The organism is Haliea sp., assembly GCF_040222615.1.
Lineage (GTDB): Bacteria > Pseudomonadota > Gammaproteobacteria > Pseudomonadales > Halieaceae > Haliea.
This window is the reverse complement of record NZ_JAVKCQ010000200.1, coordinates 1-43847: the sequence shown is the minus strand read 5'-3', so window position 1 is coordinate 43847 and position 43847 is coordinate 1. Positions and strand designations below refer to the sequence as shown.

The 43847-nt window shown below is 64.4% G+C and carries 36 protein-coding genes and 2 tRNA genes; 16 read left to right on the top strand and 22 right to left on the bottom strand.

The features are described from left to right. Positions 1-119: 119 nt before the first annotated feature. From RJQ10_RS15935 to RJQ10_RS15910, 6 genes are all read right to left on the bottom strand, one after another. On the bottom strand, positions 120-566 hold the full coding sequence (locus RJQ10_RS15935; RefSeq protein ID WP_350148366.1) for a cupin domain-containing protein: 447 nt from the start codon (positions 564-566) through the stop codon (positions 120-122). Between the two features lie 21 nt (positions 567-587). Continuing rightward, a complete protein-coding gene (locus tag RJQ10_RS15930) occupies positions 588-1958 on the bottom strand; it encodes a Na+/H+ antiporter NhaC family protein (protein ID WP_350148365.1) in 1371 nt (456 codons plus the stop codon). 5 nt (positions 1959-1963) lie between these two features. Further along, a complete protein-coding gene (locus RJQ10_RS15925; protein ID WP_350148364.1) occupies positions 1964-3874 on the bottom strand; it encodes an NAD(P)-binding protein in 1911 nt (636 codons plus the stop codon). Positions 3875-3890: 16 nt separating this feature from the next. Next, entirely contained in the window at positions 3891-6350 is a 2460-nt protein-coding gene (locus RJQ10_RS15920; protein ID WP_350148362.1) for a TonB-dependent receptor, read from the bottom strand. Positions 6351-6650: 300 nt separating this feature from the next. Further along, positions 6651-8210 carry a tetratricopeptide repeat-containing sulfotransferase family protein gene (locus RJQ10_RS15915; protein ID WP_350148360.1) on the bottom strand — a complete coding sequence of 520 codons (1560 nt, stop codon included), beginning with the start codon at positions 8208-8210 and terminating at the stop codon, positions 6651-6653. A 119-nt stretch (positions 8211-8329) separates the two neighbouring features. Next, entirely contained in the window at positions 8330-9316 is a 987-nt protein-coding gene (locus RJQ10_RS15910; protein WP_350148358.1) for a GlxA family transcriptional regulator, read from the bottom strand. Between the two features lie 142 nt (positions 9317-9458). Here RJQ10_RS15910 and RJQ10_RS15905 point away from each other — a divergent pair, with 142 nt between their 5' ends. Further along, on the top strand, positions 9459-11294 hold the full coding sequence (locus RJQ10_RS15905; protein WP_350148357.1) for a beta-ketoacyl synthase: 1836 nt from the start codon (positions 9459-9461) through the stop codon (positions 11292-11294). A gap of 79 nt (positions 11295-11373) precedes the next feature. Here RJQ10_RS15905 and RJQ10_RS15900 read toward each other — a convergent pair whose 3' ends face one another. After that, positions 11374-13650 carry a TonB-dependent receptor gene (locus RJQ10_RS15900; protein ID WP_350148355.1) on the bottom strand — a complete coding sequence of 759 codons (2277 nt, stop codon included), beginning with the start codon at positions 13648-13650 and terminating at the stop codon, positions 11374-11376. Between the two features lie 315 nt (positions 13651-13965). Between RJQ10_RS15900 and RJQ10_RS15895 the strand changes: the two genes are divergently transcribed. Beyond that, entirely contained in the window at positions 13966-14523 is a 558-nt protein-coding gene (locus tag RJQ10_RS15895; RefSeq protein ID WP_350148353.1) for a nitroreductase family protein, read from the top strand. 39 nt (positions 14524-14562) lie between these two features. Continuing rightward, positions 14563-15378: a crotonase/enoyl-CoA hydratase family protein gene (locus RJQ10_RS15890; protein WP_350148351.1), complete on the top strand. Its 816-nt coding sequence runs from the start codon at positions 14563-14565 to the stop codon at positions 15376-15378. Between the two features lie 58 nt (positions 15379-15436). Here the strand turns inward: RJQ10_RS15890 and RJQ10_RS15885 are convergent, their stop codons facing one another. Beyond that, positions 15437-16225, bottom strand: coding sequence for a hypothetical protein (locus RJQ10_RS15885; protein ID WP_350148349.1), 789 nt, complete (start codon positions 16223-16225; stop codon positions 15437-15439). A 63-nt stretch (positions 16226-16288) separates the two neighbouring features. Between RJQ10_RS15885 and RJQ10_RS15880 the strand changes: the two genes are divergently transcribed. Next, a complete protein-coding gene (locus RJQ10_RS15880; RefSeq protein ID WP_350148347.1) occupies positions 16289-17059 on the top strand; it encodes an alpha/beta fold hydrolase in 771 nt (256 codons plus the stop codon). Positions 17060-17084: 25 nt separating this feature from the next. Beyond that, positions 17085-17411: a DUF3301 domain-containing protein gene (locus tag RJQ10_RS15875; protein WP_350148345.1), complete on the top strand. Its 327-nt coding sequence runs from the start codon at positions 17085-17087 to the stop codon at positions 17409-17411. Positions 17412-17426: 15 nt separating this feature from the next. On the opposite strand, the gene RJQ10_RS15870 is transcribed toward RJQ10_RS15875, so the two are convergent. Both RJQ10_RS15870 and queD read right to left on the bottom strand, forming a co-directional pair. Continuing rightward, positions 17427-18059 (bottom strand): LysE family translocator, encoded by a 633-nt coding sequence (locus RJQ10_RS15870; RefSeq protein WP_350148343.1) that lies wholly within the window; start codon positions 18057-18059, stop codon positions 17427-17429. A 432-nt stretch (positions 18060-18491) separates the two neighbouring features. Further along, positions 18492-18851 (bottom strand): 6-carboxytetrahydropterin synthase QueD, encoded by a 360-nt coding sequence (gene queD / locus RJQ10_RS15865; protein ID WP_350148341.1) that lies wholly within the window; start codon positions 18849-18851, stop codon positions 18492-18494. Between the two features lie 169 nt (positions 18852-19020). On the opposite strand from queD, the gene RJQ10_RS15860 reads away from it, so the two are divergent. Together RJQ10_RS15860 and RJQ10_RS15855 are read left to right on the top strand one after the other, a co-directional pair. After that, positions 19021-19096, top strand: a tRNA-Val gene (locus RJQ10_RS15860). Between the two features lie 18 nt (positions 19097-19114). Then, positions 19115-19191 (top strand) — tRNA-Asp (locus RJQ10_RS15855). A gap of 105 nt (positions 19192-19296) precedes the next feature. Here RJQ10_RS15855 and RJQ10_RS15850 read toward each other — a convergent pair. The 5 genes from RJQ10_RS15850 to RJQ10_RS15830 all read right to left on the bottom strand — a co-directional run bounded on the left by RJQ10_RS15850 (position 19297) and on the right by RJQ10_RS15830 (position 23590). Next, positions 19297-20529, bottom strand: a complete 1233-nt coding sequence (locus RJQ10_RS15850; protein ID WP_350148339.1) for an acetyl-CoA C-acetyltransferase — start codon at positions 20527-20529, stop codon at positions 19297-19299. A 52-nt stretch (positions 20530-20581) separates the two neighbouring features. Next, on the bottom strand, positions 20582-21349 hold the full coding sequence (locus RJQ10_RS15845) for a crotonase/enoyl-CoA hydratase family protein (RefSeq protein ID WP_350148337.1): 768 nt from the start codon (positions 21347-21349) through the stop codon (positions 20582-20584). A 135-nt stretch (positions 21350-21484) separates the two neighbouring features. Further along, positions 21485-21889, bottom strand: coding sequence for a Zn-ribbon domain-containing OB-fold protein (locus RJQ10_RS15840; RefSeq protein WP_350148335.1), 405 nt, complete (start codon positions 21887-21889; stop codon positions 21485-21487). After that, positions 21886-23139 (bottom strand): thiolase family protein, encoded by a 1254-nt coding sequence (locus tag RJQ10_RS15835; protein WP_350148333.1) that lies wholly within the window; start codon positions 23137-23139, stop codon positions 21886-21888. The genes RJQ10_RS15840 and RJQ10_RS15835 overlap by 4 nt, the downstream gene beginning before the upstream one ends. Before the next feature lie 13 nt (positions 23140-23152). Next, a complete protein-coding gene (locus RJQ10_RS15830) occupies positions 23153-23590 on the bottom strand; it encodes a PPOX class F420-dependent oxidoreductase (protein WP_350148331.1) in 438 nt (145 codons plus the stop codon). Between the two features lie 259 nt (positions 23591-23849). Here RJQ10_RS15830 and RJQ10_RS15825 point away from each other — a divergent pair, with 259 nt between their 5' ends. After that, positions 23850-24839, top strand: a complete 990-nt coding sequence (locus tag RJQ10_RS15825; protein ID WP_350148329.1) for an aromatic ring-hydroxylating oxygenase subunit alpha — start codon at positions 23850-23852, stop codon at positions 24837-24839. 75 nt (positions 24840-24914) lie between these two features. On the opposite strand, the gene RJQ10_RS15820 is transcribed toward RJQ10_RS15825, so the two are convergent. Then, complete coding sequence (locus RJQ10_RS15820; RefSeq protein ID WP_350148327.1) at positions 24915-26318, bottom strand: MBL fold metallo-hydrolase RNA specificity domain-containing protein; 1404 nt, start codon at positions 26316-26318, stop codon at positions 24915-24917. A gap of 186 nt (positions 26319-26504) precedes the next feature. Between RJQ10_RS15820 and lipA the strand changes: the two genes are divergently transcribed. From lipA to pepN, 7 genes are all read left to right on the top strand, one after another. Beyond that, positions 26505-27494 (top strand): lipoyl synthase, encoded by a 990-nt coding sequence (gene lipA / locus RJQ10_RS15815; protein ID WP_350148325.1) that lies wholly within the window; start codon positions 26505-26507, stop codon positions 27492-27494. Positions 27495-27565: 71 nt separating this feature from the next. After that, positions 27566-28405 carry a 1-aminocyclopropane-1-carboxylate deaminase/D-cysteine desulfhydrase gene (locus RJQ10_RS15810; RefSeq protein WP_350148323.1) on the top strand — a complete coding sequence of 280 codons (840 nt, stop codon included), beginning with the start codon at positions 27566-27568 and terminating at the stop codon, positions 28403-28405. Between the two features lie 76 nt (positions 28406-28481). Further along, complete coding sequence (locus RJQ10_RS15805; RefSeq protein WP_350148321.1) at positions 28482-29366, top strand: NAD(+) kinase; 885 nt, start codon at positions 28482-28484, stop codon at positions 29364-29366. Beyond that, positions 29366-30232, top strand: coding sequence for a rhomboid family intramembrane serine protease (locus RJQ10_RS15800; RefSeq protein WP_350148320.1), 867 nt, complete (start codon positions 29366-29368; stop codon positions 30230-30232). Before RJQ10_RS15805 ends, RJQ10_RS15800 begins: the two co-directional genes overlap by 1 nt. Before the next feature lie 69 nt (positions 30233-30301). After that, a complete protein-coding gene (locus RJQ10_RS15795; protein ID WP_350148318.1) occupies positions 30302-30571 on the top strand; it encodes a YeaC family protein in 270 nt (89 codons plus the stop codon). A 38-nt stretch (positions 30572-30609) separates the two neighbouring features. Beyond that, positions 30610-31407: a DUF2797 domain-containing protein gene (locus tag RJQ10_RS15790; RefSeq protein WP_502880249.1), complete on the top strand. Its 798-nt coding sequence runs from the start codon at positions 30610-30612 to the stop codon at positions 31405-31407. Between the two features lie 8 nt (positions 31408-31415). Beyond that, on the top strand, positions 31416-34076 hold the full coding sequence (gene pepN, locus RJQ10_RS15785) for an aminopeptidase N (protein WP_350148314.1): 2661 nt from the start codon (positions 31416-31418) through the stop codon (positions 34074-34076). Between the two features lie 19 nt (positions 34077-34095). Here the strand turns inward: pepN and RJQ10_RS15780 are convergent, their stop codons facing one another. From RJQ10_RS15780 to RJQ10_RS15755, 6 genes are read right to left on the bottom strand one after another with little or no spacing between them, the layout of a single operon-like run. Then, on the bottom strand, positions 34096-35796 hold the full coding sequence (locus tag RJQ10_RS15780; RefSeq protein WP_350148312.1) for a BatD family protein: 1701 nt from the start codon (positions 35794-35796) through the stop codon (positions 34096-34098). Next, complete coding sequence (locus RJQ10_RS15775) at positions 35780-37585, bottom strand: VWA domain-containing protein (RefSeq protein WP_350148311.1); 1806 nt, start codon at positions 37583-37585, stop codon at positions 35780-35782. The genes RJQ10_RS15780 and RJQ10_RS15775 overlap by 17 nt, the downstream gene beginning before the upstream one ends. Then, positions 37578-38621 (bottom strand): vWA domain-containing protein, encoded by a 1044-nt coding sequence (locus RJQ10_RS15770; RefSeq protein ID WP_350148309.1) that lies wholly within the window; start codon positions 38619-38621, stop codon positions 37578-37580. Before RJQ10_RS15770 ends, RJQ10_RS15775 begins: the two co-directional genes overlap by 8 nt. Further along, complete coding sequence (locus RJQ10_RS15765) at positions 38618-39100, bottom strand: DUF4381 domain-containing protein (RefSeq protein ID WP_350148306.1); 483 nt, start codon at positions 39098-39100, stop codon at positions 38618-38620. The genes RJQ10_RS15770 and RJQ10_RS15765 overlap by 4 nt, the downstream gene beginning before the upstream one ends. Next, on the bottom strand, positions 39097-40035 hold the full coding sequence (locus tag RJQ10_RS15760) for a DUF58 domain-containing protein (RefSeq protein WP_350148304.1): 939 nt from the start codon (positions 40033-40035) through the stop codon (positions 39097-39099). Before RJQ10_RS15760 ends, RJQ10_RS15765 begins: the two co-directional genes overlap by 4 nt. Positions 40036-40044: 9 nt before the next feature. Then, positions 40045-41001 carry an AAA family ATPase gene (locus RJQ10_RS15755; protein WP_350148302.1) on the bottom strand — a complete coding sequence of 319 codons (957 nt, stop codon included), beginning with the start codon at positions 40999-41001 and terminating at the stop codon, positions 40045-40047. A gap of 250 nt (positions 41002-41251) precedes the next feature. Between RJQ10_RS15755 and RJQ10_RS15750 the strand changes: the two genes are divergently transcribed. Continuing rightward, positions 41252-43847, top strand: a 2596-nt coding sequence (locus tag RJQ10_RS15750; RefSeq protein WP_350148300.1) for an NAD-glutamate dehydrogenase domain-containing protein, incomplete at its 3' end; no start/stop codon positions are given.

Sequence of the window (43847 nt, the reverse complement as noted above, 5' to 3'; positions counted from 1 at the left end):
CCAGGCGGCGATTGGCGGACACGCCGTGAACCCATCCTTGGGGGCTTGTATGAAACATCCATGTTTCATACAGTCCGGCAATCCCCGCCTGGCTCCGGCCCCTCCAGCACTGCCGCCGTTTACTCCAGGCCGGAACCGTCTTCGGAGTAGATTACCCAGATCTTGGTGTAGCCGTCGGTTTCCCAGATACCGGTCCACTCCTTCGGCAGCGTCACCGCTTCGCCGGCCTTGACCTCCATCACGCTGCCGTCGGCAGAGGTCAGGGTGACACCGCCCTCGAGGAAATACATGAACTCATCCACCCCGTAGGGCTCGCTGATCTCCCAGCGCGAGGGGCCGGCGCGATACAGCCCGGAACCGAATTTACCGTCGCTGCTGAGCAGGGAGGTGACGTCCAGGACCGGGTGGCCATTGCGTTCGGTGCGGGTGGTGTCCGGCCGCTCGAACATGCTGCCGCTCATGTCCTCGGCGGTCATCTTCGCGGGCAGAGCAGCGTCAGCGGCCGCAGCCTGGGTGCCAGTCAGGGAGACGGCGATGGCGATGCAGGTAAGGGTGAACAATTTCATGATGATTCTCCGGTTGGGGGACTACAGGAACCCTATGGCGAGGTAGCCGACTACGGTAATGGCAGCGGCGACAAGCACATAGGGAAGTTGGGTCAGGGCGTGCTGCAGCGGTGTGCAGCCAGTGGCCTGGGCGGTGAGCACGGTGGCGTCCGAATAGAAGCAGGCGTGGCTGCCAAAGGTACTGGCCGACAGTGTGGCACCGATGACCAGGGTCATGTCTGCACCCAGGTTGTTGGCGAGGGCGGTGACGATCGGCAGGATGATCACGAACACGCCCCAGTTGGAGCCGGTCATGAATGACACCAGGCCCATGCTGACAAAAATGATCGCCGGCAGCAGCTCGGGGGTGAGCAGCGGCTGCACCGAGGCCACCACCAGCGCCGGCAGGCCGAGGGCGTCGTTTACATCCTTGAGGATGAACGCGGCCACCAGCACCGCAAGTGGTTCCAGCATGGTCTTGAAGCCGTCGATCACGGTGTCGAAGGTATCGTGCAGGTCCAGTATCCGCAGCCCCAGAATGGCGACAATGGTGACACCGAGGGTCAGGTAGATGCCGACCAGGAAGTCGTTGTCGAAATACATGGTGGCGAAAACCAGGGTCAGCATTGGCAGCACGAACAGCGCCAGCCCGGGATTGGTGTCTTCCCGGGGAACAATCGCGTTGTTCGCCGCTTCGATCTTTGCCGCCTCGGGTGGCACCGTGACTCCAGTTTCAAACGCGCGCTTCTCCGCGGCCCGCATTGATCCCAGCGCCGGCAGGAAGCCGGCAATGACCACTGGTACCAGCAACACCGCGATCCAGGCGTAGAGCATGTAGGGAATAGACTGGATGTAGACGGTCAGGCCCTGGCCTTCTTCCGCCACTCCGTTAGCCACCAGCAGGCCGCCGAAAAACGCTCCCCAGGTGGAGTAGGGGATGATCACGCTGATGGGCGCCGCGGTGGAATCCACGACATAGGCGAGTTTCTCCCGCGAAATACGGAACTTGTCGGAAATATTGCGCATCGCGGCGCCCACCGCCAGGGAGTTCAGGTAGTCGTCGACGAACATGAAGATACCCAGGCCCCAGGTGGTATAGAGCGCGGACTTCTGGCTGTGGACCAGCCGGGTCAGGCGGGCGGTGAAAGCCCGGGTAGCGCCGGTGCGAATGAGCAGCCCGATAAGGCTGCCCATGAAGCCGCAGACGAGAATGACCCAGGCGACATCCTCGTCGGTCATCACCCGCAGGGAGGTTTCCGCAAGTCCGCCGACAAAGCCGGCGCCGTGCAGCATCAGCAACCCGAGCAGGGAGCCGCTGACCAGGGATTCAATGGGCCTGCGACTCCAGATGGCGAGCGCGAATACCAGCAGGGTGGGGACGGCTGCGAGGGCGCCCAGAGAGGGGGCTTCCATGTTCTCTACCCCGCTGCCGACCCGGTCTGTTCCTGTACCGCGCGCCAGGCCGCGTCAATGGCGCCATTGACATAGGCGTAGGCCGAGGCGTCCGAATTGGCGATGGAGATCCGTCCGATCTGGCGCGCGCCGAGCAAGTGCGGGCCGTTCCCCGGTCCGTACTCCAGTGGATCGAAAAGCTCGTTGTATTCGTAGGCATAGCCGTGCGGCCAGCGGTTCACGGTGATGCCGGTGATATCCCGGGCCGCGTCAAAGCCTCCCGGCTCCAGTGCACCCTGCAACTGGCTGACGATGCCCTGTTCGAACTGGTCGAAGGACATTTCGTACAGCGCCCGGCGGCCACGGCGGTGCTGCTCTCTTGCGCTCAGCCCCTGGTCGGGCACGGTAGGGACGAAACTGCCGTGCAGGATGGTGGGCCGGTCGGGGTCGCGCACGGTCTGGTAGCCGCCCATGGCGACCGGGAAATCCAGCCCGAAGCTGTGCATCAACTCCGGCTGGGGCACGCTGATGTTGCTGAAACCCAGCTCGGCCAGCGGGCGCCAGTTGCGCACCGCGACGCTGATGTAAACCAGTGGCACCTTGCTGGCATAGGCAATCGCCTCCGCCTGCTCGTCGGGCAGTTCGGGAACAATGTGCGGCAGTATGTTGTTGTAGCAGGCCATGACGGCGTGCCTGCCGCGAACCCGGTAGACCTTGCCGGCAGTAACGTAGCTCACATCCACGGACTTGCCGTCGCTGCTGTGGCGCGCCTGCACCGCGGTGCTGTTGAGGCGCAGACGGGTGCGATTGTCGCTGCGATCCAGTGCCGCGTAGTCCACTTTCGGCAACACCAGGTCCTCCATGCCGCTGCCCGCAAGCGCGGCTGGAATGAGCTGCCTGACCAGAGCCCGGGCGACGCCGGCATTGCCATCGGGGAAATGGAAGATGTAGGGCTCAGACTGATGGTCATCCTGTTCTTCCGTGAGGTCGCCAATGCCGAGGTTCAGGGTGCCGGGGGCGCCGTAGCGGAAGCCCTCCAGTGCCGACAGCGCGTCGTAGCCCACGCCCCAGAGGCCACGCATGGTGTCGCGCAGCAACAGGTATACCGCCTCGGGTACCTGTGCGGTCTGCAGCAGGAAATCCCGGTAGCTGGTGCTGCGCAGAAAGGCGATTTTCTCTTCCCTGCTCAAACCCGGCAGGTAATCGCGCGGCTGGGTAAGCAGGGCAATCAGCGCGGTGCGAACGTCTTCAGGCAGCGGGTAGTTGCCGATAGTGGCGCCCAGTGTCTTGTCATCGACGGCTTTGCCGGTCTGCCAGCGCGGTGGGTTGAAATGCGCTTGCGTTGTTGCCTTCCCGTACCGGCTGGCACTGAAGTAGAGACCGGTACCGAGGCCCTGGCTGGCAAAATAGTCCTGGTCGAAATAGTCGTAGAAGCGCTCGGTGTGGATGCCCACGTCCCGCAGCAGCTGCGCGGCAACCGGGGAGTAGCTGGAGGGGGTGTCAATGGACTGGCTGCCGCCGTAGCCGATAAGGCGTTCGCCGTTGACCTGGAACTCGTTGCGCTTGGCATGGCCGCCAAAATCATCGTGATTGTCGAGAATCAGGATGCGTGCCTCCGGCCCCGCCTGTTGGCGATAGAACCAGGCCGCGGCCAGCCCCGAGATGCCGCCGCCCACGACCACGAGGTCGTAAGTGGTATCGGTCTGCTCCCCGGGCACTGGGTAGCGCACCCCCTGCCAGGAGACGGCGTGGGCAACCTCGAAGGCGCCGGGATGGCTGCCGCGCATCCCGCTCAGCAGCGGAGGGTATTGGCTGCCTGCAACGTTGCCGCCGTTGGCGCGGGCCGACAGTTCCAGCGGAGACAGCGCCATGGCGCCGGCGCCGAGTGCCAGGCCACCGAGGAAGTCCCGGCGGGTAATGCTTGGGCGATCAGCCATGGCGCAGGCTCCCTGGCTAGAACGAGTAGCTGAAGCGCAGCCCGGCTGTGGGAGGACGGCTGGGGCTGATATCCGTTTGCACGTTGGGGTTGTTGGGGTTGCCGCCGCTGCCGCTGGCGTCAAAGTATTCCTCGTCGAGGATATTTTCCACATACAGGGCCAGCGACCAGCCTTCCTGGGAACGGTAACCGACCAGCCCCTGCAGTTCACTCCAGTCACTGCGCAGGCGATTGCCCTCCGGGAAGTTGGTGCTTTCCGGGCGCAGCGGCACGTAGCTGGCGCGGGCTTCGTCTTCCCAACTGAATGCCAGGTTGCCGAACCAGGCGCCGTGACCGACGGGGAACTGGGCGTCCAGCATGGCGTAGAAGGTGTATTCCGGGGTTCCCGGCATCGGTTCGCCCTCGCAGGCGTTGATGTCGCCGAAGATGCGCTCGCCCTCGGAGCAGAACGCCTGGATGCCGGTAGCCTCGCTGTCAAACCAGGAGGCGCCGGCGCCGAATCGCCAGTTCTCGTCGAGGGCAAAGTTCCAGGTTGCCTCGAGGCCGTGTGCGTCCACGGTGCCGACGTTGCAGATCACCACCCCGGGCTGCCCCGGTATGCCGCAGGTGGCCTGCAGGTCTTCATATTCATACACGAAAGCGTTCAGCTGGAGCTGGCTGCGGCCATCGAGGTGGGTGCCTTTGTAGCCGATTTCATAGGAGATCACGGTCTCCTCGTCAAAGGACCCGGGGACATGGGTGCCCGGGCGGGCTTCAATGGTTCCCCAGACCCCGTCAGGGATCACCTTGAAGCTGTTGAATCCCCCTTGTTTGTGGCCTGTGGTGACGGTGCCGTAGAACAGTGTGTCATCGGTGGGCCGGTAGTTGAGTACTGCGCGCCAGGTCGGCTTGGTCCAGTTGCGGGTATCCTCCACAGGCCCGTCCGGCGTGGTAAACCCGGTCTGGACACGGTTGCCAAGCACCGGGCTGGGGTTCAATGCGGTCAGCACTTCCTGGGACATGCGTTTCTTGTCGTCGTTGTAGCGCACGCCCAGGCTGGCGTCGAGTTGCTCGCTGAAACGGAAGCTCAGGTCCAGGTAGGCTGCCCAGCCCTGGAATACGCCCTTGGTGCGGTTCCAGTCGTCCATGCGCCCGGTGGGGCTGGCCTGCCAGTCGTAAGTGCCGAAATAATCGTACAGCACATAGGCATAGGCGCCGTCGTAGGCATTGTTGTAGTAGTCGAAAACCCCCTCGCAGCTGTCACCCCAGTAGACATTGCAGTACAGGTCCTCGTCCTGCTGGCCCAGGAACAGGGTGTCGATTTCCTCGCGGTAATAGGAAACCCCGGTGTACCAGTTGAACATGCCGTCGTTCTGCGACGTCAGCCTTACCTCCTGCTCGAAATAATCGCCGGACTGGATCTGCTCGTAGTTGAAGATGGTCAGCGGGGTGCCGTCAAAATCCTCGGTGTAGTGGTAGTCGTGATCCTTGTAGTTGGTGAGCGAGGTGATCCTCGCCCAACCCATGTCATAGTTTGCTTCCAGACCGATACTGAAGATTTCGCCGTTCTCGAACACCCCGTTGTCGGGTTCATCAATGTTGATTCGGCGGGGATCGGAGGGCACTTCGATCTCGCCGAAGAGTTCCTCCAGCAGGGCGAAGGAGCCCGCGTTGCCAGTGGCGCGGTAGATCGTGCCGGATTGCTTGCGGTCCTCGTATTCCAGGAACACGGTCGCATCCAGGGCGCCACCGTTGTCGTAGACGCCGGTTATCCGCAGCGCATCCTTGTTGTGCTTGATGAACTTGTTGCCCGTGGCGATGTTGGTGACGTAGCCGTCTTCCTCCGAGTGGTAACCCGCGATTCGCACCGCGAAGGAATCGCCGATATCGATGTTGCCGCCGGCCTCGCCGGTGAAGACTCCTCGCTCGCCCACCCGGACATCCACATAGGCATCGCTATCGCCGCGAACGGGCTTGGTGGTGAATATGCTGAAGGCGCCCGAGATCGCGTTGCGCCCGAACAGGAAGCCCTGAGGCCCGCGCAGGATCTCGGCGCGGTCGAGGTCAAAAAGGCTGGTTACCGCAGAGCCGTTGCGCCCCTGGTAGAAACCGTTCTTGTAGACGCCCAGCGATGGGTCGCCACCGTTACCGAAATCGTTGGTGACAATCCCCCGCACCCGTATGGTGTCGAGGAAGCTGTCCTTGGAATTGCCGGTGACTCCCGGGGTGAACGAGACCAGGTCCTTGATATCATCGAGATTGACCTCGCGCAGGAAATCACCGGACAGGGCCTGCACAGCCAGTGGCACGTCCATCACCGACTCCGCTCGCTTGGTTGCGGTGACGATGATTTCTTCGAGCTGGGCGCGCGCAGGACTGGCTATGGGGCCCGCCAGCAGGGCGGCCGACACTGCTGCGGCGAGTGCGGAACGGGACAGCCCCGGGCAGTTGGCAAAGGACGAGCGGGTGTGGAGCTTGCGGCTTGGCGATTTGGTCATGACGTACCCCCTGTGATGTCATGTGGCACTGCGAGCGCCGGCCCCGTCGGGCCGGACTGCAGATGACGTTTTTGCGGGCGTCACTGTGTCACCTGAACCACTGTCTTCGTTATTGTGGATGGTTCGTTCGGGAAAACTCTATCCGCCGACGGGGCCAACAGGCCGCAGTCCTGCGTCGGTCATCTCCAAACAGACTTGCTTGACGTTACGAGATTCATACCGGCTTTGCAATCGTGGCGAGGGAGTTTCCGCTACCACTTTAGGGGTAGGTGCAATAGCAGGTGGGCTCGGCACAGGTGGTCAGCTCGTGCTTATGCCCGCGTCCTCCAGCGCGCGACGCAGAGGCTGCAGCTCCGCCTCGAAGCGTCGCCACCGGCCGACGGAGCGGGTGTGGGCGGCCTCCCTGACCTGCACCACGCTGGCGGTTGTTACGGCGGCCTGCTGCCGGTGGAACTCCAGGCAGGCGGGTTCCCAGGGCAAGTCGAGGAAATCAATCAATGCTCGCGCGTTGGGTTCCAGGTCGGAGGCCACGTCCTCGTAGCGGACTTCGTGGAATCGATCTCCAAAGCGCTCGCGCCAGCAATCCATCAGGCGCAGGTAGCGCGCGTGGTGCCTGGCGAGCTCTTCTTGCTGGTAGGAGTGGGGATAGGCCTCGGCGAACAGCTGTTTGAAACTGGCAAAGCAGGCGTCCATGGGGTCGCGCCGCAGGTGAATGATTTTTGCCTGCGGCAGGGCGGCCAGAATTAATGGCAGATAGCGGTAGTTGGTGGGCAACTTGTCCACGAACCGCGGCAGGGTGCCCTGGAATTTGCGGCTGGTGCTCAGGTAGGCCTCGCCGAGCCGGCGCAGGTCCATGCTCGCGGCGGCGTTGACCAGCTGTGCCGAGTGGCGCTCGCGTCCCCGATAGTTCAGCAGTCGGCGCAGCGCGCTGTCGAACTGGCGCAACTCGCCAGCGGAGTGGACCATGGAGTGGCTGGTGATGATTCGCTCTACCAGGGTGGTGCCGGTACGGGGTTGGCCAATGATGAATATGGGCGCGGGGTCTTCGCAGCCCCCAGCCTGCCGTTGCAGCCAATCCTGGTCAAAGGTGTTCTCCAGTGCCTGAAACATGGCCTGCTCGGCCTGCTCGTTGTAGCTTAGCGAGAGGCGCCGGGCGCTCGCGCCCGTGGCGTAGGCGGCGAACGCCTGCGGCCATTGCTCCAGGTCCTCAAGCTCCTTGCCCAGGGCATAACCGAGATAGGCCTGGTCGCGCGGGTTGCCCCGGGCCCGTTGCAGGAGCTCTTGCAACTGCCGTACATGGCTGTCGTCGGTGGCGCGGCCCAAGCCGCTCAGCAGCCAGTGGGCATTGGCGTTTTCCGGTTGCTCAGCCAGCGCACGCTGGAGACTCATCCGGGCAGCGTCAAAGTTGCCGGTGAACATCTGGTTGTTGGCCTGATTGATACGGAAGGCGACGTTGCGTGGCTGTTGCTCGACCGCGCGCTGCAACCACTCCGCTGCCGCTGCCGTATCCCCAAGCAGGGTAAAAACGGTGGCGATCGTGTCCTGCACCACCGCGTTGCCATCCTGGTGACGCACTGCCCGCGCCAGGGCTTCGTCCGCGCGGTTGACATGGCCCAGGCGCATGAACAGGCGCGCCAGCTGGGCCCAGGCGGCGCCGTGTTCGGGGTTGAGTTTGGTGACTGAGCCAAAGGCCTGTACCGCTGTTGACATCTCGTTGCTCTCGGCAGCAACGAGTCCTACCAGGAAGTGTCCCTCGGGGAGGTCGGGCCTCACGCCAAGCACCTTGCGACAGCAGTCCGCCGCGCCGGGCCGGTCGCCACGGGCGAGCTTCACATACCCATCGCGAAGGGTCTCCTGCATCCAGGGTTCGGGCGGGCCAGGCGGCTGGGGCATAGGACAATACTTCTAATGTCTGGAGAGTGCGGAAGCGTACCAGAGCATTGCCTGCATGGCACCCGGGATTGCCAGGGACGCGCGTTTCAGCCCGGGTCGAACAGCTTGCCCCGCACCGCGGCGCGGTACTGTCCGGGGGTCATGCCATTGTGGCGCCGGAACTGCCGTGAAAAATGGCTGGCATCCTGCAGTCCGAGTTGCCAGGCGATCTCGCCGATGCTCAGGTTACTGCGCCGCAGCAGGTCGCGGGCACCATTGTTGCGCAGTGTATTCAGGTAGTGCTGTGGCGTCATCCCGGTGGCCTGGCGGAAGCGGCGGTGCAGGGTGCGCTCGCTCACCCCCAGGGCCGGCGCCATGTCCCCGAGGGCTACGGGCTGGTGCAACCGGTTTTGCAGCCACTGCTGTGCCTGCAGCACGGTTTCATCGTGATGGCTGCTGCGCGGCGGATCCTGCCAGGCGGCGGCGCGGAAGGGTTGGCGGATTTCCGGTGAAAACTGGTGCTCCACGGCCCTGGCGACACGGCTGCCGTACCAGTCCTCGGCGATATGCACGCACAGGTCAGCGATGGAATTGACGCTGCCCACGCAGTAGATGTTGTCGCTCTGGGTGATCAGATGCCGGGTTTTCAGATTCACATCGGGATAGCGCCTGGCGAAACGCTCGAACCAGTTCCAGTGGGTGGTCGCCGGGCGTCCGGCGAGCAGTCCCGCTTCGGCCAGGATGCAGCTGGCGGTCCCAACGCTGCAGATGCGCGTGCCGGTGGCTGCGATTCGGCACAGTTCCGGCAGCCACTCGCCGCACGCCCTGAGCGTAGGCAGAGGGGTCCGCCAGATGGCCGGGAGAATGAGCAGGTCCAGTGGCGGCAGGCCGGCACGGGAGTCCGTTGCGTGCAGGGTCAGCCCGCTGGCCAGGGTGACCGGCCCGGGTGTTTCGGCGGCGAGCAGGAAGGAAAGGGGGCGGGCGCGGCGGTTGTCGCCCAACGCGGTCTGGCTGGCGGCGCCCAGTATTTCCATGGGCAGGGTCAGGCTGCTGGCGAGCGCATCCGGATAGACGAGAGCGGCAACGGTGTACATGGGGTGGTATCCGTTCATTTCGGCGGAAAATGCATAACAACTGGCAAAAATAGCATGTTAATACGCAGTCTGTCCCAGTACACTGCCGCTTTATTGGTGCAGTTTGTAAAGAGAGGGATGAATGGGTCAGGCGCGGTTACCGGTGATTGTAGGATTTGGCGGGGTCAACGGGGCGGGGCGGGCCTCGGGTCACCACGCGTACCGGCGTCTGGTCGAGGATGCACTTCCCGCCGCATCTCGCCAGCGGTTGCTTGCGGCGCTGGCACAGCTGATGGGTGTCAAGGACGCCGATTCCAGCGCTGCCTATATTCTCGAGCACACCCTGATTCGCCGGGTGGAGGCCAATCACTTCGATCCGGACGCGGTCAGCTGGAATCAGCGCCTGGTCGCCCGCGGAGAAGAGGGTCCCCTGCAACTGACTCTGCGCAAACAGCAGTTGCCCGCCATTATCCCCGCCAACTGGACTGTGAGCCCTCTGGGCGAGACCCAGGTTGCCGTGCGTATCGACGGCGCCCTGGACATGCTCCTGCCCAGCCTGCGTGAATTCGAGATCAAGGCCGCCGGACAGCTGCCGACGGGCTTCGATCCGGGCAAACTCTACCAGTCCCGCAACCATCCGCGGGGCCTGCAAATGATGATCTATGCGGCCTCCGATGCCCTGGGCAGCCTGGGTATTTCCTGGGAGCAGATCCAGCGGCGAGTGGCGGCTGACCAGATCAGCGTCTACGCCGGCAGTGCCATGGGCCAGCTGGACAACGCCGGCGCCGGTGGCATGCTCAAGGCCCGCTACAACGGCCAGCGCGTCACTTCCAAATTCTGCCCGCTTTCGCTGGCGGAAATGCCGGCGGACTTTGTCAACGCCTATGTGCTGGGTAGCCTCGGCGCCACCGGCGCAACCCTGGGGGCCTGTGCCTCGTTCCTGTACAACCTGCGCCTCGGCATCGAGGATATCCGCACCGGCAGGGCGCGGGTCGCCTTCATCGGTTCTTCGGAAGCGCCGGTCAACCCGGAGGTGATGGAGGGCTACGGCGCCATGGGTGCGCTGGCCTCGGACAAGGGCTTGCGTGAGCTGGACGGCCTGCCGCAGGACGTCGAACCGGATCATCGGCGCGCCTGTCGTCCATTCGCGGAAAACTGCGGCTTTACCATCGCCGAATCGGCGCAGATGGTTGTGCTGTTCGACGACGCCCTGGCCCTGGAGCTGGGCGCGACCGTCTACGGTGCAGCCACGAATGTGTTCGTCAACGCGGACGGCTACAAGAAGTCCATCTCCGGTCCCGGGGTCGGCAACTACATCACCATGGCCAAGTCGGTGGCGGCGGTGCGCGCGATGCTGGGCGAGCAGGCAGTGCGCGAAGGCGGGCTGGTCCAGGCTCACGGCACCGGAACCCCGCAGAACCGGGTAACGGAGTCGCAGATCCTGTCGGCGACCGCGAAGGCCTTCGGGATCGAGGACTGGCCGGTAGCGGCGCTGAAATGCTACCTCGGTCATTCCCTTGGCTCTGCCTCCGGTGACCAGGTCAACGCGACGCTTGGGATCTGGGCCGACGGCATCATTCCCGGCATCAATACCATTGATGCCCTGGCGGACGACGTGTGCTGCGACAGCCTGGCGTTTTCCCTGCGTCATCGGGAAATCGATCGCGACCGGCAGGCCTATGCCATCATCAACTCCAAAGGCTTCGGCGGCAATAATGCCTCGGCGACCCTGTTGAGCCCCACAGTCACCGCCCGCATGTTGCGATCGCGTCACGGTGCCGAGCAGTGGCGGGCATGGGAACGCGCCAACGAAAGCGTTCGCGAGCAGCAGGAGACCTACGACACGGCGATGATCGCGGGGGAGGTCGCGCCGACCTACCGCTTTGATTACGGTGTGCTGGGTGATGCTGACGTCAGTATCGGGGCGCGGGACATGCAGGTGGGCAGCTACCGTATTGATCTCGACCTGGCCAATCCCTACGACGACATGCAGCCCTGAGCCGGCGGCGAAAGCAGCCCGCGGGGCGGAAACAAAAAAGGCAGCCCGAAGGCTGCCTCGAGAGTGAAGCAGGCCTGGCCTACAGGTTGTAGGTGACCTCCAGGCCGACCCTGCGGCCCTTGGACAGAGGCGCGAAAGTGCCGCCCAGCGGAACGCCGGAGAGGGTGTTCGGCAGCTGGGTATCGTTGCCGTTCAGCACTTCATCCAGCAGGTTGCGGCCATAGATTGAAAACACCCAATGGCCGTCGTTGCTGTAGAAGTCCAGGCCGGCATCGACCCGCTTCTGTTCGTTGATGAAGCCCAGATTGTTGTCGGTGTAGGCCGATTCATCCCGGTAGGAGTAGCTGATTCGCGAACCCATATAGCCCCAGCCGCCCAGCTCGAGGTCGTGGTTGAGGCCAATGGTCCAGGTCAGGTCTGCCGCTCGCGGCAAGTCCAGGTCCTTGTCGACACCGTTGATGACACCGTCACCGTTGAGGTCGAACAGCACCTTGTCGTAGCTGGCATCCAGGACGCCGACAGAGGCGATAGCGACCAGGCTATCGGTCAGTCCCCAGGTGGCGTCCACTTCCACCCCCATGATGGTGGCCTCGGCGGTGTTGCGCACCAGCTGGATCACGCCGATCGGGCCGGGCAGGTTGATCTCCCGCTGCATGTCATCGATCTTGTTGTAGAACGCGGCAGCATTCAGGATGCCGCGGCCGCCAAAGGAGGACTTGTAGCCGATCTCAATACTGTCAACGGTCTCCTGGTCGAACGGTCCAGGGGTGTCCGCGGGGTTGAACGAGGTGTTGCGCATGTTGTAGCCGCCCGAGCGGGTACCCTGGCTGTAGACGCCGTAGATAAATGCGTCGTCAGACATGTTGTAGGTCAGGCCAACCTTGGGGGAGAAGCTGTCCCACTTGTCATCGTCGACGAAGTCGTAGGCACAGTCCCCGGCGGTGACGATATTACAGGGGTTGTTGATGTTCTTGCTCAGGGAGGCGACTTCCGTCTCCTTGTCTTCCTCGGAGTAGCGGGCCCCCAGGCTCAGGATCCACTGGTCGTTGAGGTCGATATCAACCGAGGCGAAAATACCCCAGGTCTCGGTCAGCAAGTTGCCGCCGCCGTCAAACTGGGCCGCAGGTGCCACGCCGCCGGTAGCAATACCCAGCAACTCGCGGCGCTCGTGGTAATTGATCTCGCTGTCGAAGTAGAACACACCGGTGGTGACGTTGTAGCGCTCGTTGAACAGGCCGTTGTAGCGCAATTCGTTGCTGACCTGCTCATAGTCCAGCCAGGAGGGTGCGTGGAACAGCCACACGGGCTGCGCGTCGATATCACCCAGGCCCTGTGAGGTGTAGTCCCGCCAGCCGAAGATGTTGGTGATGGTGCCATCGCCAAAGGCGACGTCGTAGTTGACCTGGGCGGTAAAGGCGTTGGTCTCGTTGTCCTGGGACCCTGGCTCGTCGATGGAGACGTCGAACTCCTCCCGGTCAAAATTCACCGGGAACCCCGGCACACCCGAGCCATTGGTGTGGCTCTGGCCGATGGGGCCGTCGCCGGTCACTTCGCTGTACTCGTAGCGCAGGATCAGCTCCAGGGCGTCATTGGGAGTGATCACCGCGACCGGTCGGAACATGGTCTGGCGAATGACGCCGACATCCTCGCCGTCGAACTTGTTTTCGATAAAGCCGTCGTCATCGTTGTGGTAGGCGGTCACGCGGGCGGCCAGCCAGTCATTCACCGGGCCGCCGACGCTGGCCATGACATAGCGACTGGGGCCGCCGTCCGGGCCCTGGTCGATGGCGGCGCGGGCGGTGAACTCGAATTCATCGCCGGGCTTCTTGCTGTTCAGCAGCACCGCGCCCCCGGTCACATTGCGCCCGAACAGGGTACCCTGGGGGCCCCGCAGCACTTCCACGCTTTCCAGGTCAAAAGTGTCGAACAGGATGCCGTTGTTGAGGCCGATGTAAACGCCGTCGACAATCACGCCCACGGTCGGGTCAATGCCCGGGATAGAGCTGTTCACGCCGAGGCCGCGGATCGAGAAATTCGCCGTGCCGCGGGCGGTGCCGACGTCATCCAGGGCCACGTTGGGCAGACGTACGGACAGATTGGTCAGGTCGCGAATCTTCAGTGATTCCAGCTGGTCTGCACCCAGCGCGGAGATGGCCATGGGCACCTCCTGGGAACCCTCCTCGCGCTTCCGGGCGGTGACCACGACTTCCTCCAGCAGCGCGGATGTGCTGCGGCGGGCGTCCTGGGCCTGGCTGCTGGCGGCAAAGGTGGTAGCCATGACGGTCCCCAGCAAGGCGGCGACAGCCGTAGCCAGCGGATTTTTCTTCAGGGATTGCGGTTGGGCGGTGTTTTGCATGGTTGGAGCTCCTTTTAATTATAAAGTTACTGCTGATACCGATGGTCTGCGCCTGTCCCCTGTGCGTGCGCTGCGCTGTAGTTGATCTGCCCCCAAATTGTGGTGTCTTTGACAGGGGTGAACAAGCGTGATTATTACCGCAGATTGGCTTGCGGTCACACCAAGTTGACACTTTAAACATTCCGCGACCCGGATGGTAGGCTCCCGGCGTGTAAAAATTACCGGCCAGGGATCGCTGCCAGCAGGGTTTCGCGGTTTTCCCGACCCGCTGTTATGATGGCGGCCTTTCCCAGCCAAAATGTGTTCCCGGACCCTATGTCTGATGTCCTGAAAAGCCTGCAAACCCGCAACTCGGCGCCGCGACTGGTGGCTCCCGCTCCCTCCCGGGAGCAACTGGACGAACTGCTGCAGGCGGCGCTGCGGGCACCGGACCATGCCTGGCTCAGGCCCTGGCGTTTTATCGCGATTGAGGGCGAGCGGCGGGATGATTTTGGCGAAGTGCTGGAGCGCTGCCTCCTGCGCAGGGATCCGGCGGCCGATCCCTCGGCCAGGGAAAAGGCCCGGCAGGCGCCGTTGCGAGCGCCGCTGGTACTGGTGGTTATCGCCCGTCTGCAGGATCATCCCAAGGTCCCTGCTGACGAACAGCGCCTGTCTGCCGGTTGCGCCGCCCACGCGATATTGCTGGCAGCCGAGACCCTGGGCTATGCCGGGATCTGGCGTACCGGCAACGCGGCGTTCGACCCATTCGTGGGCTCTGCACTTGGCCTGGACAGCAATGAGGAGGTGGTTGCCTTTCTCTACCTGGGTACACGCGATGGCAGCCCGAAGAATCTGCCGGCACTGAATCCTGCTGATTTTCTCAGCCATTGGTGAAGTGCGGCGCAACGATTATCCACTGGAGTAACAGCGAACATGAGCATCCCAGAATTCGAGACCCTGGCCCTGACTATCGACCAGCATGTGGCTATAGTGAGCCTCAACCGCCCGGACAAGGCCAACTCCATGAACGCTGCCATGTGGCCGGAGCTCCAGACTTGCTTCGAGTGGCTGGACGCAGAGCCGGGTGTGCGCGCAGTCGTATTGACCGGCAACGGCAAGCACTTTTGTGCGGGGCTGGATCTCGCCATGTTCAGCGGCCTGAAGGGCCAGTCCAGCGACCCGGCGCGGCAGAGCGAGGAGTTCCGGCGCAATGTGCTGCGGATGCAGGGCAACCTCAGCGCTATAGAAAATTGCCGCAAGCCGGTGCTGGCCGCAATTCACAGCACCTGCATCGGTGGTGGCGTTGACCTGGTGTGTTGTTGCGACATGCGCTATGCCAGCGAGGATGCCTGGTTCGCGATCCGTGAAATCGATATCGGCATGACCGCGGACGTCGGTACCCTGCAGCGCATGCCGAAACTGATCGCTGACGGGGTGGTCAGGGAGCTCGCCTACACCGGCCGCAACATGAATGCGGCGGAGGCCCAGGAAGTGGGCTTCGTGAACCGGGTGTACGAGAATCGCGAAGCCATGCTGCGCGAAGTCACCGAAATCGCTCGCAGTATCGCCCGCAAGTCGCCGCTGGCGGTGCGCGGAACCAAGGAGATGCTGCTCTATGGCCGTGATCACAGTGTCCAGGACGGTCTCAACCATATCGCGACCTGGAATGCCGGCATGCTGAGCCAGGTAGATCTGATGGCGGGCGTCCAGGCCCAGGCCGAGAAGAAAATCGCGTCCTTCGAAGACTGACCACCGAGCCCCTGCGTTGCAGGGGCGCGTGTCATTCAGCGCTGCAGGAAGCCGCTGGCTAGGGGTTGCCGGGCCAGATCTCTGAAACGATGAAGGGGTGGAAGGCGATGGCGATGCCATCGTTGACGAAGCTCTCGTTCTCCAGGATATTGCGGCGGCGTATGAAACGCCCGGCGGATGAGCGCGCATCAATGGCGTCGGTGGCATCGAGGCCGCCAACGCTGGCGAACACGCGCTGCAGATCCATGTCATACACGCTGACCTGGAGGGACGCGACCGAGGCCGCCTGGTTCCAGTCAAAATCCGCGGAGACGCCGGTACCGGGGCCCTGCAGGGAGGGTTTGCGACTCACCCCGTGCCAGCGGGCAATCCGCTGCATGCCGGCGCCGAAGGGTACCTGGGACTCGATCAGGTCGGTGAAGACAAAAGCGTCAACGTCCGTGGTGTCCTGCAACCGATCGCGCACGCTCTGGATGACCTGGGCGAACGTCGCCATGTTTACCCTGCCGGTGGTCGGGTCGAAAGGGTCGCCGAAGGCGCGCACGGCCGTATTCCAGTGCTGGATGAAGTCGCGCTGCGGCAAAACCTTGTAGCCGTGCTGCTTCAGGTAGGTACTGACCATGCCGTCTATGCGGGGAGCTTCTTTTTCGAGATAGGTGCGGGACGGCTGCCCGAGATTGACGTGGGGAATGATGACCGTCTTCACTTTGTTCTGCGCCAGTTTTTCCGTGTCGAGTTCGTAGGGAAAAACGGTGGGGTTGTAGGTCGGTCCCGTGCTGCAGGCGGCCAGCCCCAGCAATGCGGCCAGGGCAACGGCCGCGCGGCCGAGAGTGCGGAAATGACGCATAGTGGCTCCAGTTCGTTTATAGTGCGCGCATGGTAGCAAAATCTCGTGGGGGAGACAGCGACAATGACAGCTGAAGTATTCGACTCGGTGGCTGGAGACGGCCCTGATGTGGTGCTTTTGCACGGTCTGTTCGGCATGGGCAGTAACCTGGGGGGCTTGTCCCGCTCCCTGCAGGACCACTATCGGGTACACAGCCTGGACCTGCCCAACCACGGTCGCTCAGCGTGGACCGATAGCATGGCTCTGCCGGATCTCGCCAGCGCGGTGCAGCGCTGGATGGAGCACCGGGACCTGGAAATGGCGCACTTTGTAGGCCATTCCCTGGGTGGCAAGGTGGCCATGCAGCTGGCCCTGGATGCGCCCTACCGGGTCGATGCCCTGGTGGTCGCGGACATCGCTCCAGTCGCCTACCCCCCGTCCCACGATGCAGTTTTTGCCGCGCTGGCGGCGGTCGATGGCGCCGGTTGCCGCAGCCGCAACGAAGCCGCGAAGCTGATGGCGGAACATTTGCAGGAAGACAGCGTCATCCAGTTCCTGTTGCTCAGCCTGCAGCGCAATGACGCCGGAGAGTACCACTGGCGCTTCAATCACAGGGTCCTGCGCGAACGCTATGCCGAAGTGCGCGAGGAGGTCGCCCTGCAATCACCTTTCAACGGCCGCACCCTGTTTATCAAAGGCGGTGAATCCGGTTATATACAGGACGAGCACCGGCCCGCGATCGAAGCGCGGTTCCCGCAGGCCGAGCTCGAGGTGATACCCGGCTGCGGGCACTGGCTGCATGCGGAGCAGCCCGCATTGTTCAACAGGCTGGTGAGGCGCTTTCTTGACGGCTGATCGCTCACGGCGCGGAGCCTGAACCTTGTATTTCACCCTGGGGGAGGTGCTGGCTTTTCTGGCCTTTGCCGGCCTGGCTGTCTGGTTTCTCGCTTCCATACGGGTTCGGGAGCTGGCGTTGGCGGCAGTCGACCGCGCCGGCAAGCGCGATGATTTCCAGCTTCTGGACCAGACGGTTCAGTTGTCGCGGATCTCTCTCAGCCGGGACGAGCGCGGCAGTTGGCGGGTCTGGCGCCAGTACCGTTTCGACTACAGCTATGACGGGGTAGAGCGCCAGGAAGGCTTTGTGATCATGCTGGGCCAGCGCCTGCAGGCGGTGGTGGTGCGGGAGCCCAACAGCACGCTGCACTGACGCCATCGCCAGCCGCTACACAAGCAGCAGCTTGAGTATCATTGCCGCGCCCAGCGCGACCAGGACTGCGCCGAACAACAGGTCGATTCTTTGTTCCTGACGCTGGAATCGCGCCATCCAGGCTGGCCTGCTGACCAGCAACACGACCAGGGAATACCACAGGGCATCGGTGACTGCGCTGGTGGCGACCAGCAGGGCGTGTACCCGCCAGTCGGGCGCCGTGGGCAGAAACTGGCTGAACAGGGCCAGCATGAACAGGGCCAGTTTGGGGTTGAGAAAAGCGATGAGGAACCCGTTGCGCGCCGCCTTCCCGGCAGTCAGCATGGCCGGGCCGCCGGGGACCGCAGCGGTGGTGGTCCCGCCGCCGCGGGCTCTCAGGGCCGCAGCTCCCAGGTAGATCAGCCAGCCGGCACCGGCGAGCTGCAAGGCGAGGAAGACCTGTGGCGAGCGCGCAATCAGAACCGACAGGCCGCCCACCGTGAACAGCGCATAGCACCCCACTGCCAGGCCATGGGCAGTGGCTGCGGAGAGCCCCGCTGCGCGGCCACCGGCGAGGGCGGAGCGCAGCACAACCGCCAGGCTGGGCCCCGGGGACATTGCCCCCAACAGACAAACTCCGAGCAGGGAGAGCCAGAGTCCGAAGGTCACGGGCAGTGCCTCTCTTGGATTGGTAACACCTCAAAAAACCTCATCATTTTTCCACAGATTCTGTGGATAAGTCGGTGTGTATTTTGTTTAACGGGGCCCCGGGGCCAGTGGCCCGGGGCAGTGTTACAGATTGGTTAAAAAACAATCAATAGCTTTATGTCTTTTAAATACAATAGCTTACGTTGACAATTTAAAGTGCGACATGGCTTTGTTGAGCTAACAGCACCTTATTTCATTGCCGCACCCCATTTGTGCATAACCTTTTTGCCTGAGTTACCTAAAGTAACTCGCCCGGTATCCGGGGAACAGCGGGAGTGTGGTCTGTCGGGGTAACAATTTGAGCAGTTTCCAGAGACCCCTGCAGGCACAGTGTTTTTCTGATCGTCAAGACTTTTTAGCGATGTTACCGGGATGTAACGATACTGTGACAGCTCAGCTCTGGCCACGGTAGATGCAGCCGGAGGTACAGGTCTCCCGAATCTCGACCTGGGCCAGCTGTGGCAGCGAGGGCTGCAACTCGCGCCAGATCCAGCGGGCGATATTCTCGCTGGTGGGGTTTTCCAGGCCGGGAATGTCGTTCAGGTAGTAGTGGTCCAGCCGCTCCAGTACGGGTTTGAAGGCGGCCTTGATGTCACCGAAGTCCATGACCCAGCCGCTGGGCTCCACCGCCGGGCCCGCGACCACCAGGCGTACCTGAAACGAATGTCCGTGCAGACGGGCGCACTTGTGGCCTGCTGGCACATTGGGCAGCCGGTGGGCGGCTTCGAAGTGAAATTCCTTGAAAATTTCCATTACTGATGAACCTGTTGCAACGATTGGAGCTGCAGTCTGCGGCTCCATTCAAGCGGCGAATATTACTACCAAAACCGTTTATTTACAGTGCCGGAAAAAAATCCGGGAAATTCCCTGCGAAGGTTTGACAGCCCTTTTTTTATCTCTATAATGCGCGTTCTCGGTCAGGGGGTGGTTAGCTCAGCTGGGAGAGCATCTGCCTTACAAGCAGAGGGTCGGCGGTTCGATCCCGTCACCACCCACCATTTTGTCCGAGCCCCTTTGGAGCGGTAGTTCAGTTGGTCAGAATACCGGCCTGTCACGCCGGGGGTCGCGGGTTCGAGCCCCGTCCGCTCCGCCAAATACGGAAAAAGCCACCTTCGCGGTGGCTTTTTTCGTTTCTGGATCCAGGTCAGGATCCGCCCCGGGCAAGCATTGCTTGCAACGGGACGGGGCCTGGCTCGGCTCAGATCCGCTCGATGATGATCGCCGGCGCCATGCCGCCCGCGGCGCACATGGTGACCAGGCCAAACTGCTTGTCCTGGCGCTCCAGTTCGTCGAGCAGGGTGCCGATCAGGATGGAGCCGGTGGCGCCAATCGGATGCCCCAGAGCCATGGCGCCGCCATTGACGTTGACCCGGTCGCGGTCGAGCTTCAGGTCGCGGATAAACTTCTCGGCGACCACGGCAAAGGCCTCGTTGATCTCGAACAGGTCGATGTCCGACAGTTGCAGGCCGGCCTTCGCCAGTACCTTCTTCGCCGCCGGCACCGGCGCGTTCAGCATCAGCGTGGGTGAATCGCCCATGTTGCACATGGCGCGGATCCGCGCCCGCGGTTTCATGCCGTGGGCGCGAGCGTAGTCAGGCGAGGCCAGGAGAATCGCCGCGGCGCCGTCGACCACACCGGAGGAGTTGCCCGCGTGGTGCACATGGTTGATCTTGAGATCAGGGTAGACCTGGTTCACCAGCTTGCGGAAGGTCGTGCCGGACTCGGTGAGCGGGTAGTCCGCCAGGGCCTCGAAGGAGGGCTTCAGCTGCGCCAGGGTTTCCAGCGTGGTGCTTGGGCGGGGGAACTCCTCATGGTCCAGGGCCAGGCTGCCGTCGAGCTTGTATACCGGGATCAGGCTGCGGTCGAAATGGCCGTTGGCGATGGCCCGGGCCGCGCGCTGCTGCGAGGTCACCGCGAGGCTGTCAACAGCTTCCCGGTCGATACCCTCCAGGGTGGCGATGGCATCGGCGCAGACACCCTGGTGCGGCTGCGGGTGCTTTTCCCGCAGGCGCAGGTTGTCGCTGTCGATGAAGGGTGACTGGCTGGCATCCTGGCCGAAGGTGGACATCATTTCACAGCCGCCACCAATAACCAGGTCCTCCATCCCCGCCATGATCGAGGCCGCGGCCATGCTCACCGAGGTGATGCCGGAGCCGCAGAAACGGTCCAGGGTCACGCCCGAGGAACGCACGTCGTAGCCGGCGTCGAGGGCCGCCATGCGCGCGAGGTCAGCACCCTGTTGGCCGCGCTGGGTGCTGGTGCCGAATATGATGTCGTCGACCTCGGCGGTATTGAGCTTGTTGCGTTCCGCGATGGCGCGCAGCACCGCTGCGGCGAGGTGTTGCGGGTGCTGGTCGGCAAGGGCGCCCTTGCCTTTTTTGCCGATCCCGCGCGGGGTGCGGCAGGCGTCGATAATCCATGCTTCTGACATAATCTTGCTCCGATTAAAACTGTGGTTGATCAAATCGATGGCGGGCAGCGATTCAGCGGCCTTTCCACTGCGGCGCGCGCTTCTCGGCGAAGGCGGTGGCGCCTTCAATGGCATCCTCACTGGTGAATATGGGCTGGATGATCACGCCCTGCTTGGCGAACATTTCATCGCTGCTCCAATCCTGGGCCTGGTCGACAACCTGCTTGCTGGCGGCGACGGCGAGAGGGCCGTTGGCAGCGATCTTCTGCGCCAGTTCCTTTGCTGCCTGCAGGGCTGTGCCGGAGGGTACCACCTGGTTGATCAGGCCGAGATCGTAGGCGCGCTGGGCGCTGATAAAGTCGCCGGTCAGCGCCAGTTCCTTGGCGATGCGGGAGGGAATCTGCTTGGGCAGCTTGGCCAGCCCGCCAGCGCCCGCGGCCAGGCCGCGCTTGACTTCCGGGATGCCGAATTTCGAGTCGTCGGCGGCCACGATCAGGTCGCAGCTGATAGCAACTTCGAAGCCCCCCGCCAGGGCATAGCCCTCCACCGCGGCAATCAGCGGCTTCTTGCCGCTGTACTCACAGATGCCGGCAAAGCCGCGACCTTCCACCACCGGCAGTTCGCCGGTAACAAAGGCTTTCAGGTCCATCCCCGAGCAAAAGGTGCCGCCGGCGCCGGTGAGAATGGCGACGCGCAGTTCCGGGTTGCTTTCGAGCTCGTCGATGGCGGCTGCCACGCCCTCGGCCAGCGCCTTGTTGGCGGCGTTCCTGGCGGCGGGGCGGTTCAGGGTAATGGTGAGGATGCCATCGGCGATCTCGGTCAGGACGGGTTGTTCAGACATGCGTGTACTCCGTGCGATACGTGTGGACGTTGATATTGTGCCGGCCCTGCTTCCAACCGGGTGCGCTTTCCCGCACCCCCCGATGATACTGCGGTGGACGCAGAATGAGTAATCGTATTTGCCGGGGACGGTCCGTCAGGCTGGGGCGAACACCGGTGCAATGAAGGCTGCACCATCGCGCGGCTGCAGCTCACGGAAGCGTACGGTGACGGCCATGTCGCAGCGCAAATCCGCTGCGCAGCAATCGACCAGCCGGGTGACCAGGCGGATGTAGGGTGCTTCCCTCGGACTCACCAGGCCGGTCAGGTAGGGAGTGTCGAAATCCGGATTGAGCGCAGCGCTCACCTCGCTCCAGGCGATCAGGCTTGCCTCGCCGGACAGGGTTCGCCAGTGCAGTGCGCCATCGCAGATCTCGCAGTGCGCCCGCGGATACCACACCGCGCGATCACAGGCAGCACACCAGCTCACTCGCAACTCTCCCGCGCGGGCGCCCTGCCAGAAGGGCCCGGTCAGCGGGTCCGACAGATCCGGCGGGGTCACCGTTCACCCCGCCTGAGAACCAGGGTCGAGCCTTCGTCGGCGGTAAACCCGGCGTAGGCTGCGATGCGTGCGGATTCCACCTGGTTGACGGCGGTGCCGCGCAGCTGCTTCACCAGCTCTACCACATGGGAGATGCCCAGCAGATAACTGTGGGAGAGCAGGCCGCCATGGGTATTGCAGGGGATGCCGCCCAGCCGCCTCGGCCGCTGGTAAAACAGTCGATCATTCTGGATAAAATCGCCACCTTCGCCCTTGCGGCAGAAACCCATGTCCTCGATCTGCATCAGGGCGGTGCTGGAAAAACAGTCGTAGACCGCGATGACATCGATTTCCGTGACCTCGGTGTCGGCCATGGCGAAGGCCCAGGGCGCGGCGAAGGTCTGCGGGGTCGCGGTGATCACGGGCTGCTGGCTGATATAGGGCGCGCCCTGAACGCGGCCGTGACCAACGCCCTCCACCAGCACCGCTGGATGGGGCATGTCCACCGCCTGTTCCGCCGGACTCATGACCCAGGCCGCGGCGCCGTCGGAAATCAGGCAGCAATCCTCGACCCGCAGGGGGTCTGCCAACGGGCGCCGTGCCAGGTAGCTTGCAAGGGAAAGCTCGCGGTCACGCATCACTGCGTTCGGGTGGCGGTTGGCGTGACGGCGGAAGGTCAGGGGCAGGGCGGCCAGCTGCGCGCTGTCGAGGCCGTATTCGTGCATGTAGCGGCGGGCAAAAGTGGCGAAGTAGACTGGCTGTGGATACCAGCCGAAGGGCAATTCGAAGCGCGCCTTCATGTCCTCACTGGCGTGCCAGTCACCGGGGGTGCCGCTCCCGGCGGCGCGGCGGCTGGCCCAGTCCACGGCAAACACATTGACGATGTGTCTGGCATTCCCGGCGCGCATTGCCAGAGCGGCGCTGTGGGCGCAGGTGGCGGCCCAGATCATGGCGCCTCCAGCGGTGGAAAACCACAGGGGCTGGGAGGTGTTGAAGTGAGCGTGGAAATCCTCCGGCCGCAGCTGGTCCCGGATGCCGGCGGAGACCATCAGGCCGCCGATGTCCTCCGGCCGCAGGCCGGCATCGGCAATTGCGGCCGCCACCGCTTCCAGTGCCATCGTTCTGGGGTCGCGGCCGGAGGGGCCGCTGACCGGGGTTTCGCCGATGCCGGTAATCGCCACCTCGCCGCGCACATCTTCCAGCACCAGCGACTCGCCCCAGTCCGGAACCCGGGCGCGCCGCGCCAACGCGCGCAGGGATTGGGTTGCCATCGACGTGGCCCGGCTACTGGCTGCCAATATGGTCCAGACGGCCGCCGTAGAGGCGGGGCGTGGAGACCTGTTCGGCGATCACGGTCACGATCACCCGTTCTGCGTCCGGCTCGTCCAGGTCGAAATCCCGGCCCATGGTCCTGCGGTAGATTTTCTGGTTCAGGCTGCCCCCCGGGTCGTCCGTCAGCTCCGCGTGGCCCCTCATCTCGACGTAGCGGGTCGGGTTCACCGGGTCCAGGACACAGACCGTGATCCGGGGGTCGGCCTGCAGGTTGCGGTATTTGACCCGGCTCTTGAGCGTGCTGAAGCGAAGGGTTTCGCCGTCCCAGTCGAAACTGACCGGGTTGGTGGAGATCAGCTGGTCGGTTGACCGCAGGGTACTGACAAAGGCGAAGATACCGGTTTCCAGAATCCCCTTGTGACTGTCGGGAACCGTTTTTATTGCGGCCATGCTCTGTACTCCAGTTGAGCTGTTGCTTGCGGCGCCGGCGCAGGCAGTGGTTCCCTGTCCGGCTTGGCCAGACATTGCCAGATTTCCACTGGCTTGTCCTTTACCGGGATCAATCTCCCGCGGCTGCTGCAGGCGATCGGTCCAAGTGCTTGTACCGCGACGCTTAAGACCCGGCCAAAAAGCGTCTATGATGCCTCTCCTGAGCCATGCGCAGTCGCGCTGTCGGTGTGGCCCTGTTCAACCTGTGAGGAGTCCTCTGATGCCCAAACCCCGTCCCCCCATGCCGATACCGTTTGGCTGGTTCGTGATTTCCTACAGCGACGAGCTTGCCGTCGGCGAGTCCCGTGCAGTCGAGTATTTTGGCAAGGAGCTGGTGCTGTTCCGGACCGAGTCGGGCAAGCCGGTACTGCTCGATGCCTACTGCCCACACCTGGGCGCGCATCTCGGCTACGGCATCAACGAGAGCAGTGGCCAGGGCGGTCGCATTGAGGGGGAGACGATCGTCTGCCCCTTCCATGCCTGGAAGTTCAATGCCGAGGGTTACTGCACGGAAGTGCCCTACGCCAAGAATATGCCGCCAAAGGTCCAGGGCAAGCAGTGCCTGCAGACCTACCCGGTGGTGGAGGACAACCAGGTAATCTATGCCTGGTACCATCCTGACGCTGCTGCGCCGCTGTGGGAGGTCGAGTCTTTCCCCGAGGCCAACAGCGATGACTGGGCTCCGCTGCAACGCTTTGAGTGGGTGATCAAAACCGCCTGCCAGGAAATGGCCGAAAACGGTGCCGACTCCGCGCACTTCCGCTATGTGCACCAGACTGCGACCTTCCCCGAGACCGAGCTTACCTACGATCAACACTACTCTCTGGGCGTCCAGCGTGCCGACATGCAAACGCCAAAGGGTATGGTCAAGGGCAGTATTACCTCCAGGGGCATTGGTCCCGGCCAGGGCTTCACCCGCTTCGAGGGTATCGCCAGCACTTTCCTGATGGGCAATGTCACGCCGATAGACGACGAGACAGTGCATGTGCGCTTCGCCTTTACCCAGCCCAAGGTCAATGGCCAGGTGAAAGAGGGCGGGGTCAACGCCGCCATCATTCGCGACATCTGCAAGCAGCTGGATGAGGACAAACCGATCTGGGAGCACAAGATGTTCCGGCCGCAGCCGGCGCTGTGCGACGGCGACGGCCCCATTGCCCGCTTCCGGAAGTGGTACAGCCAGTTTTACACCGAGCCCCTGGCGGCCAGCTGAGGCTCGGCAACCTGCCCCGGGTTTTTGCCCCGGGAGCGGGCGGGGCGGCCCGTGCGTGGCCGTCCCGCTATACGGTCAGAACGCGATGGATTCTCCAGTCGCTGGAATAGCGGCGCGCACCTGCAGTTCATCCCACAGCTTGTCAGCGAGAACGTCCTGCGCTTTGGGCTCCCCATGCACCAAAGCTATCCGCGGTGCCGGCTGGAAGTTGGCAGCCCAGGCCAGCAGCTCCGTCTGGCCCGCGTGGGCCGAGAAGCAGCCCAGGGTTTCCATGCGTGCCTTCACCGCGTACTCCTCGCCGAACAGTTTTACGTTTTTCATCCCGTCCACCAGCAGGCGGCCGAGGGTGCCCCGGGCCTGAAAGCCGACGAAGATAACTGTGTTGCGGGAATCCCAGATGCGCTGTTTGAAATGGTGGCGGATGCGGCCGCCGGTGCACATGCCACTGCCGGCGATAATGATGGCCCCGCTCTTGATGCGGTTGATGGCCATGGATTGCTCCGTGTCTGCCGTGAGCTGCAGGCGCGGTAGAAATTCCGCCAGGGAGTCGCGGTGGACGTCGGACAGCTCGCGCATGTCATCCCCATCCATCAGTTCCAGCCAGCGGTCGTACGTCCTGGTCACCTCAATTGCCATCGGGCTATCCAGGAATACCTGCCATGCGTCCAGCTTGCCCGAGTGATGCAGGCGCCCGAGATGAAACAGGATCTCCTGGGTGCGCCCCACTGCGAACGCGGGAATCATGACGTTGCCGCCCTGCGCCCAGGTCTCGTGCAGTATGGTTTCCAGTTGTTCCATGGACTCGTCTTCACAGCGATGATTGCGGTCGCCGTAGGTGCTTTCCAGCAATAGCAGATCGGCCTTCTCCAGCGTCTGTGGATCATTCATCAACACCGAGCCGCTGCGCCCCAGGTCGCCCGAGAACACCAGGGTTTTGGCGCCGCGACTTTCCTGCAGTGAGACTTCGACGATGGCCGAGCCAAGGATATGACCCGCGTCATGCAGGCAGACCTCACAGTGGTGTCCTATCTTGAAGGTTTTGCCATAGCGGCTGGGCTTGAGCTGGCGCAGCACTTTCTCGACGTCGGCTTCATCGTAGACCGGCTCCCTGGTCTTGCGCCCGCGGCGCTCGGCGCGACGGTTCTCACGCTCCAGGTCGCGCAGGTACAGTCCGACCGCATCCTTGAGCATGATCGGCAGCAGGTCCGCGGTGGCGCGGGTGCAGTGGATGTGGCCGCGAAACCCCTGGTGTACCAGCAGCGGCAGCATGCCGCAGTGGTCGAGGTGGGCGTGGGACAGGATGACAGCGTCGATACTGGAGGGATCGAAGCTGAAGCGCTCGTTGTGGATCCGCTCCACCGCATCGCCGCCCTGGCGCAGGCCGCAATCGAGCAATACCCGGCCGCAGGCGGGAGACTCAAGCAGGTGACAGGACCCGGTAACTTCCTGGGCCGCTCCGTAAAAGGTGATCGTTGCCATGAATACTCCTGATTCCAATAGTCAGCTGTCACTATAACCCGGTTGTCGTGCCCCGCGCAGTATCGCGGCGGCCGGAATGGGAAGGGCAGGCCGGATGCGCTGCTTTGTCAGCGGGGATTGGCTATAATGTCGCCCCTTGGGAAGGCGGGCCACAGCCGGGTGACGCCGTCGTGAAAGGACCGTGCAATGCCAGATAACAAACTGATTCCCACCGTGCAGGTGGCCAGCGGCAACAAGTTCGTCAACGAGCGAGGCATCTCCGCGATCAAGGACGGGATCAAGGCGTCCGCCGCTGCCGGCGAGCGCCTGGCGAAGCCTGACTGGTTGCGCATCCGGGTCCGGGGTGGTGCCAGCTACGAGAAAGTGAAGGGCATAGTCCACTCCCACCGCCTGGCGACAGTCTGTGAGGAAGCCAAGTGCCCGAATATGAGCGAGTGCTGGAGCGCTGGAACTGCGACCATCATGCTGATGGGTGACGTCTGCACCCGGGCCTGCCGCTTCTGTGCGGTCAATACCGGCAATCCCAGGGGCTGGCTGGATCCGGAAGAGCCCGCCAACACCGCGAGGTCGGTGCGGCTTATGGGCCTTAAGTACGTGGTCCTGACCTCCGTCAACCGCGATGATCTGCCCGATGGCGGGGCCGGGCACTACGCGGCCTGCGTGCGGCAGGTCAAAGCGGAAAACCCGGAAACCGCGGTGGAGGCACTGACCCCGGATTTTCTCGGTGTGCTGGCTGATGTGGAGACAGTGCTGGACTCGGGTATCGCGGTGTTTGCCCAGAATGTGGAGACCGTGCGGCGCCTGACCCACCCCGTGCGCGACATTCGCGCCAGCTACGAGCAGACTCTGGCGGTGCTGGCCCACGCCAAACACTATCGCCCCGACGTGCTGACCAAGACCAGCCTGATGCTGGGCCTGGGGGAAACCGATGGCGAAATCCAGCAGGCGATGGACGATCTCCGTGCCGCCGGCGTCGATATCCTCACTCTGGGCCAGTACCTGCAGCCCACCGTCAACCACTACCCGATCGATCGCTACGTCTCGCCGCAGGAATTCGAGCAGTATCGGGACTGGGGCCTTGAGCGCGGTTTCCTCGAGGTGGTTTCCGGCGTGTTCGTGCGTTCGAGTTACCGCGCCGAGCAGGTGCTGGAGAAAAACAATGTGGGGCTGACATAAGCCCCGATGTTCGCTCCAACCTCTGGCAGTCGCTTGCTGGCGAGGTTCTCGACGGGGTTGCCCTCGACAATGTGACCGTGCTGCGGCTGGACCGCAGCGGCGGCCTGGCCCCCGGCAACAAGCAGTTCAAGCTGGCACCGCACCTGGCTGCGATCGCAGCGGCGGGACACCGTCGGGTGCTGTCTTTCGGCGGTGCCTGGTCCAATCACTTGCATGCGCTGGCCGCCGCCGGGCAGCCCGCAGGGCTGCGGACCGTGGGGGTGATTCGCGGGGAGCGGCCAGCGGCGCTGTCCCCCACCCTGGCCGAGGCCTCGGCCTGGGGTATGCAGCTGCACTTTGTCAGTCGCAGCGACTATCGGCGACGCCACGAGCCCGGCTTCATCGCGAGCCTGGCCGGCCAGCTGGAGATTGACTATGTCATACCGGAAGGGGGTGCCGGGCCGCTGGCCGTGGCGGGGTGCCGCCCGCTGGCGGAGATGATTGCTGCCCGCTTTCCCGCCGGTGCGCGGATCGTGGTCGGGGTCGGCACCGGAACCACGCTCGCCGGCCTGGCGGCGGCGCTGCCGGCGTCGTTTTGCGTTGACGGTGTTCTCGCCCTGCGTGGTGCCGGCGCCCTGGCGGACTCGATCGCTGCCTGGGTCGAGGCGGCGGGGACAGGTGGCTCCGCTCGCTGGCGTCTCCACGACAATTTTCACTGCGGGGGTTTCGCGCGTTCCAACGCCCGCCTGCAGACCCTGATGCTGGGCAGTGAACGGGAACTGGGCCTGCCGCTGGAGCCGGTGTATACAGGCAAGGTTCTTTTGGCCCTGCACAGTATGCTGGCTTCCGGCGCCTGGTCGGCGCGCGACCCGGTGGTGCTGGTGCATACGGGCGGCCTGCAGGGGCGTCGCGGCTACCCCTGGCTGGACTGAGGGCCGCGCCCCGCGTATGCCCGCCAGGCACTGTGTGTTTATAATGGCGCTTGCTTGCGGACAGGGCAGTGCGGTTATGCAGACAAACTTTGACAGAATCGGCCTGGTGGGACGCAGCCAGCAGGAGGGTCTGGCGGAGGTGCTGGAGCAGCTGATCGGCCTGTTGCAGGCGCAGGGCAAGGAGCTGGTGCTGGAGGCCCGGCTCGGTGAGCTGGTAGCCGACACCGGCATTCCCCGAGCCAGCCTGGATGAGATTGGCGAAGACAGCGACCTGGTGGTCGTTGTCGGCGGTGACGGCAGCCTGCTGAGCGCTGCCCGCACCCTGGCCAAATATGAGACGCCGGTACTGGGAGTGAATCGTGGCAGGCTCGGCTTCCTGACCGATATTACGCCGGATGACATCGCCACCCAGGTGCCGGCGGTACTCGCCGGCGAGTACACCCGGGAGAGCCGTTTCCTGCTGGACGCGCGCGTGCTGCGCGGCGGCAAGACTGTCGGCCGCGCCGATGCCCTCAACGATGTCGTCGTCAACTCCGGCACCTCCGCCCAGATGATCGAGTTCGAGCTCTATATCAACGGCGTTTTCGTCTATCGTCAGCGCGCCGACGGGCTGATTATCTCCACCCCCACCGGCTCCACCGCCTATTCCCTGTCCGGCGGCGGCCCGATCATGCACCCGACACTCGACGCGGTGGTACTGGTGCCCATGTTCCCCCACGCCCTCAGCAGCCGGCCCATTGTGGTGGACGGCAACAGCGAGATCCGGCTGGATATCCTGGAGCGCAATCGCATCCACCCGCCGGTTACCTGCGATGGCCAGGTCAACATGACTGCGCGCCCGGGCGACTCGGTGTTCATTACCAAGAAGCCACACCGCCTGACCTTGCTGCACCCGCTCGGGCACAGTTTTTACGCCAGCTGCAGGGATAAACTGCGCTGGAACACCGCGCTGGTGAATTAATGGCTCGTGGACATGTAGTTCTGCGGGTGCCGGCGGGCGACGATCTGCTGCCGTTCCTCGTCCTGCTCCAGCACCGGCGGGTTCCGCACCGGGTGTACGAATCCGGTGGCGAGCAGGTGCTGGAAGTGGCAGAAGCGGCCCAGGCGGACCGGGTCATGGCCCTGTACCGCGCCTGGCGCGCGGGGGAGCTGCGGATCGAGATTGCCCCGAGAGAGCAGGCGTCCGCACTGGCGCCAAACGACAGTCCGCGGTCGCGACTCTCCGCGCCGGTCACCGTGGTTCTGATGGCGCTCAGTGTGGCGGGCTTTTTGCTGGTGTATCTGCGGGCGCCGATGTCCTGGCTGTCCCTGTTCACCTTCGCGCCGTTTACCCTGCAGGGGGAAAGCATCGGGTTTGGTCGGATGGGAGCGGAATACTGGCGTCTCATCACCCCCGCCTTCCTGCATTTCGGCTGGCTGCACATCGTCTTCAACAGCCTGTGGCTGTGGGAGCTCGGCAGTAAAGTGGAACGTACTCTCGGCTCGGTGCACATGGCGGGCCTGTTCTTCACTATTGCCCTGGTATCCAACGCCTGCCAGTACCTGTTCGGCGGGCCTTCCATTTTTGGCGGCATGTCCGGGGTGGTCTACGGCCTGTTGGGTTTCAGCTTTGCCGGGGCCCGCCTGCAGCCCCGCTGGGGCTTTGAACCCAGCCGGCCCATCATGTTGCTGATGGTGGGGTGGCTGGTTCTCTGCATGGTGGGCCTGGTCGAGGTGTTGGGCTTTGGTGCCATTGCCAACGCGGCGCACCTTGGCGGTCTGCTGGCCGGCGCGGCGCTCGGCGCCGGTATGGCCCTGCTGTCGCGGGCCCGGCCCCCGGGCAGCTGAGCCCCTGCAGGCGGGACAGGGGCTGGCGCAGACAGTTATAATGCGCGGTTTTTGTGTGCCGGAGCCGCCATGGATTACGAGGATGTCATCAATCAGCTCACCCCGGAAATTTACCGGAGCATGAAACGCTCGGTAGAACTGGGCCGTTGGCCCGACGGACGCCCGGTAACACCCGAACAGCGAGCCAACGCCCTGCAGGCGCTGATTGCCTGGGGCGAGCGTCACTTGCCCCCGGAGCAGCGTGTTGGTTTTATCGACAAAGGCAGCAAGGCCGGAAGCGAGTGCGACGAGCCCCAGCCAGAGCCGCTGCGCTGGCGCGACGGATCGGAGGGCCAGTAACCGTGGCTGTGGAACTGGCCCGAGGGGCCCTGCGCAAAATGAAAACCCGGCTGCAGAGTCCTGTCAGCTACGAGATGGTACTGGGCGAGGCCCGGGTGCCGCTCAACGCGTTGCTGGGGCAGTCCCTGCAGCTGGAATTTCTCGGTGCGATCAACTGCATTCACTGCGACCGCGCCACCAGCAAGAGTTTCAACCAGGGTTATTGCTATCCCTGCTTTCGCCGGCTCGCCCAGTGCGACAGCTGCATAATGAGCCCGGAAAAGTGTCACTACCACCTCGGTACCTGCCGGGAGCCGGAGTGGGGTGAAGCCAACTGCATGATCGACCACTTCGTGTATCTGGCCAACACTTCCGGACTCAAGGTCGGTATAACCCGTCACAGCCAGGTTCCCACCCGCTGGATGGACCAGGGTGCGACCCAGGCGCTGCCCATCTTCCGGGTCGGCAGCCGACTCCAGTCGGGGCTGGTGGAGACTGTGTTCAAGTCACATATTGCCGACAAGACCAACTGGCAGGCGATGCTCAAGGGGCCTTCCGCGCCGGCCGACCTCGAGTCCGAGCGGCAGCGCCTGATGGCCGTCTGCGCGGACGAGATCGCCGCGCTGCAACAGGAGCATGGCCTGCAGGCCCTGGCGGTACTGGAACAGCAGGCGGTGGTCGAGATTGACTATCCGGTGCTGGAGTACCCGCTCAAAGTTACCTCCTTCAACCTGGACAAGAACCCGCTGGTGGCTGGAACCCTGCTGGGGATCAAGGGTCAGTACCTGATTCTGGATACGGGGGTTATCAATCTTCGCAAGTTCGGCGGCTACCAGGTCGCCCTGTCACAACACTGAGGTAAGTCATGCGCGATGCACAGCCGCAAGTCATTCATCGAAATGACTATCAGCCACCCGCGTTCCTGATCGAACGCACCGAGCTGGCGTTCGACCTGCACGAGGACCACGCCCTGGTCAGTGCCTGTCTCCACCTCCGTCGCAACCCCGAGGTCGAACCCGGGGCGGCGCTGGAATTGCACGGGCAGGAACTGGAACTGTTGTCACTGGCGCTGGACGGGCGCGAGCTGGCGCCCGCTGAGTACCAGCTCAGTGCCGAGCGCCTGGTGCTCGCCAACGTGCCCGAGCGCTTCCAGCTGCGCAGCGAAGTTCGCATCCAGCCCCAGGACAACACGTCCCTGGAAGGCCTGTACAAGTCCCGCGCCATGTTCTGCACCCAGTGCGAGGCGGAGGGCTTTCGCAAGATCACCTGGTATCTGGATCGCCCCGATGTGATGGCGGAGTTCCACGTCACCATTGAAGCGGATGAATCCCGTTATCCGGTGTTGCTGAGCAACGGCAATCCCATGGGCGGCCAGTCACTGGGCAATGGCCGCCACCGCGTGAGCTGGCATGACCCATTCCCCAAGCCGGCCTACCTGTTCGCCCTGGTGGCGGGGGATCTGCGCTATATCGAGGAGCGTTTCCGCACCGCCAGCGGCCGCGAAGTCGCCCTGCGTATCTACGTGGAGGAAAAGGATCTGGACAAGTGCGACCACGCGATGCTTTCGCTGCAGCAGTCCATGCGTTGGGACGAGGAGGTGTACGGCCGCGAATACGACCTCGACGTGTTCAATATTGTCGCCGTCGACGATTTCAACATGGGGGCCATGGAAAACAAGGGGCTGAACATCTTCAACAGCTCCTGCGTACTGTGCAGTCCCGACACCACCACCGATGCCGGGTTCCAGAAAGTACAGGCCATTGTCGCCCACGAATACTTCCACAACTGGTCCGGCAACCGGGTTACCTGCAGGGACTGGTTCCAGCTCAGCCTGAAAGAGGGCTTTACCGTGTTCCGGGACGCGGAGTTCTCCGCCGATATGGGCTCGCGAACGGTCAAGCGGGTGGAGGATGTGAACCTGCTGCGCAGCGCCCAGTTCGCCGAGGATGCCGGTCCCATGGCCCACCCGGTGCGGCCCGACTCCTTTATCGAGATATCCAACTTTTATACGGTGACCATCTACGAGAAAGGCGCGGAGGTGGTGAGGATGATCCACACCCTGCTGGGGCCAGAGCGCTTCCGCCAGGGCTCGGACCTGTACTTTGCCCGCCACGATGGCCAGGCGGTCACCTGCGAGGACTTTGTGCGGGCAATGGAGGATGCCTCGGGGGTGGACCTGACCCAGTTCCGGCACTGGTACTCGCAGGCCGGGACGCCCACGCTTGGCGCCCGCGGGGAGTACGACCCCGAGACCCGGCGCTATACCCTGACCCTGAGCCAGAGCACACCCCCCACGCCGGGGCAGCCGGACAAGGCGCCGTTGCTGATTCCAGTCGCCCTGGGGTTGCTGGGCAGTGCGGGCAACCTGCCCCTGCAGCTGGCTGGGAGTGAGGCCGATCCGGAAACCGCCGACAACACCCACCGGGTGCTGGTGCTGACCGCCGAGGAACAGAGTTTCTGTTTCGAGCGAGTGATGGAACCGCCGGTACCGGCGCTGCTGCGCGGCTTTTCGGCGCCGGTGCGCCTGGACTACGCCTACAGCAGCGCGGATCTCTGCGCCCTGATGAGCCGGGAGGAAGATGGGTTCGTGCGCTGGGATGCCGCCCAGCAACTGGCCCTGCGGGTGCTGGACTCGGCTCGGGAGCAGCTGGCAGCGGGGGAGGCGGTGGTGGTAGAGCCGCTGTACCTGCAAGCCTGCGGTGAGCTGCTGGCGAACACCGCCCTGGACCCGGCCATGGTCGCGGAAATGCTGCGCCTGCCGGGCGAGAGTTATCTCGCGGAGCTGGCTGCCAGCCGCGGCGGCGCCGATGTCGATGCCATTCACGCGGCGCGCAATGCCGTGCGTGCGGCACTCGCCCGGAACCACGCCAGCGCCTTCAGGGATTGCTACCAGCGGCTCGCCAGCAATGAGCCCTACGCCCCGGAGTCTGGCCAGATCGGCGCCAGGAGCCTGCGCAACACCAGCCTGGATTACCTGGCGCTGGCGGGAGAGGAGGGCGTGGCCCTGGCTGCGGGCCAGTTTGCCGATGCCAGCAACATGTCCGATCGCCTCGCCGCGTTGCAGGTACTGGCCCATCACGGTAGTCCGGCCCAGCGCGATGCTACCCTGGAGTGGTTCTACCAGGACTGGCAGCACGACACCCTGGTGATGAACCAGTGGCTGCAGGTGCAGGCGATGCTGCCCGCGGTGGATACCCTTGAACGGGTACAGCGGCTGCTGCAGCACCCGGCTTTCGACAGTCGCAACCCGAACAAGCTGCGGGCCCTGATTGGCGCCTTTTGCAGCGCCAACCCGGTGAATTTCCACCGCGCCGACGGCGCCGGCTACCACTTTCTGGCAGACAGGATTGAAGAAATCGATGCCCGGAATCCGCAGATAGCCGCTCGCCTGCTGACGCCGCTGACCAAGTGGCGCAACTATCGCGGGCGGGAGCAACTCATGCGCGCGCAGCTGCAGCGTCTTGCTGCGCTGCCCGCCGTGTCGCGGGACGTGTACGAGGTCCTCGACAAGGCTCTGGCGGACTGATCGCGCCGGTCCGCCGGCCTCAAGTGCTGCGGGGATAGAGGGCCAGGGTGTCGCTGTGCTGGTCACCACCGCGGCCCGGAGCACCGCTGCGCAGGTGCGCTGCGGCGTCGAGGAGGGCGGCTCCATCCCAGCCGCCGCCGTCCCGGTACAGTGCCCGGTCGAGTCCCGCGACCGCATCCTGCAGGGCGGGGTCATTCAGGCTTGCGGCCAATGCCGCCGCGTTTATCCCCGCCCTGCCGGGCAGGCGGGCCCGGCCCCAGGCCAGCAAGGCGCGACGCGCCTGGGGCGCGCTGTTGCTGGTGCAGGCCGCCTGTAACTGCTTGAACGCGCGGGCTTCCCCGGGTGCGGTGCTGCTTCCCGTGTCTTGCGCCAGCGGTGATTCCACGCTGCGCCGGGGGTGGCGCCAGTGCCAGGCCAGGGTGGCGAGCCAGCCCAGGGCAAAGACCCCCGCCAGCAGCTGCCACAGCCTCTGCGGTGCGCGTTCAACGCCGGCCAGGGCAGGGCTGCCACGGGGCGCGAGAGTGCTTCCGGGCACGGTTACCTCGCCGGCATCGGCCGCCGCGCCCGGCGCCGCGGCGATAGCGATCTGCCTGGCCGGCAAAACCGCGTAGCGCAGGCTGTCGCTCTCCGTGTCCCACCAGGGTATGCGCACCTCCGGCAGCGTCCAGCTGCCCGCCCTGCTGGCGACCAGGGCCGCGCTGTCCCGCCGCAGGCCAACCACGCCATTGCCGTCCTCGCGGTCGTCCACCAGCGGCTGGTCGGGGTAGTAGCGCAGGGCGTCCGGCGCTGCAAACTCCACCGGCGGCAATTGCGCACCCTGCACGCCCTCGCCGCGGAGGCGAACCGTCCGGGTAGCGGACTCCCCCGCCTGCAGCTGGTCCGGAGGCGTGGACCAGTCCTCCTCCAGCGTGAGATTGCGTGCCGGCAACCAGGTGCTCCCGGCGGGGAACGCGTCCGGACGCGGTTTCACCGTGATCGTCAGCGGCTCTGTGCGCCGCTGCAGCTGGCGGCCACCGCCACCCAGGTCGAAGACACTGCGCCGACCGCTGCTTTCGCGGGCGGTGAACAGCTGGGCGGGGATTTCCAGTGTGCCGCTCTGCTCCGGGAAGATCGCGTAGCGTACTTCATGTACCAGCCACGGCCGTCCGTTGATGGTGCGTTGAAAGGAGTTTTGCTCCAGCGGTTTGACGAAGGCCTGGTCGAGGTCAAGCTCGCTCACGCTGCGGGAGTCAAGGTTGATCGCCTGTTGTATACGCAGCGTCAACAGGACCTGGCCCTGCACATAAACCTCCTGCCGATCGACCTCGGCTTCGAACAGCACTTCCTGGTCGGCATCGGCCAGGGTGGGCGGAGGGCCTACCTCGATGACCAGCGGCCGCGTCGTCTCCGCACCGGCGCGAAACGCCGGGATTTCCAGGGTGCCTTCCCGTCGCGGGGTGAGGTCCAGCAACAGCTGGCGGGTGCGCGTGGTCTGGCCGTTGATGATGCTGGTGCTGCTGCTCGTGCTGCGTTGTAGAATCTCGAAGTCCGCCAGCAGCTTGCGCAGCTCCAGGCCGTCCAGGTCCTCATCGCCGGTGGCGGCAATCACCAGGCGCAGACTGTCTCCCAGGGCTATTTGCTGGCGATCCACGGCGACTTCCAGCGCCGCCTGCGCTGCGGCGCACCACAGCCAGAGCAGCAGCCCCAGTCCCAGCCATGTCCGGTTACCAGTCACGCTCATTTCCACTCCCGGGTTGTTGTTGCCGCTTGCGGCTCTCGTAGCGAAATTTCTCTCGCAGCAGGCCGGAGGGGTCGTCCGGTACCCGGCGCAGCCACTGCTCCATGGCCTGGTTGCGCTCGGCCTCTTCCAGAGACAGTTCCGGCACCTCGACATTGGTCAGCGGCTCCGCGTCCACCGCCGGTTCCGGTGCAGGTTCCGGTTCGCCGGGGTCTGCATCCTCCTCCGCAGCCGCCGCTTCCTGCGCCTCCGGGGAAGAGTCACTGGAAGAACCCTGGTTCTGGTCGCGTTGGTCCGGTTGTTGCTGGTCTTGCTGTTCGTCCTCCCGGGGCTGTCCCTGCTGCTCGCCCTGGTCGCCCTCGCCCTCGTCCTGTTGTTCGTTTTGCTCGCTGTCCTCGCCTGCCTGCTGCTCCTGTTGCTCCTGCTGCTGTTTCAGGTCTTCCACCAGCGCCAGGTTGGCGGCGGCATCCTCTTGCCCCGGTGCCAGTTCCAGCGAGCGTTGGTAGGCATCGATCGCACCATCGAGGTCTCCTTCGCGAGCGAGAGCGTTACCCCGGTTGTACCAGCCGTCGGCGCTGTCGGTGGCCTGGAATCGTTCGGCAGCGGTGGCATAGTCACCGCTTTCGTAGGCGGCGGCTCCGCCCCAGGCCGGGTCCCGAAACAGCGTTGCGGCGCGCTCCGCATCGCCGGCCTCAAGGGCCCGTCGCGCCTGCTGGTCGGGGGTGAGCCATAGATCCTGCCAGGCCTGGGCCCGAGCAGTTCCCGGCTCCAGCAGCAACAGCAGGGGCAGCAATCCCAGCAGCCAGCCGCGCCTAAAGAGGGCCAGTGCCAGCGGCAGCAGGAGAACGATCAGCCAGTAGCCCTGGTCCTCCCAGGCATCCGCCGCCAAGCCCTCCGCAAGGCTGGTCTCGGTAGCGGTAGCGGCCTGCGACAGCAGGGTCTCGAGATCGCTGTTATCGACCCGCAGGCGCTGATAGCGCCCGCCAGCCGCTTGCGCCAGTGCCTGCAGAGGCCCTTCTTCAAGTCGGGGAATGACGATGGCCCCGGAGTCATCGCGCCGAAAACCACCGCGGGGCAGCGGCATGGGGGCGCCACCGGCGGTACCCAGTCCCAGTACCGACAGGGTGACTCCGGCACTGCGCAACTGCCGTCCCATCCGCGATACCTCGTCCTCATCGACGCCATCGGTCAGTAACAGAATACGACCGCCGCCGACGCCCGCGGACGCCAGCAATTCGAGTGCCAGGCGCAACGCGCCGGCGGTGTCGCTGCCGGGGAGGGGCATCATGTCGGGATTCAGGGCCGGCAACAGGTTGGCGATGGTCGCTGTATCGTCGGTGAGCGGAGTGACCACGTGGGCGTCTCCCGCGTAGGCCACGAGACCGGTCTGGCCTTCGCGCCGGGTTCCCAGCAGGTCCAGCAGTTTTTGCCTGGCCCGGTCCAGGCGCGAGGGCGGCTGGTCGGTGGCTTTCATGGAGTAGCTCAAGTCCAGCACCAGTACCAGGGCGTCCTCCACCTGTTCTACCGGTTGCGGAATTTTTTTCCAGCTGGGCCCTGCGGCGGCGATGCTTGCCAGCAGCCAGCCCACACACACCAGGAGCAGGAGATTGCTGCGCCGGCGCTGCTGCTGTTCGGGGACCAGGTGGCGCAGGAGTTCGGGGGCAATCACCTGGCTCCAGCCGCCGGCGCGGTCGCGCTGCTGCCACAGGAGGGCGGAGAAGAGCAGCGCCGGCAGGGCGCACAGCAGCCACAGCGGCCGCATCAGGTGGAGTCCGAACAGCGTCTCAGGCATTGCCGCGCGATACCTCCCGGCGAGTAGCGGGGACAGCAGGCCGGGGTCCCAGGTGTTGCCAGGTGAGGGCAAAGCTCAGCAGCAGCGCCAGCAACAGCGGCCAGTGACCGAGGGCCTGGCGGGGCCGGTAGGTGGCGGCCTCCTGTTCGATCGGTTCCAGTTCGTCCAGCAGCTGGTAGATGCCGGCCAGTTCCTGGGGGTCCCGGGCGCGAAAATAGCGCCCGCCGGTCATGCCGGCGATCTCCTGCAAAGCGGCCTCGTCCATGTCGCTGGACGGGTTGATCCGGCGGCTGCCGAAACTGGAACCGAAGAGCCCGGGCAAGGCCAGCTGGTCGGCGCCGATGCCGATGGTATAGACACGGATGCCGAGTCCCTGAGCGAGTCGGGCCGCGTCCATGGTACCAATGGTGCTCGCGGTATCCTGGCCATCGGTCAGCAGCACCAGCACCCGGCTGTCCGCGGGGCGCTCCCGCAGGCGTTTGACCGCGAGGCCGATGGCGTCGCCGATGGCTGTTTCCTGGCCCGCGAAACCAATCTGGGCATCCAGCAGGAACTGCTGCACCGTCGCCACGTCGAAGGTCAGCGGTGACTGCACGTAGGCATTGCTGCCGAACAGGATCAGTCCTACCCGGTCTCCCTGACGGCGGCCGATAAAATCCGCGCCGACTGCTTTGACCGCATCGACCCGCCGGACCAGATTGTTGCCAACCTGCATGTCTTCCACCCGCATGCTGCCGGAGAGATCCACGGCCAACATCAGGTCGCGGCCACTCTTGGGCAGCTCGACCGGCTCGCCAATCCAGATCGGCCTGGCCGCGGCCAGCAGCAGGCAGATCCACAACAGCCACAGCAGGAGCAGCGTCGCGCGGTTGCCGCTGCCAGCTCGCCGGGCCTGGCGCTGCCCCAGCAACTGCCAGCGCTGGAAGAAAGGTACTCGCAGCGCTGGTTCTTCGCTGTGCGCCGGCGGCCAGAACCGGTGCACCAGCAGCGGCAGTGGCAGCAGCAGCGCCAGCCAGGGCCACAGCCAGGTAATCATTGTGTCCCCCGGTGCCGGCGCAGCCAGGTATTAGCGCAGCGCTGCAGCGCAATGGTGTCCACCGGTCCCGGGGTCGGGGCATGGGCACGGGCAATGACTTCCGGAAACCGCAGCGGCGTACGTACCTGCGCCAGGCTGTCGTTGAGGAAGCTGCGCCAGCGCTCTCCGCTCAGGGACGCTACCTCGGCGCGTGGGAAGGCGTGCAGGGCAACGGCTTTCAACAGCATGTTGAGCTCGCCCAGGGTGCGTGCCGGATCCCCGTGCTCAGCGTGCCGGGCAAGGATTGCCTGCAGGGTGCGGCGCGCTGTGCGCCGGTATTCATTGCGGCGGTAGCTGCGCCAGCCGCGCCACGCGGCCCAGGCCAGGGCGACCAGCAGCAGGCCGGCAATGAGCCACCAGCCGGGGGCCGGCGGCCACCAAGGCAGGGGCTCCGGTGGCCGCAGCGGCTGCAGCGCGGCCAGGGGATCCTGCGGATTCATCGGCGCTGCTCCCCGAAGTAGCGCTGCAAGAGGAGGAAGGGGGATTCGGCGGTGGAGGCGCGAAGCAGGGGGATGCCGAGGCGCTGCAGGTCGGTGCCCAATGCCGACATCCGTGTCTCCTGTTCCTCACGGTACTGCTGGCGCAGGCGACGGTCGCTGGTCAGCAGCTCACTGCGTTGCCTGCCGTCGGTAATCGCATAGCGCCCCGGAGGCGGGAGGGCGGTTTCCAGCGGGTCGCTGCAGGCGAGCGCGGTGATCTCGGAGTGCTGCGCGAGCCGAAACAGATGCTCGCGCACAGCGGGGTCCTCAGCGCCATAGAAGTCGCTCACCAGGTAAATGCTGGTGCCCGGCCGCGCAATGCGGCGCAGGGTGTCCAGCATGCCGGCGAGGCTGCTGGCATCGCCGCCGGTGATGGGCAAGCGGCGGTTGAAGGCCTCGATCTGTGACAGGATGGTCAGTACGGTCTTGCGGCTGCGGCGCGGGCGCACCTCGCGGTGGCGGCTGTCGTTGAACACCAGTCCGCCAACCCGGTCGCCGTTGCCCAGCGCACTCCAGGCCAGCAGACCGGCCAGATGTGCTGCCAGCACTGACTTGAAGCAGTATTGCGAACCGAAGAACTGGCTGCCGCGCTGGTCGACCACGACCAGTACCGGGCGTTCGCGCTCCTCGCGGAATACCTTGGTGTGGGCGCTGCCGGTGCGCGCGGTGACGCGCCAGTCGATGGTGCGGATATCATCACCCGGCTGGTAGCTGCGCACCTCTTCGAAATCAATCCCGCGGCCGCGAAAATTGGCCTTGTTCGGCCCGGCCAGCGCGCTCAGGGCACGGTTGCGCCGGGTCAACTGCAGCTGGGTGGCGGGAAAGCGGAGTCCGATCAGGGTCTCCAGCGCCACGTAGGCACCGGTCGCGGGATCACTGACTTCAGCCAGGCGCATGCCGGGCCCCTAGGCGGCCGGGACCAGAGTCAGCAACTCGTTGATGACCTGGTCCGGGGTGACACCGTTGGCCTCGGCTTCGAAACTCAGGATCAGCCGGTGACGCAGCACGTCGCCGGCCACAGCCTGGACATCGTCCGGGCTGACGAAGTCCTGGCCCCGCAGCCAGGCGTGGGCACGCGCGCAGCGGTCCAGCGCGATTGTGGCCCGGGGACTGGCACCGTATTCGATCCAGCCGCCGAGCTGCTCGGCGTACAGCTCCGGCTCCCGGGTGGCGATCACCAGTTGCACAATATACTGCTCGACAGTTTCCGCCATGTGCAGCGCAAGCACCTCGCGCCGGGCCTCGAACACCGTGTCCTGGCGCAGGGGGGGCGGGGCGCTGGCGCTGCCGCTGCTGGCCTCGGCCCTGGTCAGACGCAGGATCGCGGTTTCCGCCGCGGCGTCGGGGTAACCCACCTGGACATGCATGAGGAACCGGTCCAGCTGGGCTTCGGGCAGGGGATAGGTACCCTCCTGCTCGATCGGGTTCTGGGTCGCCATCACCAGGAACAGGTTCGGCAGTGGCCAGGTATCGCCGCCGACGCTCACCTGGCGTTCCGCCATGGCCTCGAGCAGGGCGGACTGGACCTTGGCGGGCGCCCGGTTGACCTCGTCCGCAAGTACCAGATTGTGGAAGATGGGGCCGCGCTGGAAATGGAAGCTGCCTTCCTGGGGGCGGTAGATTTCAGTGCCGGTGACGTCGCCGGGCAGCAGGTCGGGGGTAAACTGGATGCGGTGAAAGCTGCCTTCGATACCATCCGCGAGGGCCTTGATGGCTCGCGTCTTGGCCAGCCCCGGTGCGCCTTCGACCAGCAGGTGGCCGTCCGCCAGCAGGGCTATCAGCAGGCGCTCGACCAGATGAGCCTGGCCGATGATCTGGCCGCTGAGCCAGGTTTCCAGGGTACGTATGTCTGCACTAGCCACGCAGTCTCCTTGCTTGCCGTTTGAGTGCCGCGGCCGCGAGAGGCTCCCGCGCCAGATGGCGAGTCGCGCATTGTAGCCAAACCTCTGGCACAGTTCACGCCTGATGGCCCGGGCAGCCATTCGGACCGGCTGACTGTGTAAAAGTTCCTGTTTACCCTTCCCGCACTCGGCTTTGCTTTACGGTAGACTACGCTGCAACGATAACGATCAGAGTTCGGCCCTGCAGTGGCCGGAGGTGCGCGCGCAAATCATGGCCTGGGACGCTTACAAGGACAGACTGCTGGAGGAGCTCACTGCCCTGATTGAACGGCGCAGCGATGCCGGTGACCGGGCGTCGTTGTTGCAGCTGGCGGACTCATTTTTCAGCCGCTTTCCGGCGGAGGACCTGCGCCAGCGCTCGGTGGAGAACCTCTATGGTTGCCTGTACGGGCTCCTGCACTTCATGCAGGAGTGGCGGGCGCCCGAGCCCAAGGTGCGAATCTTCAATCCCGACATCCAGGGGCACGGCTGGGAGAGCAAATACACCGTCATCGTGATCCTGTGCCGGGATCTGCCATTCTGCACCGCCTCCATTCGCGGCGAACTCAACCAGCGCAATATCCGTATTCACACCCTCGCCAGTTGCAATCTCGAAGCCCGGCGCCAGGCGGGTGGTGAGCTCGATGAAGTCCTGGAGATGGGGCAGGATACCTATCCCGACAGCTCGCATGAGAGCCTCCTGTATTTCGAGATCGGTCGTCACTCGCGGCCGGACCAGCTCGGGGAGCTGCGCGATTGCCTGCGTGACATTCTGCAGCAGGTCGCGCTGGTGGTGGACGATTTTGCTCCCATGCGCGCGCGCCTGCAGGAAGCCGTGGAAGCGGTGGCAGCCAGCGCCTGTGTCGATCCGGACAATCGCGACGAGGCGATCGAGTTCCTCAAGTGGCTCGAGTTCGATCGCATGACATTCCTCGGCTACGAGTACCTCGAGGTCCGGCGCAGCGGCGCGGTGATTGAGGTCGCGGCGGACCAGGCCCGCAGCCTGGGCATGCTGCGCCTGCGCTCCACCCGCGGTGCCGGGGACCTGCAGGCGGATCTGCACAGTATGCCGCCGGAGGAACAGCAGCGACGCCAGCTGAGTTTCGCCAAATCCGGTACCCGCTCCCGCGTCCACCGGCAGGCCTATCCGGACTATGTTGAGGTCAAGGTGTTCAACGCGGCGGGGGATGTCGTTGGCCAGCACCGGTTCTTCGGCCTGTATACCTCGTCCGTATACACCACCAACCCGATGCTGATTCCCATCCTGCGGCGCAAAGTGCAGGAGGTGATCCAGCAGTCCGGGCTGGACCCGCGCGAACACGACGGTCGTGAGCTCGCGCGGGTACTGGAACTGTTTCCTCGCGACGAGCTGTTCCAGTCCAGCATTCGTGAGCTGGGCGCTACCGTGCTCGCCGTCAATCGCATCCAGGAGCGGCGCCAGACCCGACTGTTCGTGCGGCGGGATGCCCACGGCAAGTTTTTCAGTTGCCTGGTGTACATGCCGCGGGATCGCTACAACACCGAGCAGCGCTGTCTCATGCAGGACATCCTCTGCCGTGCCCTGGGCGCCGAGGAATCCGAGTTCACCACCTATTTCTCCGAGTCGGTTCTGGTGCGCTGCCATTTTGTCCTGCGGGTGGACCCGGCGGTGGAACAGGCCTACGACGTCAATGAAATCGAGGAGCAGATCGTGCAGGCGACACTGGCATGGGAAGACCGGCTGCGGCTGCGCCTGATCGAGGAGTTCGGCGAGGAAATAGGAGAGCAGCACGCCCGCGACATCGGCAACGGCTTCCCGCCCGGGTATCGCGATGATTTCGACCCCCGGGTAGCGGTGCTGGACGTCAAACATCTGCTTGAGCTGCGCGCGGGCAAATCCCTGGGCATGATGCTGTATCGCATGCTGGAGGAAGATTCCGACCGCCTGCGCCTGCGCCTGTTCCACTGCGGCGAGTCACTGCCCCTGTCGGATGTGCTGCCCATTCTGGAAAACCTGGGCCTGCGGGTGATGTCAGAGCGTCCCTACGGGGTTCGCGGTGGCGATGGCAACCGCTACTGGATACAGGAGTTCAGCCTCAGCTACTCGCTCTCGGACGATATCGATCTGGAACAGGTCCGCGACGAGTTCGAGGACGCCTTCGCCCGCATCTGGTTTGGCGAGGCCGAGAACGACTCCTTCAACCGCCTGCTGCTCGGCACCCGCCTGAGCTGGCGGGAGATCGCCCTGCTGCGCGCCTACGCCCGCTATTTGCGCCAGATCCGCTTTCCCTACAGCGTCGAGTACATCGCCGAGACCATGGCCGACCACCTGCATATCACCGCCGGTATCGTCGAGCTGTTCCTGACCCGCTTTTCCCCGGTTTTTGACGGCGACGAGGACTGGCGTGGGCAGCGGGAAGAAGCGGTGCAGCAGCGCATCCTGGCGGCGCTGGAACAGGTACAGAACCTGGGCCAGGACCGGATCATCCGCCAGTTCATCCTGGTCATCAAGGCGACCCTGCGGACCAACTTTTTCCAGGAGGGCGAGGGCGGTTTGCTCAAGCCCTACTTCTCTTTCAAGCTCAGCCCGCGGGATATTCCCGATGTACCCAAGCCCGTCCCGCTGTACGAAATATTCGTCTATTCGCCGCGAGTGGAGGGCGTGCACCTGCGCGGCGGCAAGGTGGCCCGCGGCGGCCTGCGCTGGTCCGACCGGCTCGAGGACTTCCGCACTGAGGTGCTGGGCCTGGTGAAGGCACAGCAAGAGAAAAATGCGGTCATCGTGCCGGAGGGGGCCAAAGGCGGTTTTGGCGCCAATTGCCTGACCCCCGACTTGAGTCGCGACCAGG

Coding starts and splice junctions, on each gene's coding strand:
- RJQ10_RS15760 (WP_350148304.1), bottom strand. CDS start 40,035: ATGCGCCTGGCTGAAGTCAGTGATCCCGCGACCGGTGCCTACGTGGCG.
- RJQ10_RS15910 (WP_350148358.1), bottom strand. CDS start 9,316: ATGTACACCGTTGCCGCTCTCGTCTATCCGGATGCGCTCGCCAGCAGC.
- RJQ10_RS15850 (WP_350148339.1), bottom strand. CDS start 20,529: ATGTCAGAAGCATGGATTATCGACGCCTGCCGCACCCCGCGCGGGATC.
- RJQ10_RS15770 (WP_350148309.1), bottom strand. CDS start 38,621: ATGATTACCTGGCTGTGGCCCTGGCTGGCGCTGCTGCTGCCACTGCCG.
- RJQ10_RS15930 (WP_350148365.1), bottom strand. CDS start 1,958: ATGGAAGCCCCCTCTCTGGGCGCCCTCGCAGCCGTCCCCACCCTGCTG.
- RJQ10_RS15880 (WP_350148347.1), top strand. CDS start 16,289: ATGACAGCTGAAGTATTCGACTCGGTGGCTGGAGACGGCCCTGATGTG.
- RJQ10_RS15765 (WP_350148306.1), bottom strand. CDS start 39,100: ATGAATCCGCAGGATCCCCTGGCCGCGCTGCAGCCGCTGCGGCCACCG.
- RJQ10_RS15780 (WP_350148312.1), bottom strand. CDS start 35,796: ATGAGCGTGACTGGTAACCGGACATGGCTGGGACTGGGGCTGCTGCTC.
- RJQ10_RS15830 (WP_350148331.1), bottom strand. CDS start 23,590: ATGGCCGCAATAAAAACGGTTCCCGACAGTCACAAGGGGATTCTGGAA.
- RJQ10_RS15895 (WP_350148353.1), top strand. CDS start 13,966: ATGTCTGATGTCCTGAAAAGCCTGCAAACCCGCAACTCGGCGCCGCGA.
- RJQ10_RS15900 (WP_350148355.1), bottom strand. CDS start 13,650: ATGCAAAACACCGCCCAACCGCAATCCCTGAAGAAAAATCCGCTGGCT.
- RJQ10_RS15845 (WP_350148337.1), bottom strand. CDS start 21,349: ATGTCTGAACAACCCGTCCTGACCGAGATCGCCGATGGCATCCTCACC.
- RJQ10_RS15805 (WP_350148321.1), top strand. CDS start 28,482: ATGCAGACAAACTTTGACAGAATCGGCCTGGTGGGACGCAGCCAGCAG.
- RJQ10_RS15775 (WP_350148311.1), bottom strand. CDS start 37,585: ATGCCTGAGACGCTGTTCGGACTCCACCTGATGCGGCCGCTGTGGCTG.
- RJQ10_RS15920 (WP_350148362.1), bottom strand. CDS start 6,350: ATGACCAAATCGCCAAGCCGCAAGCTCCACACCCGCTCGTCCTTTGCC.
- queD (WP_350148341.1), bottom strand. CDS start 18,851: ATGGAAATTTTCAAGGAATTTCACTTCGAAGCCGCCCACCGGCTGCCC.
- RJQ10_RS15935 (WP_350148366.1), bottom strand. CDS start 566: ATGAAATTGTTCACCCTTACCTGCATCGCCATCGCCGTCTCCCTGACT.
- RJQ10_RS15885 (WP_350148349.1), bottom strand. CDS start 16,225: ATGCGTCATTTCCGCACTCTCGGCCGCGCGGCCGTTGCCCTGGCCGCA.
- RJQ10_RS15820 (WP_350148327.1), bottom strand. CDS start 26,318: ATGGCAACGATCACCTTTTACGGAGCGGCCCAGGAAGTTACCGGGTCC.
- RJQ10_RS15915 (WP_350148360.1), bottom strand. CDS start 8,210: ATGCAGGAGACCCTTCGCGATGGGTATGTGAAGCTCGCCCGTGGCGAC.
- RJQ10_RS15795 (WP_350148318.1), top strand. CDS start 30,302: ATGGATTACGAGGATGTCATCAATCAGCTCACCCCGGAAATTTACCGG.
- RJQ10_RS15890 (WP_350148351.1), top strand. CDS start 14,563: ATGAGCATCCCAGAATTCGAGACCCTGGCCCTGACTATCGACCAGCAT.
- RJQ10_RS15825 (WP_350148329.1), top strand. CDS start 23,850: ATGCCCAAACCCCGTCCCCCCATGCCGATACCGTTTGGCTGGTTCGTG.
- RJQ10_RS15800 (WP_350148320.1), top strand. CDS start 29,366: ATGGCTCGTGGACATGTAGTTCTGCGGGTGCCGGCGGGCGACGATCTG.
- RJQ10_RS15790 (WP_502880249.1), top strand. CDS start 30,610: ATGAAAACCCGGCTGCAGAGTCCTGTCAGCTACGAGATGGTACTGGGC.
- lipA (WP_350148325.1), top strand. CDS start 26,505: ATGCCAGATAACAAACTGATTCCCACCGTGCAGGTGGCCAGCGGCAAC.
- pepN (WP_350148314.1), top strand. CDS start 31,416: ATGCGCGATGCACAGCCGCAAGTCATTCATCGAAATGACTATCAGCCA.
- RJQ10_RS15925 (WP_350148364.1), bottom strand. CDS start 3,874: ATGGCTGATCGCCCAAGCATTACCCGCCGGGACTTCCTCGGTGGCCTG.
- RJQ10_RS15835 (WP_350148333.1), bottom strand. CDS start 23,139: ATGGCAACCCAATCCCTGCGCGCGTTGGCGCGGCGCGCCCGGGTTCCG.